Below are 57,671 nucleotides of genomic sequence, written 5' to 3' on the forward strand. Positions count from 1 at the left end.
GGAAGGTTTTTTACAAGCGCCGCTTTCCCGGACAGAGAGGGGGGAGCGGCGCTTTTTTGCGCTCAGGCGCAAGGAGGGAAGAGTGAGGGGGATGGATGGGATGGGCTTTACACGCAACTCTTGCCTGGCGGACGCAGTAGGCTTAGGGGACCTTTTGGATATTTCCCGTAGGGGAGGGAGGAAGTTCCGTTCAGCGTGCGGAGAGGCGCCGGCTTCTGAAGACGAAACCGACGGCAAAGGTAACCAGGGTGCCGATCGTCACGCGCCAGGGAAACGCTATTTCCGGAATATATTGTTTCCAGGCGGCGGGGAGGGGGATGAGCTCCGTCAGGAGGGCGATGACCAGGAAGCCCGCTGCCATGGCAATGATGTTTCCCCTGTCGTTTCCCCTGGTGCGCGTGAGCATTCCCAGCAGGAAAATGCCGAGCAGGGAGCCGTAGGTATAGCCGAAGATGCCCAGGGCTATTTGAATGATGCGGACATCCGGATGGTGCACCACGTACCAAGCCGTGATGGACCCCACCAGAATGAGCAGCAGGGAGAAGCCCGCCGTTCCCCAGCGCACGCACCGGAGAAGTTCCCGTTCCGTGGCTTCCGGTTTGAATACCCCCTGGTACCAGTCCTTGGTGGCGGTGGTCGCCAGGGAGTTGAGAGCCGTGGAGAGGGAGCCCATGGCGGTTGCCAGCAATCCGGCGATCAGCAGCCCGCGGATGCCGTTGGGAAGTTCATGGATGATGAAATAGGGGAAGACGTGAAGCTGGGGCGTGTCCGCGGGGAGGGCTGCGGGCGTGGTTTGGTAAAAGACATAAAGGAGTATGCCCGTGAACAGGAAGACGATGACGATGGGGAAGTCCAGCAAACCGGAAACGATGACGGCCCGCGTGCCGCCTTTTTCCGTTTTTGCCGCCAGCATGCGCTGCACCATGTCCTGGTCCGTTCCATGCGTAGCCATGGTGATGAAGGTGGCCCCCAGGAACGCCGCCCATACCGTGTATTCCTGGCCCAGGATGTGGGTACACTGTTGCAGGAAGTCCAGGCCTTCCTTCGTTCCCCAGGAGAAGAATTTCCAGTCGTCAGCGCCGTTCATGGAAGCGGAGATGGAGGTCCATCCTCCGGGGATGTGGGAGAAGAGGACCCACAGGGCGGAGAGCATGGAGACGCCGAGCACGACGGCCTGGAGTACGTCCGTCCAGACGACGGCTTTCAAACCGCCTATGGCTGTGTAAATGGTAGTGGCAATGGAGATGGCGACCAGCGCCCCGATGTAGAGCAGGACAATCTGATTGGAGTCCGCCGTGGCGCCCGTCATGAATTGATAGGCAATGACCAGGAGAATGCCCGCAAAGTATAGCCTGGTTCCGCTGGCCAGCACGCGGCTGACCAGGAAGACCATGGAGGCCGTGCGGCGGGTCAGGAGCCCGAACCGTTTCTCCAGGTATTCATAGATGGAGACTACCTTGTAGTCATAGTAGGGTTTCAGAAAGAGCTTGCCTACGATGATGCGGCCCAGAATGGTGCCGATACAGAGCTGCGCATACGTGAAGTTGCGCGTATGGTAGCCTTCTCCCGGAGCGCCCAGGAAGGTAGCCGCGCTGATTTCCGCCGCCAGGATGGAGGCCAGGATGGCCCACCAGGGCAGGGAGCGGTTCCCCAGGGCATAATCCGTTAGGGAGTTCTGCTTTCGTCCCGCATAGATGCCGATGCAGAAGATAGCCAGAAAGTAGACGGCGATGACGAGGAGGTCCGTGAACATGCCTGGAGAGAGAAGGCCTTTTCCGGAATGATCATTCCGGAAAAGGCCCTGGGATCAATGAACGGTCAGGAGTGGCTTTTGTGTTCCAGCGCGGCGGAAACCAGGCCGGAGAAGAGCGGGTGGGCCCGGTTGGGTGCGGACTGGAATTCCGGGTGGTACTGGCAGGCAATGAAGAAGGGGTGGGCGGGCAGTTCCACAACTTCAACCAGCCCGTGTTCATCATTGACGGCGCTGATGACTAGGCCTGCGTTTTCCAGTTCTCCACGGTAGGCCGGGTTGAATTCGTAACGGTGGCGGTGGCGTTCCGTGACGCTGTCCTTGCCGTACAGCTTGTGCGCCAGAGTTCCGGGCTGGATCAGAGCTTTGTAGGCGCCCAGGCGCATGGTTGCGCCCATGGCCTTAATGCCTTTCTGTTCTTCCTGGAGGCTGATGACGGGATGGGTGGATTTCTGGTCAAATTCCGTGGAGTTGGCATCGTCCATGCCGCAGATGTGGCGCGCGTATTCAATGACGGCCACCTGCATGCCCAGGCAGATGCCCAGGAACGGGATGCCCTTGGTGCGCGCGTATTCCACCGTTTGTATTTTTCCTTCAATGCCCCGGTCTCCAAAGCCGCCCGGCACCAGAATGCCGTCCACGGAGCCGATCAGCGCTTCTGCGCCTTTTTCTTCAATTTCTTCCGCATCTATCCTGAGGATTTCCACGCGGGCGTCATTTTCCGCGCCGGCATGGGTGAAGGATTCGTAAATGGATTTATAGGCGTCCTGAAGGGCGATGTATTTGCCCACCACAGCAATTTTTATGGAGTGGCTGGGGCTGATGACGCGGCCCACGTAACGCTGCCAGTCCGCCAGGTTGGGCGCGGGAACGTCCAGGCCCAGACGCTTGGTCACGATGCGGTCTATCTTGTCCTGGCTGAGGTCCAGGGGGCATTCGTAAATGGTGTTTTTAACGTCGCGGAAGGCGATGACGTTTTTGGCCTCCACATTGCAGAACATGGCGATTTTGCGCCGTTCGTCCTCGCTCATGTCGTATTCCGTACGGCAGATGATCACGTCCGGCTGGATGCCGATTTCCCGGAGCTTGGCGACGGATTGCTGGGTGGGCTTGGTTTTCATTTCCCCGGCGGCCTTGATGTAGGGGAGCAGAGTGACGTGGATGAAGCAGACGTTGTCACGGCCCACTTCCAGAGCGAATTGACGCAGGGCTTCCAGGAAGATATGGCCTTCCATGTCCCCTACCGTGCCGCCTATTTCCGTGATGATGATGTCCACGTCAGATTTTTCCGTGACTTCATAAAGACGGTTTTTGATTTCATCCGTGACGTGCGGAATGTATTGAACCGTTTTTCCCAGGTAGTCTCCCCGGCGTTCCTTCCGGAGCACGCTTTCAAAGACCTGGCCGGAGGTGAGGTTGTTGAGGCGGGAGAGGCTGCAATGGACAAAGCGTTCGTAGTGGCCCAGGTCCAGGTCCGTTTCAGCCCCGTCATTCAGGACGTACACTTCCCCGTGCTGGAACGGGCTCATGGTGCCGGGGTCCACATTGAGATAGGGGTCAAATTTTTGAAGGGTGACCTTGAGACCGCAGCGCTCCAGCAGGGTACCGATGGATGCCGCTGCCAGCCCTTTGCCAAGAGAGGAGACGACGCCACCTGTGACGAAGATGTATTTCATGTTTATGGTTCCTAATGTGTGTTTAATAAGATCTGTTCCACCTGGGCGGCCTGTTCCGGCGTATCCACGCCCACGCTGACGTGGTCCGTCAGGATGACTCTGATTCTGGCGCCGTTTTCCAGCGCGCGCAGTTGTTCCAGAGATTCCGTTTGTTCAAGGGGGGTGGGTTCCCAGCGCACGTAGTTTTCAAGGAAGTCCCGGCGGTAGGCGTAAATGCCCAGATGGCGGAGGGATGGCGTGATGCGGGGATGGCGGGCGTAGGGGATGACGGAGCGGGAAAAGTACAGGGCGTCTCCGTTGCGGGCCAGGGCCACTTTGACGATGTTCGGGTTGTCCAGGTCTTCCTGCCCGCTGATGGGGCAGGCCACGGTAGCCATGGACAGTGCTTCATCGGAGACCAGGGCGTCCGCCAGGCTGTCAATCAGGGCAGGGTCAATGAGGGGTTCGTCCCCCTGGATGTTGACCACATGGGTAGCGCCGGGGAAGGACTGCACGGCTTCCGCCAGGCGGTCGCTGCCGCTGGGATGGTCGGGGGAGGTCATGATTGCCTTGGCGCCAAAGGCCGTGACCGTATCAAAGATGCGCTGGTCATCCGTGGCGATGGCAATGTCATCAAGGCGTGAACACCGTGAAACGCGTTCCCATACATGCTGGACAAGGGGCTTGCCTGCAATGAGGTGAAGCGGTTTGCCCGGAAATCTGGAAGATCCCCAGCGTGACGGGATAAGGCCGATGATGTGATGAAGAGAGTCTGATGCCATGGAAAGAGGAAACGCCCCGAAAGGTAGCAATTCCCCCTGAATTAGTCCAGCCTCAAGCATCAGGGGCGCCCGTTTTTCCGGAGGGGCGGCGCCGTGGTCAGCCCGAAATGGCGGGAGTTCCCGCTATTTGAGGTTTTTCCACTGTCTTCCGGATGATAAGCGGCATGTATTCCCTGCGTACGTGGAGGGGTACGTAGAGCCCTTCCTTTTTGGCGCAAGAGAATAATACCTTGATGATGCCCAGGGAAATGATGTCCTGCGCAATGGTGACACTGTCCCCGAAGAGAAAGAAGAAGGTAAGCGGCTTGATGATGTAGAGGGTTGAAACGTACAGGATTCCCAGCTTGTACTGGTGGTCGCGGTAGATTCTGCTGACAATCCATGCATAGGTCATGCCGATAACGGACAGGATGGTATATAAGGTCAGCCCCACGTAACCGAGCGTTTGAATGGTAGAGATGGGGCCGCTATGCCATATACCGTTCCAGGCAAAGGACGTCTGGTCCTGCGAGAGGTTGTAGGCCTCTTCATAAATGTTGGCTTTTACGATGCTGATATCCCGTGAGAATCCGTCTCCGAATACTTTGTCCTGGATGAAGTGTTCGCGATCGTCGAGCGCCCATTGCCACATTTCAAGACGCCAGTTCGTGGAACCCTCCGCATCCATCCGGGCATGTACGTTGACGTCCAGGAAAGGCAAGGCGGAGAGGGTGCGTTGAATGCCGAAAGGAAGGGAATGGAGAGCTCCTGCCGAGGACATAATCAGAAGAATGACCAGTCCAAAAATGGGGATCAGAATGCAGGATACCCATCTCCTGTAAATCAGGGAGACGAGGAAGAACAGGAGCAGCAACTGGGCCATCATGTTGCGGAAGCCGCTGAGCATGGCTCCGGCCAGCCCCAGCAGGAGGAGGCCCGCACGCCAGGGACGCTTGACCATCTGCCATATGGAGTAGTTGATGATGACTAGTTGGACCACCAGCTGGGAAATGAGAAGGAAGGTGCCCTGCCGGGTGTCTTCCTGGCCGGAACTGGCAGTGGCAGCGGCTACCGCCGGATCCGCCCCGGCGGCATCCGGGGAGAGAATATTCCGGGCCGTCGCGATCAGCGTAAAAAGAACCGTCAGGAGGACGGCCCATTGCAGCACCCTGCCGAATTCATGGCTGGTGGTCTTCAGGGAGGAAAGACAGAGGTAGGCGATCAGGGCCTGAAGGAACAGGATGTATCCCTTGCCTCCGTAATAGTCTTCCAGCACATTCAGCCCCAGCCCGAAGGGATGGCTCAGGAAGATATAGGCCACGTGCATGAAGATCACAAGAATGACAGCATCCTGCAGAGCAATGGAATTCCATGTCAGGGATGAACGCTTGATCATAACATTCCACAGATAGAAGGGAATGGTGATGGTGTATATAAAGAGAGGGGCGTAGTCCCCCATCTGCCCTACAGGCAGGAAAAGAATGGGCAGCCATATCCACAGGTACCACACTTTTTCCTTCATCAGGTACAGCCCGGCCAGGACGAAGGGGGAAACCGCCAGGGCAATGGAAAAGGGGTCTCCGTCAGCCGACATGACGCCGCCTATAATGGCAAGGAGAATGGCAACGACTGAAATCAGTACAATTTTAAATAAATTACCATTCATAGGGCTGCCCGTGATTCCCGCATATGAAGCAATGGCGGGAAAAAGAGATGGATGGTGGAGTATAGGGGATTCGAACCCCTGACCTTCTCATTGCGAACGAGACGCTCTACCAACTGAGCTAATACCCCATGGGAAATACCGGAGGGAATCTAGTCGATCTCTTTTCCAAAAGCAAGCGTAATTCTTAACGTGTGGCGAATAAGCCGGGAATCAAATTTGCTGATTGGCCTGTTTTTACATTTTTTCACGGATGATTATAAATACGAGCAGGCATGAAGAAGATTTTTTACTCTGGATAAGTTCATGGAGGAGTACAGGATGGGGTTTTCAGCAGGTTCTCTGAAAAACATCAATACCGGGGAATATTTTTATAGTTCCGGAGGAGGGAGAATGACCGTTTCAGTCTTGAAGAGAGCCATTTGCCGCATGGCTGTTCAATGCCGTAATGCAGGATGATTCCAACCACGATCAACAGCAGGCACGAGAGGAGCCAGAAGAGTGGGGAATATGTCCCATAGCGGTATTGCGTCCAAATATACTGCATGAAGTTCAGAACGGGGATATGCAGCAGAAAAATGGCGTAGGTCAGAAGGCTTGCCTGATTAACCAGATGAATGACACCGGACGGGATTTTTATGAACCGCAGCGCGTTAAATTTTTCCATGGAACATGCACTGGAAATGGTCAGGACGGCTATCAGCGTGTCCGGCAGGAGAAAACCCATGGATATATTTTCTTCTCCAATCAAGAATGTCCCGATGAATGTCTGATAGAGAAGATACAGTGTTCCGCAAGCAAATATGACCGGGCTCCACGAAAAGAAACGCGCGTGTTTTTTATAAAGATGTGCTGCATAGCAACCTGCAAGGAACTGCCATAGGCGGTAGGGAAAATAGGCATAAAGCTGTTTACCCGGTTCCTGAAAGAAAATGCAGGCCAGCGCGGCTGCAAAACTCAGCGCCAGCATCAGGAGGAGGTATTTCCGTCCATATGCCACCAGGGGGAAACAAAGCACCATGAGGATTTCAATCTTCATGTACCATAAAGGATAATTGTCGCCCGTGTATTGGTATACGAATTGATTGCCGCCGAATGAGGCGATGAGGACGCTGACCAGGTTATTGAAGTTAAAATGGCTTTTGCAGGACAGGAGGGCCGATAAGAGGAAGGCTGTGAACAATAACGGCCACAGGCGGGCAAATTTGGAGATATAGAAGGAGGAGATGCTGAATTTTTCCTTCTTCAGCGTGAACATCATTAAAAAACCGGACAGGATAATGAACCAGTCCACACCCACGCCGCCTCCCGCGGGAGACCGCCATGTCCAGTGGAAAAGGCAGATCATCAGGCACAGGATGATTCGGATAAGTGAGATGCCCGGAATAAAGGCAGGGGGTTTCATGAAAATAAGGTATTAATTCCCCTCTTTGTTCCGAATACGGTTCCTGAGGTGGCCTTCTTCAAGCAGGCCGTCCATGTACAGGCCCACGGCCTGTGCTTTTCTGAGGCTTTGGGCCGCATTTTTCAGGGCCGGAAGAGCTTCTTCATAGGAGGGAATGGCTCCTTTTTTGACGGGGGATGCTTCCACGATGTGCCATCCCCACCTGCTTTTAATAAGCACGGGCTTGTCATCAGGAACGCCCGCCAGGTCCAGCCCCAGTGTCTCCGCCGCGCGGGCCGGGTTCACCCAGCCCAGCTCTCCGCCTGCGGGGGCGGAACGCTCGTCTTCACTGAATTCCCTGGCAAGCCGGGAGAAGGCTTCTCCTGATTGCAGGCGCGCCAGCAGCGTTTCCGCCGCTTGTTTGACCTGGGCGCCGTCCTTGTGCAGGGTCGCCAGGAAGATGTGCCGGGTTTTACGGAGGTCAGGGGCTTTAAGCTGGTCCCGGATCAGGCCGTAATACGCCTTCAGGTCTTCGTCCGGAAGATCCGCCGCCTGGGCCGTTGCCCGGTAAAGCTGTTCCGTTTGCTTGAGCCGCGCCGCTATTTTTTCCTGAAGCTGTTCCTGCGTCATTTTCTGGTCGTGCAGGGTTTTCAGGTATTGTTCCGTGTTTCCGTCAAAGCGGGAACGTATCTGTTCCACGGCGCGCGCAGCCTCCGCGTTGCGGTTGGGGAGCTGAAGGTCGTTCACCCTGGTTTTCAGTCGCAGGAGGGAGGAGGAAATCAGGTCGTACCTGGCCCGCGGGGCAAGGTCGCCTGCTGTATCCAGCTCATGGGTAAGCCTGATGCCGCCGTCCATGTCCAGCACGGGCGGCTGGCGCAGGAGCCGGAGTTCCGTCACTCTTCTGGAGAGCTGGTTGGCCGTGAGGGGTTCACCGTATACTTCCGCAATCCGGGCGGAGTTGTCTCCGGGCGGTCCCGGCATGGGTTTCAGGTAGGCGTCCATCCTGCCGGCCAGGAAGCCGTGCCAGAGAAACAGGTCCCCCACCAGATAGAGCAGGAACGCTCCATAGATCACGAGCTTGAACGTGAATTTTCCAGTGGGGGACATGGGTGGAACAGGGGAAGGGCTGCCGGCCTAGTTTCCGCCGCCGGAGTCTGCCAGACGGACGGATTCCGGAGGAAGGAAGTTGCGGAACCTCTTCTTTTCAATGCACTTCATGTAGGCCTCCTCCGGAGAGACGATGCCCTGCTGGAGTTTTTGCCAGATGGCGTCATCCATGAATTGCATGCCCATGGATTTTCCGCCCACGATGACGTCCGGGATTTTCTGCGTGGCGCCTTCACGGATGATGCTCGCCACGGCGGGCGTGGCAAAGAGGATTTCATTGACGGCTACGCGTCCCGGCTTGTCGCTGCGCTTCATCAGGAGCTGGGCCACCACGCCGCGGATGGAACCCGCAAGCATGGTGCGCACCTGGGATTGCTGGTCGGACGGGAAGACGTCAATAATACGGTCAATCGTCTTACTGGCGTTGTTGGTGTGCAGGGTGCCGAACACCAGAAGGCCGGTTTCCGCCGCCGTAAGGGCCAGGGAGATGGTTTCTAGGTCGCGCATTTCACCCACCAGCACAATGTCCGAGTCTTCACGGAGGGAAGCCCGCAGGCCGTCCGCGAAGGAGGGCGTCTGGAGGGGCACCTCCCTCTGGGTGACGATGGATTTTTTATTGGGGTGGACGAATTCGATAGGTTCTTCCACGGTGATGATGTGCCGTGACTGATTGCTGTTGATGTAGTCAATGATGGCGGCCAGGGTAGTGGATTTACCGGAACCTGTGGGGCCCGTGACCAGCACCAGGCCGGACCTCATGTGGGCGAATTCCTTCACCACGGTGGGCACGCCCAGTTCTTCCAGCGTGGCGATCTTGGTGGGAATGAGACGGAAAACGGCTCCCAGGCCGTGCTGCTGCCTGAAGTAGTTGCAACGGAAGCGGGAGGTTTCATCCATTTCATAGGCAAAGTCCAGGTCCCCTTCCTCCAGGTATTTCTGGAAGGCCTGGGGGTCACAGATTTCCGCGAGAAGGTTTTTGAACGACTGGCCTTCCAGATTCTCGTCGGAAATGGCGGAGATAGTCCCGTTGACGCGGATTTTCGGAGGCTGGCCTTCGCTGAGGTGAAGGTCGGAGCCGCCGGCTTCTACGAGATATTTAAAGTATTGGTCGATAACAGCCATAACAGGAGTGTGTCAAAGATTAAAGGTTACTTGATTCCCAGGAAGGATTTCATGATGGTCTTGTCTTCCGCGCGGAAGAGGCAGTCGTCCGTGGTGATGAGGCCCGCCTGGTGCAGGGCTCTCAGGGAGTCGTCCATCAGGATCATGCCCTGGGCCTTCCCGGTCTGGATGCAGCCGGGAATCATGAAGGTCTTGCCTTCGCGGATGCAGTTGGCGATGGCGGGCGTATTGACCAGCATTTCAATGGCCAGGGCGCGGCCGTTGCCGTCCGCCCTGGGAACCAGCTGCTGGGAGATGATGCCGCGCAGGGATTCACTGACCATGATGCGGATCTGGTCGCGCTGCTCCACCGGGAAGACGTCCAGCACGCGGTCCACCGTGCGGGCTGCGGAACCCGTATGCAGGGTGCCGAGCACCAGGTGGCCCGTTTCTGCCGCCGTAAGGGCCAGGGAGATGGTTTCCAGGTCACGCATTTCACCCACCATGATGACGTCAGGGTCTTCACGGAGCGCGCCGCGGAGCGCGCGGGCGAAGGATTCCGTGTGCTTGTGCACTTCACGCTGGTTGACGTGGCAGTTTTTGGACGGGATCAGGTATTCAATGGGGTCTTCAAGCGTGATGATGTGGTCGTGGCGGTCCTGGTTGATGAAGTCCACGATGGAGGCCAGCGTAGTGGATTTACCGGAACCCACGGACCCTGTCACCAGAATGAGGCCGTTGGTGTAGCGGGTAAGGGGTATCACGTATTCCGTCGGCAGGCCGATTTCCTCCATGGTGCGCACCCGCGTGTTGATGATACGGAAGCAGATGTCATAACCCAGGCGCTGCTTGACTACGGAAGCGCGGTAGCGGCCGAAGTCGTTGGCGTAGGCAAAGTCCACGTCCCCCCTCTGCTGGAGGCGGTTCCATTCCGGGTCTTCCAGAAAGCCCCGCGCCAGAACTTCCGTGTCCTGGGGCGTGAGATTTGGCGCTTCCTCCCAGATGGGGAGAAGCTGGCCGAACCGGCGCCAGGTGGGGCGGCTGTTGACGGCAAGGTGGATATCGGAACAGTCAAAGTCCTGTCCAAGCTTAAGATATCCGTCGACGTGGGGCAAAATGTATTCGCTCATGTTGTGAATGCAGCAAACTGATAAAGCTACATACTAACGAAAACGGGGCTTTTATGACCAGCAAAAAATGATAGGGAAACGATTTCTGTGCGCCCGTTCTTCCGGGATCGCGGCAGGAAGCGCGGTTTTAAGGAAAAGGGAGGGGCGGAAGACTGTGGAGACCGGAAGAAAACGCGTTCCCAGTCGCGCATTTCCAGCCTGCTGTACTCTTCGGTTTCTGAGAGCGCCTCCCTTCACGGCCAAGGCAGTCCGGGCGGGAAAAATGCCCCGGCATGGCGGGGTGCCAGCAGAATGCTTTCTGAAATGGTCCGGCGGGAATTCCGGTATTTACGGAAGGGAGGGAAGCCTGTTATTTGAACAGGCTGAAGATTTTTTTACCGGCCATGTCAAAGCCCATCTTCTTCAGGGAAGGGAAAGCCAGGGTAATCAGGATCTCAATGATGAAGCGGAAGATGGGGGAGTTGATCCAGCTTCCGGAAGAATGCGGCCGCGGCTGGGGAGCCGGACGGCTTTTTTTACCCGTGAACATCCGGATCAGGAGAATGCCGCCCACGGTGCCCACAATGGAGCCGATCACGGGCAGGGACATGGCCCTTTTTTTCAGCCGCCGGAAGTGGTCCGCCTGCTGCTGCGTCTTTTCCGCCAGAATATCCGCCTCATTGACGATATCCAGCCGGGAGGAGGCCACCCGCATCAGGAGTGCGAGCTTTTCTTGAGAGCCATTTGCAGACATGATAAATCCGTTTTAAGTTCTTCCGCCGTCGCCGGGGCGATGGGCGTAACATGGGTGCGGCTGAAAAGGATGAGCGCCACGGCAGCCGCCAGCAGATGGAATCCGGTGGTTACGGCCAGTCCGGCGATAATTCCCCAGAAGTAAGCCATGACCATGGTCAGCAGGCACCACAGGAAAAGATAGCCGAAGACGGCCATGAAGGCGCCCAGCAGGAGCAGGGCCATTTTTTTGCCCAGCCTTTTGGACGCTTCCTCCAGTTCCAGCTTGAACAGGGCGGCCAGTGCTTCCACATGGGCCAGCGCCGCCGCTCCGGTTTCACGGAGGGACCGCACCATGGCCGCTCCTTCTTCCTTTTCCTCCACAATGGGGGTGACGAAGGTGCGCTTGAGTTTGTCAATCAGTCCCATGGCTCGGCTTGAAAAGGGTGAGGGCGCCATGCGCCGGGGCGCATGGCGCAACACGAGGGGTTAACGGCGGCGGATGAGCAGGCCGATGAGAAGGCCCACGCCCATGGCGATCAGCACGGATTGGGTGGGTTTTTCCTTCACGTATTCTTCGCCTGCTTCATGGAAGTGCTTGGCCTTGTCACGGATGACTTCACCCTTTTCCTGGGCGTAGTCACGGATGGTGGATGCCTGTTCCGTAGCCGCTTTGCGGATGTGGTTCACTTTAGCCGCGGCGAAGGCTCTGGCCTGTTGAAATCTGGTAACGGCAAGCTCGCGTGCGGAAGGGCAGGAGCAGCTGGTGTCATTTGCTGCTGCGGTAGGTTCAAGTTCGGTTTGTTTGTCTTGCATGGTTGATTAGAGTATTAAGGGTTGGTTCCTGTTGAAAAACATGTCGGCTTACATGTTTTCGCCTCTCACATTAGGGATTATTTAGCACGCTCCCCACTATTGGCAAGTGTGTAAAGCGGCTTCACCCGGAATTGTTCGCGTTCCTCAGCGGCGGCTTCCTGAAAAACCGCCGCGGGGGTCCGGCTTGACCTGGGGTTCGTTCGGATTCCGGTAGCGCAGGATGCCGTAATCCCTCAGGTTGCGGATGAATTCCTGGGCATTGGAACGGAAACGGGTATCGTAGAGGAGCAGTCCCAGGAAGCCCTGGTTCCTGCGCGCGTCCGCCGTAACGGAGGCGATTTGTTCGGACGCCTTGCGCAAGGCGGTCAGCGTGGGGGGGATTTCCTTGATGGCGGGGTCCAGGCGGTTGATCTTTTCTTCCGCCCCGGCAATGATCCTGCGCGCGTCCTGCACGGTGTCCTTCATGGCCGCCATCGTGTCGGGAAGCTGTTCGCCCGCTTTGTTCATTTGAGAGAGCACGTTGCCGAGGTGCCGGAGGTTTTCCTGGCTCAGGATGCCTTCATTGATCAGCTTGGTGGTCTGGGCAAGTCCCTTGGCCGCTTCCCCGATGTTGAGGATGGCATCGTCAATGTTGTCTGAATTCTTCTCAATCTGCTTGAGGATTTTCAGGATTTCTTCCGTAGCGCCCACGGCGTTGTTCTTAAGCTTGCTGAAGTCGCTTTCCGCTTGTCCGATGACCGTGGCGTGGGGCTCAATGTAGTTACGTGTGGGATGGGCGGGAGGAACGATGTCGATGTACTTGTCTCCCAGGATGTTCTGCATGTCCACGCGGAAGACGGAGCCTTCCTGGATTTTCACGTCGCTCTGGATATTGGCTTCCAGCATGACTTCATTGCCGGAGGGCAGCAGTTCGGGCGCCTTGGTGACCTTGCCCACCGTCACGCCGCCCAGGCGCAGCTGGGAATCCTTGATGAGGCCCGCCGCATCCTTGAAGATGATGTTGATGGGGTAGGTCTGTTCCTTGGAGGTCTTGATGTTGCCGAACCCCAGGATGACGCCGATAATCATCAGGATTCCGGCAATCAGGAAGATGCCCACCCAGGTTTCCGGCTTAATTTTCTGCTTCATGGCGCTGTGGTAAAATGGTTATTGTTTCCGTTCTCGTTCCGCCCGTTCCAGCAGAACCCGTTGAAAGTTTTCATGCCTGCCGGTCAGGGCAGTCCAGTCTTCCCCGGAATCCCCGTACAGGAACCGTTGCAGGACTTCATCCCTGGAATGCAGGAGTTCTTCCGGGGTTCCCGTCCAGTAGACCTCCCCGTCTCTGAGATAGACGATTTTGTCCGCAATGCGGATCACGCTGGGCATGTCATGAGAGACGATGACGGTGGTGATTCCCTGGTCCTTGCATATCTGCCGGATGAGGAAGCTGATGCTGTCCGTGACGATGGGGTCCAGGCCAGCGGTGGGCTCGTCATACAATAGGCATTCTGGAGTCATGACGATGGCCCTGGCTACGGCCACGCGCTTGATCATGCCGCCGGAAAGGCTGGCCGGCATTTTTTCCTGCTGGCCCAGCAGGCCCACGGAGTCCAGGGCGGCGGAGATGCGGGCGTCCAGCTCCGTTTCGTTACTGATTCCCTCCTCCCGCAGGGGGAAGGCCACGTTTTCCCCAACGGTAAGCGAGTCGAAGAGGGCCCCCTGCTGGAACATGAAGCCTATTTTGCCGCGGATTTCCTTCTTGATTTTTTCCGGCGCGCCGCTGATGCGCCTGCCGTCTATGTCCACATAGCCGCCCAACGGGTCCATCAGGCCGTCCAGATGTTTCAGGATGACGCTTTTTCCCGCGCCGGACCCGCCGATCAACGCCATCAGCTCCCCTTTTTCCACGTCAAAGCTCACGCCTTTCAGCACCTCCTGGGTGCCGAAGCTTTGTCTGAGCTGATGAACGCGGATGAACGGCTGCATGGCGGCGCGGGCGGGTTATCTCATGAACCCCATGGGGAAGATGGAGTTGAGAATCATGGTCAGGATGAAGTTGGCGATGAGAAGGGCCACGGAGGCGTATACCATGGCCTGCATGGTGGATTTGCCCACGCCCACGGCACCGTTCGTGGTGCTCAGGCCCTCCCGGCAGGAAATGGTGGAGATGATGAGGCCGAAGACCAGGGCCTTCACAAGCGCCACGGTGATATCCCCCATGGTGACGAATTTGCTCATGAAGTGCATCCAGTAGGCCTGGTCCACGTTGAAGGACGTAATGCTGACGATGTAGGCGGACGCGATGCCCACCAGCACGGCTTCCATCATCAGGATAGGCATGGAAATGAGCATGGCCTGAATGCGGGGTTTCACCAGGTAGTCCACCGGGTCCACGTTCATGGAGTTGAGCGCGTCCACCTGTTCCGTGACTTTCATGGTGCCGATTTCCGCCGCCATGGCGGACCCCACGCGGCCCGCCAGCATCAGCCCGGTGATGACGGGCCCCAGTTCCCGGAACATGCCCACGGCGACGACGGCCCCGCCCATGGTCTCCATCCTCACCGTCTGGAGCTGAAAGAGCGTCTGGGCTTCCAGCACGGCTCCGGTGAAGGCTCCGGTGATGATGACCACCGGCTGGGACTGCACCCCGATTTTTGCAATTTGCTCCACAAGAACGCGCATGCGGAACTTGCCGGACCACATGCAGGCAGCCACTTGGTAAAGCAGCAATCCGATTGACCCCAGGCGGTCAACCAGCCTCAGGGCGGCGCGACCGACCATGGTGGCTAAATAGAATTGCATGGCTCCTACTAATCACTTCTTCCGCTGCAAGAGCAAGCGCAATGTGCGCCACGGGGAGAAAAGGAAGGCGCCGCGTCAATCCATCAGGCGGTGGACGTAAGGCGTTTCCGGTTTGCCGGGAGCGGAGCGCAGCAGGAGGCGCGGAGGCAGTTTCCGCCGCATCCATTCGGAGGCCCGGGCCCGCCGCTGCAGGCGGCGGATTTCCTGCTCCCGTTCCGGGAGCCTGTCCGCCAGCGGCGTAGCGGATTCATGGTTCCGGTGCAGGCGTATCAGGAGGCCGTCCCGCATGGCTGCCTCCGGCGCGGGGGTGAGGAGGCCGGGGAACAGGTCCGCCAGTTCCGTCTCATATAAATCACCCAGCGGCATGAAGTCCGCGGCCAGGGCTCCCGGAAGAAGCGGGGAATCCGTCATGACGTCCGTTCCATTCAGGGCGGAAAGCAGCAGCGCCCCCTCCCCCTGCACCCACTGGCGCATGCTCCACATGGCCGTGAAATGCCCCTCCGGTCCCTCGCCTGCCGTAGGTGACGGGAAAGTCCATTCCCTGGCATGGATGCCCAGCCTGTCCGCCAGGGCTCGCGCCCGCGCAAGGTCCCGTTCCGGAACGCCGGGAAGGCGGGGAATAAGCCCCGTTATCTTCAGGGAGGGCAGCGCTTCTTTTGACAAATGGGCCAGCAGGGGGGAGGAGGGGCTTTCCAGCAGGTTCAGGCAGGCGGAGATGTGCCCGGTTTTCTGGATGAAATCCGCCATGCCTTTCCGGAGGGCGTGCCGTAGCTGTTCCTCCGGCGCGGGCAGGGAAAAGGCCTGATGCGCGGGAGCTTCCGCAGAGATGACGGCGGAATCCCGCTCAAAGAGGCGCAGCCTGCCCAAGAGGCTTCCGTTCCCGGACCAGGCGGAAGACGCGCCGGGAAGCAGGAAAGGACCCTCCCCCCCGGCCAGGCGTGAGGTGAACACGGGAAGTCCCGTTGCCTGCGCCAGACAGCGTTCCTCCTCTTCCTCCTGTTCCAGCAGTCCTGCACGCCACGCGCCGGAAGGCGTGCGCAGCAGCAGGCAGGGGACGGGGGAGGAAGGCGCCCAGGGGAGGATGGAAAATCCGGCCTCCCCCGTGTTCCGGAAGATGCCGGAGACGGGGACGGAGCTCGTGCAGGATGCGGAATGGGGGATAACGGCCTCCTGCGGAAAGGAACGGCCGTTCCGGAGCAGGTGGAAGTGAAGGCCTTCCTCGTCCGCCGCTCCCAGCACCAGCGGAATATCCGCGATCTCCTTTGCCAGATAGGTCAGGGCCGCCCGGTGCTGGGACCGGAAGCCGTCGCGCAGGGCCAATTCCCCGGTGTGCATGCCGCTGAGGGCCAGAGGCGGGCAGAGCACCAGCTCCGCCCCACTGTCCAGGCAGGAACGGTACAGTTCAACGATGGTTCTGAGGTTCCGGGGGAAGTGGCCGGGAATAGTTTCCGGCTGGATCAGTCCTGTTTTCAGCATGCCCCGGCAGGTTAGACCATTCCGGGGAGCCGGGCAAGCCGGGATGCGCGGGACCGTTCCTGCGGAGTTTTTTATCGCAAGGAGCTTGTCATCCATGGTCTTCATGGTATGATCTGCCCCGATTGCGCGCCGTCCGTTCCCGGGCGCATCAATCCGGAATTACTTATGAGGAAACAGTCAACACAGGGGCAGGAATCCTCCATGCAGCGCGCCGTGGCTCTGTGGCGCGAATATCTTCTCCCTTATAAAGGCACGCTGGTGTGGGCTGTGATGGGCGGCATGGTGGCCGCTGTCGCCAGCGGCTTTGGCGTTCCGGTGATTTTGCAGGAAATGTTTCCTGTGATCTTTGACGGAAAACCGCTCCCCCCGTGGGCGGAACGCGTCCTCCTGTGGTATGTGAAGCCGGAAAACCTGCCCTGGGTCACGGTGTGGGCCACGGCAGCCATGCTTCCGCTGGTGGTGGTGGTCAAAGGCGTGTCTTCCTTCATTAATGTCTACCTGCTCTCCAAGATAGGCCTGGGCGTTCTGGAAACGCTGCGGCTCAAGGTGTACCGTAAGTACCAGGATTTATCCCTGGCCTTTCATGACCGCCAGCAGAAGGGCGACCTGCTGAGCCGCCTGATGCAGGATACCCAGTTCCTCCAGGGGGGGCTGGTGCAGATTGCCAATGACCTGATTATCCAGCCCCTGACGCTTCTGGCCGCGCTGGGCTTCCTGATTTACCGGGCCTCCGTGAGCCAGCAATTCCTGATTCTGCTGGCGAACATGCTGCTGGTGGGCGTCTGCGTGATCCCCATCCGCTACATCGGCAAGAAAATGCTTGCCCGCGCGCGGGTGGTCCAGTCCAGCCAGGGGGACCTTTCCTCCACGCTTCAGGAAAACTTCTCCTCCCAGCGGGACATCCGCGCCTTTGAACTGGAACAGCAGCAGATCGGGCTGTTCAGGAGCAGGATTCACCGCTACATCCAGGCTTCCATCAGTGCGGTCAGGTGGCAGAGCCTGCTGACTCCCCTCATTGAATTCGTCAGCGCCATCGCCATGGGCGCCACCCTGTTTGTCGGCAACATGAACGGCATGAACATGGGGGACTTCGCCGCGCTGGCTACGGCCATGTATCTTTGCTATGAACCGGTCAAAAAGCTGGGGGCCGTCCACAACAAGGCGGAAACCCTGAACGCCGGGCTGGAACGCATCAACCATGTGCTGGACGCGCCGGACGACGTTCCGGAACCGGAGAACCCGAAGAGCCCGGAGGAATGGAAGGGGGAAGTGGAGTTCAGCAACGTGTGCTTCGGCTACCAGGAGGATGCCCCCGTCATGAAGAACATTGACATCCGCATTCCGGCGGGGCAGGTGGTGGCGTTGGTCGGTCCCAGCGGCGCCGGGAAAACGACGTTCATCAATCTTCTGTGCCGCTTTTACGACGTGCTCTCCGGCAGCGTGAAGGTGGACGGCATTGACGTGCGGGAAATGGGCAAGAAAGACCTGCTTTCCCACATTGCGCTGGTTTCCCAGTTCCCCGTGCTGTTCCGCGGGTCCGTGGCGGACAACATCCGCATAGGCCGTCCGGAGGCTTCCGATGCGGAGGTGGAAGAAGCCGGGCGCATGTCCGCCGTGGACAGCTTCATCAATGAAACGGGGGAAGGGTATGCCCGCATGATCGGGGAAATGGGGGAAGGGCTCTCCGGCGGACAGCGGCAGCGCGTTTCCCTGGCGAGGGCTTTTCTGAAAAACGCTCCCATCCTGGTGCTGGATGAAGCCACGGCTTCCCTGGACATGAAGAGCGAGGAGCTTATCCAGAAGGAAATTGAAAAACTGGCTTCCGGCCGCACGGCCTTCATCATTGCCCACCGGTTCAGCACCATCCGCATGGCGGACCGCATTCTGGTGCTGGAGAAGGGAAGCATCGTTGCGGATGGAACGCATGAGGAACTCATGGGTTCCTCCCCCCTGTACCGGGAACTTTACAACAAGCAGCAGATGGTTGCGGAAGAGGAAGGAGGCGCTTCATGTTAAGACAGTTTTTGGAATACGCGCGGTATTTGAAGCCGGTGATGAAGCTCTTCATCGCCGCGCTGGCCGCCGGGGCCCTGGCCGCCGCGGCCAGCGGGTTCGGCTTTCCGCTGATGATCGCCAAGGTGTTCCCGGTGGTGTTTGACAATACCCAGATTCCGCCGGAGTTTCAGGACATCCTGGCCCGCATGGTGGACCCGGAGCACATGCACATTGCCATCCTCGTGGCCGTCTGCTCCCTGCTGCCCCTGGTCTTCGCCATCCGGGGCATAGGCACGTTTTTCAACGTTTACTGGATCAGCATCGTCAGCATGAAGGTGCTGGAGGAAATCCGGCTGGACGCCTTTTCCAAGCTGCAGGCGCTGCCCCTCTCCTTCATAGACCGCCAGAAGCGGGGGGACCTGATCAGCCGCCTCATCAATGACGCTGCCAACGTGCAGGGGGGCCTGGTCATAGCGGCCAATGACATCATCAAGCAGCCGCTTACCCTGCTGACCGCCCTGGCGTTCCTGGTGTACAAGGTTTTTGTGGACCCGAATACGGCGGTGGTCCTGATGAACCTGGGGCTCATTGTCCTGGCGGTGTGGCCCATCCGCTTCTTTGGCCGCCGCGTGATGAAGAAGGCCAAGCAGGCTCAGGATGAGCTGGGCAATATCACGGCCGCTGCGCAGGAAAACCTGGCGTCCCAGCGTGAAATCCGTTCCTACGGCATGCAGGAGCAGCAGGTGGGCCTCTTCCTGGGGCTCATCCAGCGGTTCTTCCGGATCAACCTCAGAACGGTGAAGTACAGGCACTTCCTGGTGCCGGTGCTGGAAATGGTGACGGCGCTCGGCCTGGGCATCCTGCTGGTGAGGGGCCATGAAATGGGCATCACCAAGGCTGACTTCACGGCTCTGGCGGCGGCCTTGTTCATGTGTTACGACCCCCTCAAGCGCCTGGGCGTGACGCTGACCAACCTGAAAAGCGCGCACGCCTCCCTGGAACGCATCAACTACCTGCTGAAGGAGCCGGACACCATGCCGGAGGCCGCGGACCCCGTTTCGCTGGGGCGCGCCACCGGGCGTCTGGACTATGACGGCGTTTCCTTCTCCTATGACGGCGCGCGCAAGGTGCTGGACGGCATTGACGTTCATATCCGCCCCGGAGAAGTGGTGGGCCTGGTAGGCCCCAGCGGGGCCGGAAAAACCACGTTTGCCAGTCTTCTGCCCAGGTTTTACGACGTAAGTTCCGGCGCCCTGCGCCTGGACGGGGTGGATGTAAGAGATGCTTCCCTGCATGACGTGCGCAAGAACATCGCCTTCGTTTCCCAGCATCCCGTGCTGTTCCACGGCACCATCATGGAAAATATCCGGATGGGGCGGCAGGATGCCACGGATGAGGAAGTGATGGAAGCGGCCCGCGCCGCCGCCGCGGACGGCTTCATCATGGGCATGCCGGACGGCTACCAGACCATGCTTGGCGACGGAGGCAGCGGCTTGTCCGGCGGCCAGCGCCAGCGCGTGGCGATTGCCCGCGCCTTCCTGAAAGACGCCCCCATCCTGATTCTGGATGAGGCCACCGCCTCCCTGGACGCGGAGAGCGAGGCCCAGATCCAGCATGAGCTGGACCGCCTGGTGGAAGGGCGGACGGCCCTCATTGTGGCCCACCGCTTCAGTTCCATCCGCGTGGCCACGCGCATCCTGGTGTTTGAGGGCGGCCGCATCGTCGGAGACGGCACCCATGCGGAGCTTTACGCCTCCTGCCCGCTGTACCGGGAATTGTATGACCGCCAATCCCTTTAAACAGGGGGAGGCAGCGCGCGGAAGACTTTTTCCTGTATCTGGATTTGGGCTCCCATGGCGATTTTTTCTCAGGCCATGATGGAAAGAGCTATTGTCAAACAAGAGCCATGATGTACTATTCCGCCAGCATGAATACACTGGATGAATCCCTGACGAATGCCGTTAAAGAGGGGAAGCTTTTGGAGTCTTCCCTGACCAATATCCGCCTTCTTCTGGCCGGAACCAAATCCCCCATTGCGCGGGAGGCCGTAGAAGAACTGGCTTCCGCCGGGGACTGGGAGGAACTGAATGACCGTTTTTACAAAACCCTGGCTTTCGGCACGGGAGGGTTGCGGGGCCGCACCATCGGCAATATCGTGACGAAGGCGGAGGAAGGGAACGGCGGCGTGAACGGCCGTCCGGAATACCCCTGCGTGGGCACCGCCTGCATGAACTATTTCAATGTGGGGCGCGCCATGCGCGGCCTGATCATTTACGTGAAAAAGCATGTGGAAGCCACGGACCCGGGCAGGAAGCCCCGTCTGGTCATCGGCCATGACACCCGCCACTTCTCCCGCGACTTTGCGGAATTCTGCGCCAAAATCGGCACGGACCTGGGCTGTGACATCTATCTGTTTGACAGTCCCCGGGCCACCCCGGAAGTTTCCTTTGCCATCCGTGAACTGAACGCGGATTCCGGCGTGGTGCTTACCGCCAGCCACAACCCCTCCCATGACAACGGCTTCAAGGCCTACTTCAGCGACGGCTCCCAGCTTGTGCCTCCGCATGACAAGGCCGTGATTGCGGAAGTGAACTCCCTGACCTCTGAAGAATATGAACCGCTGCCGGAAAACCAGCGCGGCTCCCTCCATGTGCTGGGCGCCTCCTTTGACCGCGTATACATGGACCGCCTGAAAAGCGTGCTGCTCCGTCCGGAACTCTTCAGCAAGGGCGGCGCCAAAATCGTTTACTCCAACCTGCACGGCACGGGCGGCCACATCATCGTGCCCCTGCTGAAGGAACTGGGCTGCAACGTGCAAACCGTGGCGGCGCAGGACGTGCAGGACGGCCGCTTCCCGACAGTGGCCTCCCCCAACCCGGAAAATCCGCCGGCCCTGGCGCTTGCCATTGAACAGGCGGACGCCTCCGGCGCGGACATCGTCATCGCCACGGACCCGGACGCGGACCGCATGGGCGTGGCCGTGCGCGGGGAAGACGGAAAAATGCACCTGCTGACCGGCAACCAGATCGGCTCCCTGCTGGCATGGTACCGCTGCATGAGCATGTCTGACCTGGGCATCATCAATGACTCCAACCGTTCCCGCGCCGTAATGGTGAAAACCTTTGTGACGACGGGCCTCCAGGACGCCATCGGCCATCACTTCGGCTATGAAGTGGTCAACGTGCTCACGGGCTTCAAGTACATCGCCCAGAAGCTGGGCAAATATGAGGAAGCCATTCCGGCAGAAAAGCGGAAAGATTACCGGAAGATGAGTGAAGCGCAGACGCGCGCCCTGCGCCTGGAATACAGCCGCTACTTCGTCTTCGGCGGGGAGGAAAGCTACGGCTACCTGGCCCAGGACTTTGTGCGCGACAAGGACGCCAACTCCGCCGCCATCATCTTTGCGGAACTGGCGGCCTACGCGGAAAGCATCGGCAAGAGCCTGCTGGAACTGCTGCATGAACTCTTTGAAAAGTTCGGCATGTACTTGGAAATGGGCAAGTCCCTGGTCATGGAAGGCGCGGACGGCGCGGCAAAAATCGCCGCCCTGTCCGCCTCCTACTCCTCCAACCCTCCCACGGAAGTGGACGGCGTGGCCGTCAGCGGCATCCGGGACTTCTCCAAGGGAGACATGGTGGATGCGGAAGGCGATCCCATCCCCGCAGAAAAGATGATCTTTGTGGACCTGGCGGACGGGCGCAGCTTTGCGGTGCGCCCCTCCGGAACGGAACCCAAGATCAAATACTATCTCTTTGGCCACGGGAAACCGGGCGTTCCCGTGAAGGAAGCCCTGCCGTCCGTCCAGGCTTCCCTGGACTCTCTGTGGGCTGCTGTTGAGAAGGATGCCCGCGCCCGTTCCAACGGCTAAATGTTGTTGATTTCTTTCCCCCGTCTACCATGTAATGTGGACGGGGGAAATTTATTTTCTTGCCAAGGGGGCCGGAATTCCGCAGTTTATAATTCTTATGACATTTGCGGTCCACAAAACTCTCTCCGTGGCCGGTGCCCTTTTGGCCGGCCTTCTTCTCTCCTCCTGTTCCTCCACCTCCCAGCAAGTCGAAGCCCCGGCCCGGCTCCCCGCCTACCACTTTGTGCCGGGAAAAACGGCCGTGCTGCACAATGGGAAAGCCATTCCCCCCAGGAACGCCCCGGCACAGGTAAAGCGCGCCATTGCGGCCGCCAATTCCCTGGTTAACAAGCCCTACCGCCTGGGCGGCGGCCACAGGAAGCACTATGATTCCCACTATGACTGCTCCGGCAGCACCTCTTTTGTGCTGAAGGAAGCAGGGTTGCTCACCTCCACCCGCCACTCCAAGCTGTTCCTGAACTACGGGCAGAAAGGCGCCGGGGACTGGATCTCCGTCTATGCCAAGAACGGGCATGTCTTCATGGTCATCTGCGGCCTCCGGTTTGACACCACCGGAAGCGGCCGCCGCGGCGAAGGCCCCCGCTGGAGGGTGGACGGCCGCAATGCCCGGAACTTCCTGGTGCGCCACCCCACGGGTCTCTGAACCGGGCCTGCGCAACGGAAAACCGCGTTTTTTGCGTATGTTCGCGCAGGCTTTCTTGAACAATGGAAAGTAATGTGCTATCAGGTGCCAGGACGTTGATAGTTCCTTGACTTTCATGGCTAAGACAAAAATTCACGTAGGGCTTGAGATAGGAACAAGCAAGACTTGCATGGTCGTGGGCGAAGTAAAGCCTGATGCGACCGTGACGATCATCGGCGTGGGTGAAGTTCCTAGCGAGGGAGTGGTCCGCGGCGAGATTGAAGACACCTCCAAGGTCATCCAGTGCATTTATGATGCCTGGAACATGGCCCAGGACCATGCGGACGTGGACATCATGACCGTCTACCTGTCCGTGACCGGGGCCCACATTGTGGGGCAGAACAACCGCGGCACCTTCCGCCTGCCTCCGGATGAAAGCATCATCTCCCAGGAGCACATGGATGAGGTGACGGAAATCGCCCGTGACATCGCCCTGGGGCCGGAACAATTCGTCCTGCACCGCGTGCCGGGCCTCTTCTCCGTGGACGGGCAGGAAAACCTGACCAACCCCGCCGGGCTGACCGGCAGGACGCTGGACATAGACTGCCACATCATCCACGGCATCAAATCCCGCATCACCAACTCCTTCCGCTGCGTGCGGGAAGTGCCCCTGGACATTGCGGATGTGGTCTTCGCCCCCATCGCCACGGCCCAGTTCGTGCTCAACAGGCAGGTCAAGCAGGCGGGCGCCCTCCTCATTGACATGGGGGCGGGCACCACGGACTACGTCCTTTACCTGGACGGCCAGCTGGTGGCCTCCGGCTGCGTGCCCCTGGGCGGCGACCATATTTCCAATGACATCACGCTGATGACCGGCATACCGCTGGCGCAGGCGGAACTGCTCAAAAAGACGGAGGGGGACGCCAACAGCTTTTCCGGAAAGACCAATGAAATGGTGCGCGTGCGCGGGGAAGGGAACATGAAGGACGCCGCCATTGAGCGCAACGTGCTGAATGAAATCATCCGCTCCCGCCTGCTGGAAATCTTTAACCTGGTCAAATCCTCCCTGCCCAAGGACACCTTCAAGGGAAACCGCTGTCACGGCGTTTACCTGTGCGGGGGCGCCAGCCTGATGCGCGGCGTGGGGGAACTGGCCTCCCACGTGTTTGGCGTGGCGATCAGCCGCCCCACACTGGTCAAAAACGGCGCTCCTTCCTACCTGGATGACCCGCGTTACTGCACGGCCATAGGCCTGATACGGTATGCCCAGATTCTGGATGCCGAACTGCCGCAGCAGCGGAGCTGGCTGGGGCGCGTGCTGGGCCTCTTCGGCAGGAAGAACTCCTGATCAATCTCCACCCCAATCAAAAAACCATGCTGGACTTTTCTCCCCAGGCCCCGTCCGGACTATCCGGAAAAATCTGCCTGTGCGGCATCGGCTCCGCAGGAACCAAGGTGATGGAGGAAGCATTGCTGCTGGCTCCGCAGGAGGCTTCCGTGTGCGCCATGAACCTGGACGCCCGCCTGCTGAACGCCTCCGCCGTTCCGTGCAAGGTCCATCTGGGGGCCAGACTGACCCGGGGGCTGGGTTCCGGCGGGGATGCCTCCGTAGGGGCGCAGGCTGCCTGTGAAAGTGAATCATCCATCCTCCGCGCGCTGGAAGGCAGCGCGCTGACCGTCCTTGCTGCCGGGCTGGGAGGCGGAACGGGGTCCGGCGTGGCGCCGGAAGTGGCGCGGCTGGCCAAGGAGCAGGGCTCCTACGTCGTCAGCGTCGTCATCCGCCCCTTCCGGTTTGAAGGGGACAGGCGCGCCGCCCAGGCGGATGAAGCCCTGTCCCGGCTGGCCTTGTATTCCGACATGGTCCTGCGGTTTGACAATGACGCCATGGAAAACCTCATTGACCCTGACAAGGGAGTGCTGGAAGCCTTTTCCGTGGTCAATGCCCTCATAGCCCGCGCCGTGCTCATCGTGCCGTCCCTGCTGAACTCTTCCGGAAGCCTGCTCCGCGTGGGCCTGGATGACCTGCTCCGCGTAGCCGGAACGGGGAAGGGAATTTGCTCCTTCGGCGTAGGGGAAGCGTCCTCGGACGCTTCCACGGCGGACATGCTGGACCAGGTCCGGCACTCTCCCCTTTTCCTGGAAAAACGTCTGGGGGAAGTGGATGACGTTCTGGTGCTGGTGCGCGGCGGCAGTTCCCTGACCCTGCATCGCCTGGAAGCCCTGGCGGGCGGAGTGGCGGAAATCCTGGGGAATGGAGTGCGCCTCCATATCGGCGCCTCCGTGGCTGAACAGCCGGAAGACCGCCTGTCCCTGACCGTGCTGGGCGTGGTGCCCGCAGAGGAACCGGCGGCTTCTCCCGCGCCTGCTCCCGTTCCCCGTCAGGAACCAGCGGCTCCGGCGGTGCTTGTACCGGAAGAAGAACCTTTTATCGGAGCGGGGAAAACCCTCATTCAGCCTGTTGCTCCTGTCGCCGCCCCTGAACCGGAATGGCGTCCGGAGCCGGAACCTCCCGTTTCCCCCGTCGTCAGGAGGGATGACCGTGAACTGGAAGAAGAGCTGGTGCCCGTCCGGCCTGTGCCGACCGTGCCGGACGCGGAGGAAACGCCTTCGGAATCTGCTCCTGTTGCGGAAGCATCCGGAGCGGATGAGGAGCCGGAAGAAGAACTGCTCCCTGTTCCGGACATCAAGGCGCTGGAAGAAGGCACTCCTCCGGACGAAGGAGAGGAAGAACGCGCGGGACACGGACTGTTTGCGCGGGTGCGCCCCCTCATTCTGGACGGGGAAGACCTGGACCTGCCTCCGGCGCTGCGGAAAAAGAAACCGGAGCCGAGCTAATGCCCTCCCCCCGTACGTCCACGGTGTGGTTTTGGGCGCTGGTTGCCGCCGCCCTTTTGTATGTGGCTTTGGTCAGTTGGTGGAGTCCCTTTACTTCTGACACGTACCATCATGCCCTGACGGGCATGGAGCACCGTTTCTCCTTCAGCCTGGTCTGGGAACGCTGTGCGGCGTCCTACATGACCTGGAACCCCAGAATTGGGGAATACCTGGCGTTTGCCGTGGCTACGGCGGGCAAATGGCTCTTCCTTTTGCTCAACCCCTTTGTGCAGGTCGGCCTTGCGCTGATGATGTTTTATCTGGCCGCCGGGCGCAGGGTGGACCCCCGTTCCTGGCCGGACGTGCGGCTCTTCGGATTGGCTCTGCTCCTGCTCTTCACCTGTACGGCCCGGCCCGGCGTCACCATTTACTGGCTCTCCGGGGCCACCAACTATTCCTGGGCTGCCGCTCTCTGGCTGGGCTTCCTGTGCCTGTACCGCGGCCTGCTGGAAAAAGGGGAAAACGGAATAAAAGGAGAACGCGGGAAAAACGGCTGGGGAAAATGGCCCGCTGTGCTGGCGCTGGGTTTCCTGGCGGGCATGACCAATGAAAACAACATTCCGGGCACCTGGCTCCTGCTGGGGGCCTTGTTCGTCTTCGTCCGCCTGGTCCGGAAAAGAAAACTTCCGCTGTGGTCTTATGCGGGGTTGGCGGCGCAGGTGGCGGGTTCCCTGTGCATGCTGCTGGCTCCCGGCGTTTCCGCCCGGATGAACTCCGTCACGCCCGGCTGCGCGGAACCGCTCTCCGGCGTGTGGGACAGGCTGGAAGCCGTTCCCGCGCTTCTGCTCCGGATGCATGAATACCTGGCCCTGCCTCTGCTGCTGGGCGCGGCTGCCGCCTGGGTACTCTGGAAATGTTTCCGCAGGGACCGGAACTCCCTCCGTCCATGGAAAATTCAGGTTGGAACGGCTGCGGCATACATTTTGACGGCATACGCCATGGCTCTCTCTTTTGCCGCTGCCGTTGTTCCGGCAGACCATGCCATGTTCTCCGCTACCCTGCTGTTCGGCATCGGGGTGCTGGTTCTCCTTCACGCCTGGTACGGCATCCCCTGCGCCGTGCCGCGGCCCCGTATCTTTACAGCCATTTTTCTCGTCCTATCCGGACTGTGTGTTCTTTCCACCCTTCACGACCATCTGCTCCTGTTCCGCCAGCATGAAAAGCGCGTCCGCCTGATTCTGGAGCAGAAAAAGGCGGGCGTTCTGGAAGTCGTTGTTCCGTCCCTGGAGCCCCCCTCCTCCTGGTGCTCCTTCATCTTCTGGGTGGACCTGTCCCAAAACCCGGATGACTACGTCAACCGTGGCGCCGCCATGTATTATGGGATTAAGAATATCCGCACATTTCATGCAGGATGTGACGGGAAATCTCTTCCATAAAATTGACGGACGATTCATTCCAATCTGTGCATCCCGTGTGGGATGCGACGCATGGGCGCGGTGATCCTCATCCGGGAGAACAGGTTTCAATCCACGCATCCCGTGTGGGATGCGACCCGGGAAAAATTCCCGCACATTTTCAATCTGTAAGTTTCAATCCACGCATCCCGTGTGGGATGCGACCATGGTTGTTTTCCGTGGCTGCGGAGCTTACAAGGTTTCAATCCACGCATCCCGTGTGGGATGCGACCTCCCACGGCGGGAGAAGCGGCAGGCGCCCAGGCGTTTCAATCCACGCATCCCGTGTGGGATGCGACCGTTCTAGGCCCCTTCTAGCGTGCCAAAAATCGGGTTTCAATCCACGCATCCCGTGTGGGATGCGACCGCCGCATTTTACCTTGTGTCTGAATGGGTTGCGTTTCAATCCACGCATCCCGTGTGGGATGCGACGTTAAAAATGCAAAGTGATGCACCTAAACGCATAGTTTCAATCCACGCATCCCGTGTGGGATGCGACCGAGATAACCACGTTCCTGCGGGGAGCGGTCCTCGTTTCAATCCACGCATCCCGTGTGGGATGCGACCTGTGCCGGGGATGCTGTAAATCCTGCGGATGGGTTTCAATCCACGCATCCCGTGTGGGATGCGACGCTATTCAAGTGCAGGAATTGCGCTCATTAGAAAGTTTCAATCCACGCATCCCGTGTGGGATGCGACATCAGCGCCATCGTGCCATCCGCCAGCACAAAGGTTTCAATCCACGCATCCCGTGTGGGATGCGACCGTGCATTAAGGTAGAGGCATTTGCCCCTACAGTGTTTCAATCCACGCATCCCGTGTGGGATGCGACTGACGGGGTAGACCGCCGTAATGGTGGACGTGGAGTTTCAATCCACGCATCCCGTGTGGGATGCGACCGTTCACGAGCCTGGCGCTGGCCAAGCTGGCGGCGTTTCAATCCACGCATCCCGTGTGGGATGCGACTCCAAAACGGGGTGGAAAGTTGGGCCATGCTCTGGTTTCAATCCACGCATCCCGTGTGGGATGCGACTTTGAAACTAATCCAAAGCCAATGTACGACCGTGGTTTCAATCCACGCATCCCGTGTGGGATGCGACCAGGCGTACTTAAAAAGATCAGTATTGATCATATGTTTCAATCCACGCATCCCGTGTGGGATGCGACTCCCCGGCTAAAGCTCTTTTTTCAAACAACAACAGTTTCAATCCACGCATCCCGTGTGGGATGCGACCCTCCGGGATGACCTCAACCACAGGGAATTTGATGTTTCAATCCACGCATCCCGTGTGGGATGCGACGAAGACGTTCACGATTGACGCCCCCGGCGTGGCGGTTTCAATCCACGCATCCCGTGTGGGATGCGACCGGACCTGATGACGCGGCCGAGTGGTGGCAGGGGTTTCAATCCACGCATCCCGTGTGGGATGCGACACAATCTTACATTGGTGCAAGAGACTCGCATGGAGTTTCAATCCACGCATCCCGTGTGGGATGCGACGGATAGGTCATTTCAAAATCAGGGTAGAAAATTTGTTTCAATCCACGCATCCCGTGTGGGATGCGACGGCTTGGAAGTTAACAGTTGATGGTTAGAGGTGCAGTTGCCGTTTTCCGCCAACCTGTTTGCCATGCTGTTATTTTCAAGTCCGTAGTTTTTATTCCAATGATGTCAATGTACGTTAACCAAGGCTTTATGCAGATCGCCGGTCTCCCGGGAATTTTCTGTGAGCTTGGGGTTGGCGCAAGCAGGGGGAAGGAGGCAGCATTCGCCCTCATTTGCCTGCTGGCCGCGTCAGGTTCAAGTTTATCCGGAATGGCTGAAGGAATCCAGTTTCCTTTCCCGTCTGGAGTTGGTGCCGCGTAGATTCCGGTTTTCAATTCATCGGAATCCCGTAGGAGTGCAGTTTTTTGAATTCGCTGCTTTTGGGGCCTTCGTCGGTAACGCCGTTGTTGGGGGCGGCGTAGGTGTCCAGAGTCATGGAGTCCGGGTAGACGGTCAGGATGTAGTAGGCCGTGATGCCGGAGCGGTATTGCAGGGTTTTTACCCGTGATTTTGCGGGAAGAAGGAACGGGGCAGGGAGCACCTTGTTGCCCGCAGGCGCGCAGATGAGGGAGGTGAGGGTGTTTTTCCCGTCCGGGGATGTGATCATGTACAGGTCATGCGCGTGCAGGTGCCCGGTGACGACGAAGCGGACGCCCGCTTCCCGCAGGTTGCGGTAAAAGGCGTTCTGGTGTTCCGCCGCGCTGTCATTGTAGCGGCCCCACAGGCATTCCCGGAATTGCATGGGCGTTTGCAGGGTGCGGTGGGTGAAGACCAGGCAATGGCGCGGCACGGTGTTGGCCTTGCTCCTGTTCTTTTTGACCCACGCGCTGAAGTCCACCATCTGGTCCGGGGTCAGGTCAACATCCATGAAGTACAGGGAGGCGTTTTTATGGCGGATGCCGTAGTTCAGCTTTCTGGTGGCCAGCCCCCTGGCTCCCTGTTTGCGGGTGGGCAGGAAGAGTTCCCTGAATTGTTTTGCGCGGAGGGGGATGGATTCATGATTGCCCCGCACGGCATAGAATGGGATGCCTTTTTCCTCCAGCATCTTGTTGAGTTCCTTGCGTTTGGCGAGTCCGTTGACGGGGGCGCTTCCTTCAATGTCCGCCATGTCTCCCACCTGGATGACCATGTCCACCTGGTGTTTCAGGATTTCCCCGTACAGGGTTTTGATGAAGTTGACGGCTACCCCTTCGCTTCCCGCCATGCGCTCGGGGGAGTCATGCGTGTCGCCGATGATGGCGATTCGCCATGGGGCCGGTTCCTTCCCCTGCACCGTTTGAACAGAAAGATAAGAAATAGCGCAAGATATTTCATGGCACCCCGTTTTTACCGCCCGTTTGCTTTTCCTGCCAGCAAATTATGCCTGCGGCGTAAAAACACTGCGCGGAGCTTCTCTTTTTCTTTCCGGGGGATGGCAGTTCCGGCCCGGCCCGGAAGAAGCCCGTGTTTGTTAAAGTAATTGGAGAAGTCCGCCGTTTACCGGAAGGAACACCATCCGCCCGTAAAAACGCGCTTGCGTTTCTTTTCCGTCAAAAAAAGAAACTTGGCGGCGCGGGGGAAGAAGGGAAAAGCCAGGCATTGAGTGTTCAATGCCTGGCTTTTGATGAAGTCTGCGGCTCCTGCCGGAGCCCGTTATCAGTGGACTTGCAGGGCTTTGGCCTGTTCTTCCGTAAGCTCCACGCACTGCCAGGGGAGGCCGCGCTTGTTGAGCTCGTCCATGAAGGGGTCCGGATCGTTCTGCTCCATGTTGAAGACGCCCGCGCCGGACCATTTGCCCGTGAGGATCATTTCCGCGCCAATCATGGCCGGAACCCCTGTGGTGTAGGAGATGGCCTGGGAGCCTACTTCTTCAAAGCATTTTTCGTGGTCGCAGATGTTGTAGATGTAGACGGCCTTGAATTTGCCGTCTTTTACGCCGGTGATGACGTTGCCGATGCAGGTTTTCCCCTTCGTCGTCTTGCCCAGGTCCCCGGGGTCCGGCAGCACGGCTTTCAGGAATTGCAGGGGGATGATTTCCACGCCGTTGTACATGACCGGGTCAATGCGGGTCATGCCCACGTTCTGGAGCACTTCCAGATGCTTGAGGTAGTTCGGGGAGAAGGACATCCAGAATTGCGCCCTGCGGATGGTGGGGATGTGCTTGACCAGGCTTTCCATTTCCTCATGGTACATGCGGTAGATTTCATAGGTGCCCACTTCCTGCGGGCACGTGAAGCTCTGGTGCATGCTCATGGGGGCGGTTTCCCGGAAGGCGCCGTTTTCCCAGTGGCGGCAGGGGGCCGTCACTTCCCGGATGTTGATTTCCGGGTTGAAGTTGGTGGCGAAGGCCTTGCCGTGGTTGCCGCCGTTCACGTCAATGATGTCCAGCGTATGGATTTCATCAAAGTGGTGCTTGAGCGCCCACGCCGTGAAGACGTTGGTGACGCCGGGGTCAAAGCCGGAGCCCAGCAGGGCGAAGAGCCCCGCCTTGCGGAATTTGTCCTGGTACGCCCATTGCCAGGAGTATTCGAATTTGGCTACGTCCCGGGGTTCATAGTTGGCGGTGTCCAGATAGTTGACGCCGGTTTCCAGGCAGGCGTCCATCAGGGTGAGATCCTGGTAGGGAAGGGCCACGTTGATCAGTAGTTGCGGCTTCACTTCCCGGATGAGGGCCACGGTGGCGGGAACGTCGTCCGCATCCACGGCGTGGGTGGTGATGCTGACGCCCGTTCTGGCGCGCACGTCGTCCGCAATGGCGTCACATTTGCTTTTCGTGCGGGAGGCCAGATGAATGTTCTGAAAGATTTCCGGCAGCTGGGCGCATTTGTTGGCTACCACATGTCCTACGCCGCCTGCTCCAATGATTAAAACCGTGTTCATGATATGCCCAGTACATAAGTGAAAACACGCTGAAAGGCAATCACGGATTTGGTACGGTAATGACACTGGCCGCCCAAGGTGCAGCGGATTTTTTCCTGGGGAGGCGCGCGCCGTTTTTCCTGTGAAGACGCGTCCTTTTGGAAATTTTCCAAAAATGATTGAACAGGAGATTGACGCGGGGTGTCCGACTCTTCAATATTAAATAGTAGATATGATTAGACAAATTCTGCCAATAGTTGTTGCCGCCTGCGTTGCTCCCTGTTTTGCCGCGGAAGGCTGGGTTACCGATATGGATGCCGCCAAGAAGCAGGCCGCCGAACAGAAGAAGGACCTCATGATCGAGTTCACCGGTTCGGACTGGTGCCCGCCCTGCATGCAACTCCGCGCCAATGTATTCAGCAAGCCTGATTTCCAGAAGGAAGCTTCCAAGGATTTCGTTCTGGTGGAACTGGATTATCCGCGTAACAAGGAACAGTCCAAGGAAATGAAAGCCGCCAATGACAAGCTGGCCCAGCAGTACGGCGTGCAGGGGTTCCCGACGATCGTGTATGCGGATGCCTCCGGCAAGCCGTTCGGCGGGTTTGTGGGCGGCCGTTCCAAGGAAGACGTGATGAAGTCCATGCAGGAGGCCTTGAAGAACAAGGAAGCCCTGCAGGCCGCCGAGGCAAATGTTGCCAAGGCCACCACGGATGAAGCCAAGGTTGCCGCCCTGATGGAAGTCCTCAAGCTGGCTCCCCAGGATTATGTGGATACTTTTTACGGCGATGTGAAGGCTGAAATCAAGAAGCTGGACAAGGATGACAAGTCCGGACTGAAAGCCGCGGACGCCCACGCCGACCAGCTCAAGAAGGAACAGAAGGATGTGCAGGATTACCTTGCCGGCAAGCTGACGGACAAGACCACGCCTGCGGAAGCCCTCCAGGTGGTGAAGGCCTACCCGGACCGCGACAAGCTTCTTCCGGAAACCCAGCAGGATTTGCTGATGATGGAGTTTGGCACCTACCTGAATTCCACCGGTGACGTGGACGGCGCCGTGCTGATTCTGGACAAGGTTGCCGAATTGAAGCCGGGTACGGAAGCCGGACAGCGGGCTCCCCGCATCAAGGCCGGCATCCTTGCCAACAAGGATCAGATCAAGGCCCAGATTGACGCCGCCAAGAAGGCGCAGAGCAAGTAATCATTACTTCCTTTCCCTTATTCCCTGATTAAGGAAAACGGCCCCGCTGCGGTTTCATGCCGCCGCGGGGTTTTAATTTGCCTGCGGCTCCGCTTGCAGGGAAGCATGTTTTGCAAGAGCCGGGAAACCGCGTTACGGCTGGACGGAAAGGAGGGGCCATGCTTCGCATTCCGCCCAACCGGGCACGTCCGGTTTCCCGGCCTTCATGCTTTGCCCACCCTTTAACCTGGAGTATCCTTCACCTTTGAACTTGTTCCGGGGCGGGAGGGGGACATTCTTTTACAAGGGCCGGATGCCCCGGTTTCCGGCAGTGCGGCCGTCAGGAGTTACGATGGAAGTGCTGTTTTCCGGAATAAAAAGCCGGGCCCGGCGTGATACCGGACCCGGCTTTCTGCATGCTCTCTCCAGACGGGAGAAAGGGGGTTACTGGAGTTTGATGACGGTGTCCAGGCTGTCCCAGGTTACGCCCGCGGGCAGCGTGATTTTGTACTGGCCGTCTTCCTTTTCCAGCTTGGCGGCTTTCCCGTTGCCGTTTCCGTTCACGATGACGGTCGCTTTCGTGAATTTCTCCCCGAGGTCCTTGATGAACAGCGGTTCGGAGCCTTTCAGCGCTTTTCCGTTCTGGGCGATCAGCGGGCTGACGTGGAGATAGACGGTCTTTTTCCCATTGGCGCTTGTCTTGTAGCAGCTTCCGCCCCAGGGCTGTTCAATGTAGGGGCCGCCGCGGGTGTTGTAGATGGCTTCCCGGTAAGGGGCTATCCATTTGCCCATGGACAGGAAGATGTTGGCCTGTTCCGGGTCAAAGGCGCCCAGCGGCGTAGGCCCGATGTTGTAAAGCAGGTTGCCGTCCTTGACCGTGTTGTTGATCAGGAATTTGATGGATTTTTCCAGGGGAACGGTTTTTGCCTTGGAGGTATAGGACCAGTTTCCCGTCCAGTGGGTGCCGGGAATATTGGCCACCGTCATGCAGCTTTCCCACGGGGTTTTGCTGTTGAACGGCCCCAGCTTGCATTCGGGCGTCAGGAAGTCTCCCTTGAGTTCCTCCAGCAGGTCGCCTTTGTTGCCGCCGCCGCGCGTTCCGTTCATGCGGTTGTTGATCAGGATGTCCGGCTGGTACTGCTTGATGCGTCTCACCATGGTGCGCGGGTCCCACTGGTTGAGGGAGCTGTTGCCCAGGCTGTCAAACCAGATGACGTCCACCTGGCCGTAGCGGGTGAGCAGTTCGCTGAGCTGGCCGAAGTAGTATTCCAGATAACGGTAGTGCTGGTTGGTCAGGTAATAGGGATTGAACCAGTCGCGCCCGGAATAGTAGAAGCCCACCTTCAGCCCGGCGGCACGGGCCGCTGCCGCAAACTGCCCCACGATGTCCTTTTTGTAAGGAGTAGCGGCAATCGTGTAGGTATCGTAGCTGGACGGGAAGTTGCTGAATCCGTCGTGGTGCTTGGTGGTCAGCACGGCATATTTCATGCCGCTTTTTTTGGCAATGGACATCCACTTGCGGGGATCGTACTGCCTGGGATTGAAGTTCCGGTAGGCGGAGTCATATTCAAAGTCCACGATGTTCTTGTGCCCGCTGGCGCTGTCCCTGGGCCGGACCGCATTGCGTTCCCAGCTTATTTCCCGTTCCAGCAGGGAGGAGGGGTTCCAGTGCAGGAACATGCCGAATTTGGCGTTGCGGAACCACTGGAGCTGTTCCTCCCCGGCCTTGAAGTCAAAGAGCTGGTTCACCGCTTCATTGATCAGGTCGCGGTCCTTCACGGGGGAGAACACGTTTTTTTCCGGCGTGAGGATCACCAGGCCTTCCGCCATGGGCTGCATGCGGAAGTTGTCCACCGGGGCGCGGTTTTTGTCGCCCAGCCAGAGGTTGAGCTTGAGCGCCCTGGCTGCGTTGCCCAGTTCGTAGGCTTTCTGGCCTCCGGCTTCCTCCATGATTTCATCCGGCAGTTCCTTCTTGAAGACGGCCTGGATGAAGGGCTGGTTCAGGTAGATTTTTCCGTTTTCACGGAACGGGCGCAGGTTTTCCGGAATGGCTGTCCGTTCGTTGCGCACCATGGCGTAGGGGGAGGCGTGCAGAGGACCTGTTTCCACGGTGAAATAGACGGAGTCCTTGAGCCTTTCCTTCAGTTCGTTTTGAAGGTCCGCCACGTTTTCGTGATAGGATTTGCCGGAGTCAAAGCGGTTGGTGATGCCTTCCGCCTGTTCTTCCGTCATGACGGGGCCTATCCAGGCGCTTTCAATGGCATCCTTCGTTCCCGCTCCCACAATGATGCGGAAGTATTTTCCGGCGTCCTTGTCCGTCAGGGTATAGGATTCCGCGTCCGCCCCCTGCTGGACGAGCACGGGTTTCCCGTTTCTGGAATCGCTCTTTTCCCAGCGGATGACGGGGGACGGGGATTCATCTTCCGGGGCGGTGTAGCGGCTTTCCAGCGTGGAGCCTGTGATTTCCTCCCCTTCAATGTACGCTCTGACCCAAGGCGCCGTGTTTCCCGCCAGGGATGGCGCTGCAAAGACGGCTGCCGCCAGCGTCAGAAGACAAAACAAGTGCTGCTTGAATTTAGACATGGCAGAGATATTATTTTTTTGTATCCCGAAAACCAGTTTCAAGTTCAGCGGCATGGCAAAAGACCAGAAGCACGGCGTTTGCGCACTTCCATTTCTTTAAGGTGAAGCCTTGCACGGAGAACGGAAACCTGACAGAATCCGCCCATGCGCCTGTTCATGATGTTCTGTGTGATGCTTCTGCTCGCCGGATGCGACACGCGTACCAGCGTGGAACGGGCCCGGGAAGAAGGCGTTCTGATCGTGGGCAATAATACGGAGCCCCAGAGTTTCGACCCCCACATCGCCACCTCCGTTTCCGATTTCAAGATCATCAATTCCGTGATGGAAGGGCTGCTGCGGGGGGATTCCCGGGATGACGCCGTGTTCCATCCGGCCGTAGCGGAGTCCTGGACGCATAATCCGGAAGCGGACAAGTGGCGGTTTTTCCTGAGGAAGGACGCCGTGTGGAGCGATGGAGCGCCGCTGACGGCTCATGATTTCGTTTATGCCTATCACCGCCTGCTGCATCCGGAGTTTGGCGGACGGTATGCGGACATGCTTTATCCCCTGAAGAATGCGGAGGCTTATAACAGGAACCGCCGCAGCCTGGTTTTATGCGGTCCAAGTTCCCGGTTTGCCGCGGAAAACGGGCTGGATGCCGCTCTGCTGGACCGGGTGGACTGGCGGAAGCTGGATGCCTTGGGAACTGCAGAGTGGGAAGAGCTACGGCGCAACCCGTCCCGCATGGACTGGCCGGAGGGCATGCCGGAAGCGGCCGTGCGGAAGATGGCGGCCCTCATGCTGGAGGATGCCCGGTCCGGTCGCCCGGATTTATGGGATGCCGCGGGGGTGGGGGTACGCGCCGCGGATGATCACACGCTGGAGCTGACGATGCGCTCCCCCATGCCCCAGCTTCCCCTGCTGCTGCTTCACTGCACCTGGTTCCCGGTTCCCCGGCACGCGGTGGAAGCCCGCGGCGGGATGATGGACAGGACGGGCGCGTGGACGCGGCCCGGCGCCGCGGTGGGGAACGGCCCTTTTCTGATGGCGGAGCACCGTTTCAATGATTATGTGGAGGTGCGGCGCAATCCCCGCTACCGGAATGCCGGGGCCGTGCGCCTGAACGGCGTGCGTTTTCTTCCCACCGTGAACGGCTTCACGGAAACCCGCATGTTTTTCAACGGCAAGCTTCATGTGACCAATAACGTGCCTCCCGAGATGACGGCGTACGCTCAGGAGCGGGGAAAAGGCCAGTTCTGCCAGGATGATTATTACGTGACTATTTTTTACCGGCTGAATACCGGACGCGTGCCGCTGAATGACGCCCGCGTGCGGCAGGCTCTTTCCCTGGCGGTGGACCGGGAGGCCCTGGTGCGTGACGTGGTGTGCGGGGGCGGCCAGCCGTGCTTCGGCTTTACGCCGGACGGCGCGGGCTACAAGACGCCGCACGGGGTGGAGTTTAATCCGGAGAAGGCGCGCGCCCTGCTGGCCCAGGCCGGCTTTCCCGGCGGCAAGGGGTTTCCCCGGCTGGAGCTGATGACCACGTCCCGCGAGGTGCAGAAGACCATGGCGGAGGCCATCCAGGGCATGTGGAAGAGGCATCTGGGCATTCACGTGGACATCCGTTCCTGCGAGTGGACGGCCTACAAGTTCGCGCAGAACTCCATGCAGTATGATTTCAGCTCCTCCTCCTGGTCCGGGGATTATCTGGACCCGTCCAGTTTTCTGGATTTGTGGAGCGCCGCTTCCGGAAACAATAATACGGGCTGGTCCCATCCGGAGTATGAACGGCTGCTGGCGGAGAGCCGCGCCACGGGAGACCAGGGGAAGCGCATGGCCCTGCTGGCCCGCGCGGAAGCGCTGATGCTGGCGGAATCTCCGGTAATCCCCCTGTACTGGGCCAGGCGGTCCTACCTGAAGAGGCCGGAGGTGCAGGGGTGGCACCCCCTGCTGCTGGACAACCATTTGTTTGAAGACATGAGCCTGGGGGCGCCTCCGGCGCATGGGAAGGAGGCCGCGCCGTGACCCGGATGATTCTGAAGCGCCTGGGGCAGGGGCTCCTGGTTCTGCTGGTGCTGGAGACGGTGACGTTTTTCCTGATACGCCTGCTGCCGGGCCACCCCTTCATGGGGGAGAAGAAGCTGCCGGACCACGTCCTCCAGCAGCTTCAGGCCAGTTACGGGCTGGACCAGAGTTCCCTGGTGCAGTACGGGCGCTACTGGTGGAACATGCTGGTTCATGGCGACCTGGGACCGTCCCTGGTGAAGGAGGGAATCAGCGTGGCGGACATGATCGGGCAGTCGTTCCCGGTTTCCCTCCAGCTGGGCGTGATCGGCATGGTGATTTCCATTCTGGTGGGCATTCCCGCCGGAATCGTGGCCGCCCTGTACAAGAACAGGTGGATGGACTGGTGGGTGATGCTGGTTTCCATGGCGGGCATCTGCATTCCCGCCTTTGTGGTGGCTCCGCTGCTGGGCGTGGGCCTAGGCATGAATGTGCCCGGCCTGAGCGTGGCGGGGTGGGATTCCCCGGGCTGCGTGGTTCTGCCCGCGCTGACGCTGGGGCTGGTGAATGCCGCGTATCTGGCGCGCCTGACGCGCGGCGGCATGCTTGAGGTGTTGGGGCAGGATTTCATCCGGACGGCCCGCGCCAAGGGGGCGGGGCCCTTCCGCATGGTCTGGAAGCACGCCCTGCGCGGGGGGCTGATTCCGGCCCTTTCCTACCTGGGGCCGGCTTTTGCGGCCATGATTACCGGTTCTTTTGTGGTGGAAACCTGTTTCCAGGTTCCGGGCATGGGCCAGCACTTTGTTAATGCCACCACGGACCGGGATTATTTCCTGATCCAGGGGCTTGTCCTGTTTTACGGCATCCTGATTGTCGCGGCCAATCTGGCCGTGGACCTGGTGCAGATGGCCGTCAACCCCAGATTGAGAACGGAGTCATGAAGAGCGGGAAATGGAACAGCGCGGAGGAGCAGGGCTCTTCCCTGTGGAAGGACGCCTTTCTGCGGCTTTCCCGGAACCGCGCGGCCATGTTCTCCCTGCTGGCGCTGGCGCTGATTGTGGCGGCCTGTTTCCTGGGCCCCCTCCTGCCGTGGCTGCCGCACCCGAATGTGCAGGACCTGGCGCGCATTGCGGAAAGCCCCTCCCGGGAGCACTGGTTCGGTACGGACCAGCTGGGGCGGGACCTGCTGGCCCGCGTTCTGTACGGAGGCCGCATTTCCCTGCTGGTGGGCGTAGTGGCCACGGGCGTTTCCCTGGTGATCGGCGTGACGTACGGGCTGGTTTCCGGCTATGCCGGGGGGCGGCTGGACTCCCTGATGATGCGCCTGGTGGATGTGCTCTTTGCCCTGCCTTTTATTGTTCTGGTCATTATTTTCTCCCTGTCTGTGGAGGAACCCGCCCAGCGGCTGACGCAGTGGGTTTCCGGCGTCACGGGCTGGTCCGTGGAAATGGTGAGCCCCATGACCGGGCTGATTCCCCTGTTCATCGCCATCGGCGCGCTGGGCTGGCTGACGCTGGCGCGCATCGTGCGCACGCAGACGCTGGAGCTGAAGGGGCAGGAGTTTGTGGAGGCGGCCCGTTCCCTGGGCATCGGCCACATGAAGATTTTATTCCGCCACATCGCGCCCAATCTCTTCGGCTCCGTCATCGTGTACACCACGCTGGCCGTCCCCGGCATCATGCTGCTGGAGGCCGTCCTGTCCTTCCTGGGGCTGGGGGTGAAGGTCCCCAATTCCTCCTGGGGCACGCTGATCAAGGAAGGGGCGGACCGCATGGAGGTGAGCCCGGAACTGCTCCTGTTCCCGGCGCTGCTGTTTTCCGCCACGCTGCTGGCGCTGAATTTCCTGGGGGACGGACTGCGGGACGCCCTGGACCCCAAGTCTTCCAGGGATTGACGTTGTTGAATTAAAAAGAATGAAAGTTGCGTTAACGATCTCCATGCTGGTCATCTCCAATGTCTTCATGACGTGGGCGTGGTACGGGCATTTGAAGAAAGGTTCCCCGGCGGATGACAAGCCGCTGATGCTGATTATCCTGATGAGCTGGGGCGTGGCGTTTTTTGAATACTGCTTCCTGATTCCCGCCAACCGCCTGGGCAACGCGGGCGGCCTGAACGTGGCCCAGCTCAAGATCATGCAGGAGGTCATCACCCTGTGCGTGTTCATCCCGTTTGCCTTGTTCTACATCGGGGAGAAATGGAAGTGGGACTACCTGTGGGCCTTCCTGTGCGTGCTGGGCGCCGTGTTCTTTGTCAACAGGGAGCGCATGCTGGGGTGACATGCGTGACAGACTTTTTTTGTTCGCATTCCTCTTTCCGGATGGTCTCACCATTCAGAAAGATGAATATGAAAATAATACCTATTCTTGCCGCAGCAACCGTCGCCGTCCTGGCCGCAGGGTGCCATCACCACGACAATGACTATTACCGGCCCGGTCCGTCAAACCATTACAACCATAATCATCATAATGGCTGGCATGGCAACCAGAACCGGCCCAGGCCCCACCAGCGCCCGCATTACGTTACCGCCAATGAGGCTTCCTATCCCCGGCTGTACCAGCTCATGTAGATGAGCATCCGCCGGGGGAAGGTTCCTTATGGACCCGGCGTTGGCGGAAAAAGGGCCGTAAAGAAGGGCTGTGCCGGAATGCAGTTTCCCGGGCCTTCCTGATTCCATCCCCGGCGGCGCGCCGCCCGGTTTCTGGAACAGGGGCGGGTTCTGCGGGACCCTTGGGCGGGCCTGGCTCTTCGCGCACAGGATATAAGCTTGAAAAGGCGCGGCGCCCCCGGCACTCTATGCGCCAGATCAATGACTATAGATGAGCAACTGGATATATTGATGGGCGGTACTGCCGTCGTAATCAGCCGTGAAGAATTGAAGGAGCGTCTCAAGCTAGGGCGTCCCCTGCGCGTGAAGCTGGGCGTGGACCCCACCGCGCCGGATATTCACCTGGGCCATACGGTGGCTATTGAAAAACTGCGCCAGTTCCAGGAACTGGGCCATCAGGCCATTTTGCTCATCGGGGATTTTACCGCTACCATCGGAGACCCCTCCGGCCGTTCCGTCACCCGTCCCCCGCTTTCCCGAGAACAGGTGCTGGCGAATGCGGAAACGTACACCAAGCAGGCGTTCAAGATTCTGGACCGTGACAAGACGGAGATCGTCTATAACGGGGACTGGTTCCGCAAGATGACGTATGAGGAAGTGCTGAAGCTCAATTCCCGCGTCACCATGCAGCAGATGCTGGCGCGGGAGGATTTCAAGGCCCGCGTGGAAGGCGGCAAGGAAGTACGCCTGCACGAGATGCAGTACCCGATCATGCAGGGCTGGGATTCCGTGGAAATCCGTGCGGACGTGGAGCTGGGCGGCACGGACCAGCTTTTCAACATCCTGGTGGGGCGCGACCTTCAGAAGGAGGAAGGCATGCCGCCCCAGATCGCCATGACCATGCCCCTGCTGGAAGGCCTGGACGGCGTGCGCAAGATGTCCAAGTCCTATGGGAATTACGTGGGCGTGGATGAAGCCCCGGAAATGATGTTCGGCAAGATGATGAGCGCCAGCGATGAGCTGATGGACCGCTATTACCTGGTCCTGCTGGGTGAAAAGCGGGATATGGACCTGCACCCCATGGAAGCCAAGAAGCTGCTGGCCTGGAAGATTACGGCCCGTTACCACGATTCCGCCTCCGCGGATGCCGCCCGCGCTGACTGGGAGACCCGTTTTTCCAAGAGGGACCTGGCCGCCGCAGACCTGCCGGAAGTGGAGATTGCCTCCCTGCCTGCCGGCATGAACGCGCTGGCCCTGGCGGCCTTCCTGTTTGAGAACGTTTTCCAGGTGAAGAAGTCCAACGGCGTGCTGCGCAAGGAACATTTTACGCCCGGCGCCATCCAGTTGAATGACGTGAAGGTGACGGACCCCGCCGCCGTGCTGGAACTGGCTCCCGGCAGCGTTCTGCGCCTGAGCAAGAAACACGCCGTGCGCTTCAAGTAGGGAGCCGGAAACGGCGTTCACCTTCCTTCAATGCCTCCATGCCGGGATTCCTTTCCAAATTGGACCGTTTCACCGTTGGCCTCATCGTCAGCGTGAGCGCGGGGATTCTGCTCCCCTGTTCCGGCGTGTGGGATACGGTGTTCAGCCGCCTGAGTGATGCGGCCATCATCCTGCTCTTTTTCCTGTACGGGGCCAAGCTTTCCCGCCGCTCCGTGTGGGAGGGTCTGATGCACTGGCGGCTCCAGGGGCTGGTGGCCGCCAGCACCTTCGTGATTTTCCCCCTGCTGGGGATTTTAAGCATCCCCGTATGGAACAGCGTGCTGGGGCCGGACCTGTGCATGGGCATGCTGTACGTGTGCATGCTGCCCTCCACGGTGCAGTCCAGCATTGCGTTTACCTCCATGGCGGGCGGAAATGTGGCGGCGGCCATTTGTTCCGCTTCCGTCTCCAGCCTGCTGGGGGTGTTCCTCACGCCCCTGCTGGTGGGGCTGGTGTGGTCCCGCGGGGGAGAAGGGGGCGTGGATTTCTCCACCTTCCTGAACATCTGCTATATCATTCTGGTTCCCTTTGTTGCGGGACAGCTCGCCCAGCGCTGGATAGGCAAGTGGGTAGTGACGCACCGGAACATCACTTCCTGGACGGATCACAGCACCATCTGGCTGGTGATTTACACGGCGTTCAGCCACGCCATGATCAACGGCGTGTGGAAAAACCTTCCCTGGCTTTCCCTGGTGGAGGTTCTGGCGTTCTGCGGCATTCTGCTGGCCGCAGTCCTGTGGCTGACGGCGTTCCTTTCCCGCAGGCTCCGTTTTTCCCGTGAGGACCGCATCGCGATCATTTTCTGCGGCTCCAAGAAGAGCCTGGCAACCGGGATCCCGATGATGAACGTGATCTTTGCCGGAGCGCCCATCGGCCTGCTGGTCATTCCCATCATGGTATTCCACCAGCTCCAGTTGATGGTGTGCTCCTTTCTGGCCCGGAAATGGGGGAAGGATGTGGGAAGGACGGAAGGGGACCGTTTGTAAACTGATTTTCCCTGCGCGCTGCGCCGGAGCAGGGTTCACATGAAGGCCGGAGGCCTCCATTCCCAGGTGGCCGTCTTCCGTCCATGCCGTGGGCAATAGTTCTTCCCCGTATTCTTTGATGGCCGCGCTGCCGGAAACAAGGGCCTCCGGCCCTTGTAAGAATAATTCCTCCGTTTCTCTCCGGAACAGACCCCGCCATGAAGGCCGGGAAACCGGGCGTGCCCGGTGGGACGGAATGCGAAGCATGAAGCCCGCAGGGTGAGTGAATCGGAAAGATGAACGGCTCACCCCTTCATTCCCGGCTGACCGCCTTCCGTTCAAGCCTTGGGGAACAGCCCTTCGCCATGCCTTTTTGACAGCCGTATCAATGGGAATTCCTCCCTGCCTCTCCCGGCTGAAATCATGCCGTGTCCGGGTCTGCCTCCCGGAACATCAGTTTTCCGTCAGCTTCAGGACGCCGTCACACTGCATGTCCCTGCCCGGCACAACGACGTAGTTTCCGTAGGAGGGGATTTTGGCCGTTACGGGCTTGTTGCGGAATTTGGACATGAACCGCTGGAAGGGTTCCATGTCTTCTGGAACGATTTTCACTTCCGTATAGGCGGGATTGGACTGCACATCCGTGATTTCCACCCGGAAGGAGCCCACGCCGTTGCCGTCCGGCGTATAGAATTCCAGGGATTCTTCCGGGGAGGAGGGGTGCATGAAGAACAGGAAAAGCATGATGCCCAGAGCCGCCAGGGTGACGACGGTCAGCGGAATGTTTTTTCTGAGTGGTCTGATGTGCATGCCTGCTTTTCCTTTCTTTCATAAGATTATGGGTTTTACTGGGACGTGTCAACACCTCCGGAAGGAAGCCATGACGCGGATGTTATCCATCTTCTTTTGGTGGAACGGCTTCCGGAGCGGATTGCGTGCAGGGAAAAGGGTTGCGTCCGGGGGGCAATGTGGTAGTTTGTGCGGACAAAGGGAGCCCTATGACCGTGCCCGTAAAGATACTGTCCGCGTTGGCCGGACTGAGCCTGGCCGGAAGCGTTCACGCGCGCATCTGGACCAATGACCGGGGCGCAACCGTGGTAGCCGTGCTGGTGGCCGTACGGGATGCGGAGGTGGACCTGAAGCTTCAGGACGGGCGTGTGGTGGCCGTTCCCAAGAACGTTTTTTCCGGCGCGGACCAGGCGTATATTCTGGAATGGGCGAAGTCCGGCGGCACGCTTCCGGATACGGATGTGGGGGCGGAGAATCCCCCCGCGCAGGGAAGCCCCGGCGCTCGTTACGTCCCTCTGGAACCGAACTGGGACACTCCCTGGCCCGCTGCGGCGTCGGCTCCCTCCTTCCTGCTGGTGAAGGCCGTGCAGGAGACGGATGAGCTGAGCGTGTATGAAACGGACCATTTCATGATTGAGTCTCCCGGAAAATTGTCGGAAGCGGAACGCATGGCCCTGGCGCGGAGGTTTGAGACCGTTTTGTCCGTTCTGGCGGGCCTACCCATGAATCTGACGGTGGCGCGCCGCCCCTCCCGCAAGTATCTGGTGCGGGTGTGCTTCCAGGAAGAGGATTTTAACCAGGCGCCGGGCCTCACGCATGGCAGGCTCAAGTTTTCCCCCACCAGTTTCACGGTTCTGCTGCTGCGGAACAAGAAAGGGAAACCGCTGAAGCTGGATGCCGTGGATCCGCGCTTTGCCGTCACGCACTGGGTGGCGCAGTCCATGGACCTGGAGCACTGGCTGGTGGACGGCTTTTCCGCGTACATGGCTTTCCTTCCCATGGTGAAGGAGGCCGCGGTGTTCCGGAAGCTTCCCGAAAGGCTGGCCTCCATGCTGCCGCGCGCCGTACGCACCGGAAAGGAGTCGCTGCCTGCGCTGGCGGACATGCTGGCGCGGGATTCCTCCCATTCCGCCGCAGGCCATGACAGCCCCTTGAAGGGAGACACGGCAGGGTACTGGGCCGGCCTGTTGTGGACGGTGTACTGGTTCCATCTGGAAGGGGAGGGAAAGGCGGCCCGCCTCCGGAGCTACCTGAAGGCCCGGGATGCGGAGGATGAGAGCAAGGCGCGGGGCATCCTGCTGAACGGGAAGCGTCCGGAAGAAGTGCAGCAGGAAATGGCGGCAGCCTGGAAAAAGCTGGGCGTGACGCTGAAGTTTGCGCCGCCGTCCCCTCCCGCTGCGGACAAGGCGGCGGAGTAGCGGAAGGGTATGTTCTTTCCCTGCGGAAAAGGGGGAGCGCCGGGTCAGATGGTGCCGTTGAGCTTTCTGCCAACCCAGAAGAGGGTAAGAAGGAGGAGAAGGAGGCCGAGCGTGTACGGGCTGCACCAGAGCAGAATGCGCGTTTCCATGGGCGGCGGCACGGGGAGGTCCTTGATTTCCTTGATGAGCTGCTGGATTTCCTCCGCCTTTACCATGCGTCCGCGCGTGATGGACGTCATTTCCTCCATCAGGGCGGTATTGACGGGCTGGCCGATTTTTTCCAGCGTTTCATTCATGGTGATGACCGGAAGCGTGACGGATTTGTCCGGTTCCGCGGAGGAGGAGGCCGTCAGCTTCCACGTGCCGGGACGGTTGATTTTAACGGAAGCGGTGAAGGAACCCCAGGTATGGTCCATGTTGTCCATCTGCACGCGGCTGACGGTGCCTTCCGGAGCAGTGACGTCCAGGAAGACCTCCCCGTCCTGGAGGGGCGCTCCCAGCTTGTCGGAGACCATGGCGGTGACCGTCAGCGTATCCCCCAGGCGCGGGCGTTCCGGGTTGGGAATCAGGCGGATTCTTTCCCCGGCGGCCATGTTGCGCTGGTAGCTCATCCAGCGGGCCACCTGGCTCCAGAAGCGGTAATGGTACTTGTCCTCCACGCCGCGCCGCCAGCGCCAGGCGGAGTCCGTCCCCATGAAGAGGACTTTGCCGTTGCCGTAGGACTGGGTGACGATGAGGGGAATGCGTCCGTAGGCATTCTTGTCCGCCGCGTGCACGGCCAGCACGGTGGTGCCTGCCTTGGGCCGTTCCACGGGGGCGTACCAGTTGAAGCCCGGCAGGTTGCGCCACACCTCCTCATTTTCACTTTCCGTGTCCGCCAGCATGGTGAGCAGGGAGCCGCGGCCCTCCGGTGTCAGGATGAGGGGGGAGGGTGCGGGCTGGGTGGTGCCTTCCGGCTTGGCGGTGAGGAAGGTGACGGGCATCAGGTCCCCCAGTTCGGATTTCAGGAGCTCCATCTGCCTGCCCTGGTAGCCGGGGAGGAAGACGATGCCGCTGGCCTGGTTTTTAACCATGCCCTTGAGCAGGGCTGCCTGTTCACTGGTCAGCCCCTTGGGCCCCAGTCCCACGTCTCCAATGAAGATGACGTCATACTGGGCCAGGTCTTCCATCCTGTCCGGGAATTTGAGCAGGTAGCCGGGGCCTTCCCCCATCTCCGCGATGTCCGGATGAATGAGCAGGGTGTGCACGTCCACGCCCGGGTCACGGTACAGGGCGTTCCGGATGAAGCGGTATTCCCAGCGCGGCAGCGTATCCACCACCAGCACCTTGATGGATTCCCGCCTGCCGGCGATGCTGAAGGAGGATGCGTTGTTGTTCTGCATCCGTTCCTGGGGTTGCACGGGTAGTTTGAGTTCCAGCGTTTCCGCCCCTTCCTTTTCTATTTTCCACAGGACGGCGCTGGACACTTCCCCTTGGGCCGGGATGGTGACGGTGCGCGTGACGGTTTTTCCCGTATCCCTGGAGGTCAGGGTGAGCGTGGTCCGGGTTTCCTTGCCCAGCGTGCTTTTAATGGTGAAGGGTATCTGCACCGTCTCCCCGATGATGCCGTAAGTGGGGGCTTTCACGTCCTGAAGGGCCAGGTCCGGCAGGGGGTAGGGACTGCCGGCGGGAATGATGAAGAGGGGGATGCCCCGCGTGCGCATGCGCTGGGCCTGCGTGAGCACGGAGGCGGGGGTGTTGTGCCCGCCGTCCGTGAACATGATGACGGCCCGGAGGTTGTCCGAGGAGTGCATGGCGTCTTCCAGCGGCTGGGCCAGGTCCGTGCCGGCCATGGCGTAGTCAGCGGAGTCCGGAGGGGGAGGCGCGCCGAAGGCTGCGTTTTCCACCACATGCGTGTCTTTCAGGGATTCCGTGCTGTTGCCCTTGATAAGTTCCTGCACGTAAGCCGTGCGGGTGACGACGTGCAGGGGGGTGAGCTCCACGTCCTGCGTTTCCATGGAGCCGGAGCGGTCCTCCAGGATGGAGACCTTGGGTTTTTCCTGCGGGGCGGAGGTGATGACCCATTCCGGCTGGAAGAGCAGGAAGCAGATGCCCGCCAGAATCAGCAGGCGCAGCAGTTCCAGCTTAAAGGTGAGCGGCCGGCGGTTGCGCTTGCAGGCGGTGCGGCTCATCCACACGCCGGCGCCCATGACCAGGACGGCCAGGATAATGCTTAACGCGGTAGGTTGAAGGCTCAGGCTCATGGGCGGGTGGCGGGGTTGGGACGTTTGGCCGTGTGCCGGGGCAGGCACAGGAAGGCTTCCAGAAGCAGGCAGGCAAGGGAGATGATGAGGAAGAGCTTCCAGGCCTCCTGCACCAGGGAGGGCGTTTCCGCCGTGCTCTGCATGGAGCTGATGGAGGCGCCCGGCAGAAGAAGGCGGACCTTCTCATCCGTAATCTGGTCCGGATTGTCTTCAGACCAGGGGCGGTTGACGGCGTAGGTCTGCGCCCCCAGGCGGTACACGCCCGCCGTATCCGCCGGAGAGCCGGAGGGGTGGGAGCCCTGGGCATTGTCCATGCGCACGGGGGTATCCGTGGCGGATTGCGGCAGGGCCGGATCGTTCACCCGGAGAGAGATGGCCGTGGAGAAGCGTTCCGCCCCCCGGTCCGCCATGCGCTGGAGCAGGGGGAGCAGCAGGTGGCCGTCCGCCAGGTTGGACCAGGAGTATCTGGGGAGGGTTCCCAGGAACAGGGCGGAGCCCGTTCCGTGCCGGACCTGGGCAACGGCGCAGGTGCCGTCGTCCCAGGAGGCCAGGGTGCGGTATTTGCCCAGCAGGGGCTTGCGGCGCACGGCGCGGAGCCTGTTGGCGGGGATGGCCGCCTGGCCGGAGCCGTCCCGCAGGAAGCCGCGTTCGCGGTCCCACGTTTCCAGGCGGTAATATTCCTCCGGAGGTGCCGTTTCCATTGCGCCCCAGGAGACGCCCAGGAACGGATGGCGCATGCCGTGGGCCGTGTCATCCGGAAGGAAGAGGACGAGGCCTCCTTCTTCAATGAAGGCCCGGAGTTTTTCTTCCATTTCCGCGCGCGGCGGCGGTCCGTACCAGACGACCATGGATTGGGAGGCCAGCTTGGTCTGCGCCGCCCGCGTGCTGCCGGGCGTGGTGGCTTTCCTGTTGGGCAGGCCGGGAGGGGCGGACATCAGGGAGAGGGTTTTCCCCACTTCCCCGGCGGGGCCGCAGACCAGGATGTTGGCCAGGGGCCTGGGGGCGAAGGTGAAGAAGGAGAGGTCATCCCGGGTGAAATCGTCATGGGGCAGGGAGACGAAGCCGAAACCGGATTCCTTGCCCTGCGGCAGCGGTATTTCCTTTCTGATGGTGGTGGTTTCCCCGGCCAGCTGGAGCGTGGCGGAGGCGGCGGCATTGTCCACGGAAAGGTGCACCGGTACGTTCTCCGGCTGGTTGGGGTTGAACCCCTGGCGCAGGACTTCCAGGTCCAGCACCAGCCTGCCGTTGTTCACCTGGGCCTGCCGTACCCGGATGCCCCGGTTGCTTTCCGGCCTGTCCCGGAGGGCCATGATGCGGATGGCCGGAGGAATGGCCAGGGCGTCCAGACGCTGGCGCACGCTGGACCAGAGGGGGGAGTCCGGCTTCCAGGAGGAGGCCTGCATGTCTGAGGCGATCCAGATTTCCGTCTTTCCAGAACCGGATTCCTCCAGGTAGGGGATGGCTTTTTGAAGCAGGGCCGGGATGTCCGCGCCGCCGTCCGTGGTCTTGCTCACGGTCAGGTCCGCCAGGGCTTCCGGAGCCGGAATCTGGGTAACGGCTGCGGTGGTGGAGTCAAGCAGGGAGAGGCGGCAGCGGCCCAGTTGCGCAAAGGTGGATTCCACCAGGGGCGGGATGGCGTCCCGCAGGGAATTGGTCTTGTCCGGACGCGCATCCATGGAGGCGGAGCGGTCCAGAACCAGGAGGACTTCATTCAGCCCGGAGCTTCCCCAGCCGAAGAAGCTGCTGAGCAGGGGCCGCGCGAAGGCCGTCACCAGGGCCGCCACGGCCAGGACGCGCAGAGCCAGAATCAGGTAATGCAGCAGTTTCTTTGTTCCGCGGGTTTCCCTGGCCGCGCGGAGCAGGAATTCCATGGCCGCCCAATGGACGGACCGGTGCCGCCACCGGTTGACCAGGTGGATGATGATGGGAATGGAGGCTGCGAAGAGAGCCCAGAGCAGCCAGGGAGAGGTGAAGGACATGGGAGGGTAGGGGTAGTTGGGTATTCAGGCCTGCTGGTCAGGTGGAAGGCGGGCCGGGCAGCAGCTGGCGGAGGATATGCAGGGTCATTTCTCCTGTGTTTCTGAAAGATTTTTCTCCCAGAATGCCCATGTTATCCTTGGACGTGTGCCACCAGTTGCCGTCCTCAAAATCGTCAATGAGGTTCAGGGTGTCCATGCCGCGCTCCATGAAGGGGACGTGGTCATCCAGAATGGCGTAGCCGGATATCCCCCATTCCTCCGGTGAATAGCCCAGTTCACGGATGGCGCGGGAATAAACCTGGTACATGGACTGGGGCGTCATGGCCGGAATGCGTATCTTTTTTCCCTGGCGTCCCACCATGTCCAGGTTGAGCTGCCACCGTGGCAGCGGCGGCTGAAGGGCGGCGGCGTAATGCTTGGAGCCGTACAGGCCGTCCTCATTGTCCATGTGCTTGGCAAAGCTTTCTTCCCCGTCAAAAAACACCAGTTCCATTTCCCTGGCGCGGGCGGGTTCCCCGGACAGGATGCGGGCCGTCTCCAGGATGGCAGCGGCTCCGGAAGCTCCGTCATTGGCTCCCGTGAACCCGGGGATGTCCGGCTTGGTATCAATATGGCAGGTCAGCAAGCCCTGCACGGGGGCCCGGAAATCCGGTTCCGCGCCAAAGCGCGCCCGCAGGTTGGTGAACCGGATGCGGCCCCTGGGCGTTTCCTCCTCAAAGGATTGTTCCCGGCACGTCCATCCGTGTCTGGCCAGTTCCCCTTTCAGGTACTCCAATTGGCTGCGGTAGCCGGGTGAGCCGGCGCTCCTGTCTCCCATTTCCGTTATCCGGGCGGCATGGAACATGGCGTTCCCGCCGTTGAAATGGTCCGTCTCCTGAAGCTGGGCGGGAATGGTTTCCGCATCGGCAGGGAGCGTTTCCACGGGTTTTCCGCACTGCGTCAGCAGGGCCGTGAGCAGAATAAGTCCGATGCGGAGCGTCATGGAAGAGAAACGGGGTGGAAGGTTTTTACTTGGAATCAGACCATTCATCCTGTCCCAGGAGTTCAAGGATGCGGATAAAATCGGCCTTGCTGGAAAAGGTAATCTCAATGGAGCCCTTGGACCCCTGTCCTGAGATGTTGACGGGCGTGCCGAACTGTTTGGCGAGCACGCTGGAAATCTTCTTGTACTGCGGGGAGGAAGGCTTTCTGGCCGGGGCAGGTTCCGGAGGGTTGAGAATCTTCTGGATGGCCTTTTCCGTCTGGCGGACGGTGTACCCCTTGTTGACGATGTCGCGCCCGAGCTGGATCTGCTGGTCCCCGTTCCTGAGGGAAAGCAGGACTTTGGCGTGTCCCACACTGATGAAGGCGTTCCCCAGCATGTCCTGAACCGCCTGGGGCAGGTCAAGCAGGCGCATGCTGTTGGCTACGGAGGCGCGGGATTTGCCCACGCGCTTGGCAATGTCCCCCTGCTTCATGCGGAATTCCGTTTTCAGGCGCATGTAGCCGGAGGCCTCTTCCAGCGGGCTCAGGTTTTCACGCTGGAGGTTTTCAATCAGCGCCAGTTCCAGTACATCCTTGTCGGAAGCTTCCCGGATGATGGCGGGCACGGTGGAAAGGCCCAGGATGCCGGACGCGCGCCAGCGCCTTTCCCCGGCGATCAGTTCATACTTGCCGCTCTCCGTTTTCCGGACGATCAGCGGCTGGATGATGCCGTGTTCCTTGATGGAATCCACCAGTTCCGCCAGTTGTTCCGGAGTAAAGATGGCGCGGGGCTGGAGGGAACTGGGGATGATGGAAGCGTGGGATAATTGATGCACAACGTCTCCCGCCTGGGGAGCCGCCAAGGATTCACGAGACAGATTTTGATTGATAAGGGCGTCAAAGCCTTTCCCCAGAGCCGGTTTTGCCATAGCAGAGAAGAAACTAGCATGAACCTGCTCCGTTTTCAACAGGGTATTTGTTATCTGAAGCGGAAATTCCCGCCCTCCCGCCCGGTTGGCGGTGCGGTGCGTGCGGCGGTGTTCCGTGTCCGGAAGACGGTTCTCAAAAAGCGCCGCGTCAGCTTCCTTTCCGGTGGTTCAAGGGCGGGCTGCTTTGTTTTCCTTTCCCATGGACGCGTCAGGCGTGTTGCCGCGCCCCCTGCGGGCGGTTCAAAGATGGGCTTGCCCTGAAAGGTTCTGCGCGCAGGCCCTCCCAGGACAATGAACCAACAAATGAACAAGATGAACAGTAATAACCAGTTTAACGGCGTGGGGGGCTTTCCCCACCAACCCTCCACCCCTGTTGTCCAATGAAACTCAACCTGACGGAAGAACAGAAGAAGGCCGCCCTGGAGGCGGGGAAGCAGGGCATGAAGGATGCCTATGAGAAAAGCAAAACCAGAACCGGCCTGAAATGGTGGGAACGCCTCCTGTGGGTGGTCCTGGCGGGAGCGGTTTATGCGGCTGCGGCCCTGCTGGGCGGCTGCGGGCATACCGTTGACGTGACGGCGCAGCGGACGGAAATCTGCAAGGACGGCTCCTGCCTGGTGCTGGAGCCGGGCCGCCTCTCCTACTCCCAGGCTCAGCCGGAAGCGGACATGCCGCCCGTTATTCAGAGAATCCGGAAGAACAAGTGATTCCGGTCTGTCCGGTCCTGCGGGAAAGGAGTATGGAATGAACGCTTTATCAGCCGCCGTCCGCTACTACCTGGCCGCGGGCAGGTGCGCGGAGGAGATGGAGGAAGACGGACTCCATCAGGACGTATGCGTCCTTACTCCGCAGCTTGTCCTGATGGCGCGCCGGGTGGACTCCCGCGCCCCCTTTTGCCGGATTGTTGACGTCCGCTGCCGGTTCAGGCCGGAACGGTGTGACGCCTGGCACCTCCATTTTCTGGCCGGGGAGGTGAGGAACCTGCTAGCTTATGAACGGGAGATTCTCTCCCTGCCGTGGATTCTGACCCAGCATGGCAAGCGCGGGGACGGCCGCCTGGCGAAGCTGCCTTCCGCCCGGTTCTGCCGCCTGCTGGCGGCGTCTGCGGAGGGGAAGACGGTTTCCCCGCCATGTGGATAAAACAAAAGCGTCCATGCGTATTCCCCGCATGGACGCTTTTTCTTGGGAAGTTCTCCTAGACCAGGGAGCGGGCGAACTGGTAGGCGGCTTCACTGCGGTTCAGCCATCCCTTTCCGAAGATGGGGAACTGCTTGCAGGAACGGTAAAACGCCTTGCGCTGCTCGTTGAGGCTGGCGATGAATTCCGCCTCTCCGGACCGGGCAAGAACGGCCTGCAATGTCTGCCGGGTCTGTTTTCCGGGAATGCCGTCTACCGTGAGGGAGGCCCCGTGGTCGTTAAGGGCGCGTTGAAGGATTTTTCCGGTATTCCTGCTGCCGGAATTGAAGTAATGGTCGCGCAGGATGAATTCCGTGGCCGGATGGGCGTCAGAGCCAATCCAGGAGCGTACGGCGGAGGTGTTGTCCAGCACGTATTGCAGGCATCCTTCCCAGGCTTCTTTCTGTTTTCCAGCGTCAAGCAGGTCTTTCAGGCGGCTGAATACGGCGGGTTCAATGCCGTCGCAAATGCCGCAAATCTCCCGTTTGCCGCCCTTGTCGGCGGCAGGAAGGGGGGAAACGCGCAGGGAGTCCGATCCGGTTACGCGGGCATCTTCAAAGCGGAGAATAGTCTCAGCCATGCTTTGTTCTATAGCATTCATTGATTCAATGGTGGATGGTATCTCTTGGAACTGCAATCAGTGCATGTTCAAGAGGGGAAACGGCTTTCTGACGGGTCCGTTGTTGTCCCCGGCGTCCGCGCGCGGACAGGTCGGCTTTGCCGGAAGCAGGGGGCATGCGTCTGTTCCGGACCGTATCCGGTGCTTTCCCTTGCGGTTCTCATTCCGTTCCCCTCGGCAGGAGATTGGAATCATGGGCGGTAAAAATCACCACGCCGGAAATTTGCAGGAACCCGTGAATGCGTGGATTGATTCCATTTTCCGGCGAAGGGGAGGAGGTTTGAAAACAGGGAGAGGGGAGTACATGGAATGATGTGCCGCATCCGTTCCCGGATATCCCGCCTGTCTGTTTTTCCATGGAAAGGATGCGGGAAATTTCTCACGAATTTTCACGGTGTGAGAGTCCATGGCATTAAGTGATTTTTCCCGTGCGGGGGAATTATTTGGCCCGTGGAGGAAGATTAAGCCTTGCGTCCTGCCGGAAATGATGTAACTGTTAATGAACTTTACGTTAGGATACTTCGCCTCTCGGCCTTCGGGCCGGGGGGCTTTTTTAGCGCCTGGTTCCCCGGGCATGGGAGTTATTCCGCCGGGAATGAAGGAAAAAGATTCCTGCATCCCTCGTCCCGCGCAGCCGACAATTTAAGTCCCGACGTTTCACACAGGATGATATTTACCAGGAAAATGAAGAAACTTTCAATTAAGTGGCATCATGCATTGCCGTTTTATCCGACGAATGGAAAGCGCTTCAAGTCTGGGCGCGGCTGAAACAAGTCATCGTCAACCCACACCCGGAGGAAGGGGAAGTATTCCCGGAATCTAGGGATGCGGTTGCGTTGACCGTAGAAGCAGTCAATGCCGGGGAGGGCGCAGGTTTTTCATCAGTCAGGATGATTCGGAGTTCACGATGGTGGACGGGGCGGCAGCGGCGTTGTTCAGCCACTTCGCGACAAAGAATAACATCATGAATAAAATTACTTCTATCAACGGCACTTTCATAGCCTCTCTGAATGAATTGAAGGAGCATACGGAAAATGGAACTGTACATGTGACGGAGGATGAGCGCACCGCGTGGAACGCTAAAGCCGATGCTTCCGCTCTTTCTACAAAAGCCGACACATCTGTGTTTGACGCACACACGAATGATGCCGTGGCCCACATAACAGGGAAAGAGCGTGAAACATGGAACGGCAAGCAGGACAAGCTGACGGATGAAGAGGGCAATATGACTCTGACCGGCGGCCTGGCGGCACCTACCGCCACGATCAATGGGATATTCAATGTCCATAATTATTCCACTGATCCCCTTGACACAAATTATATCCATGGACGCACATGGTGCTATGGACAGGTGGAGTTAAGGGGAGGGGCTGTGCTCCGTAATGACTTGTGGGTAGAGGACGGAGTAATCAGGATTAACGGCGGAGGTAGAGCGTCGTTGCTTGCAAATGGAGCGGTGCATCTCAGGGGGGCAGTCGACGCCACAACCTGCATCAATGCTAACGGCGGGGTCAATATCCCGCTGTCTGCTCTCACATCCTTGTCCAACACTACCGCCCTCAATACCTACTGGGCGGCGGGATTAATGGGGTTGAGCGATATTTGGCAGCATGACGTGTTGGTTAACCGTTCAGGTAATGCAGTTTACGGAGATGGGGAACTGATAGATTGGCCTACCGAGGGACAGGGTGTTGCTGTGAAGGTGCCCAAGGGAGGATATTGCACTGCCGATATTGGATTTTCAACCTATCTTTCGGGCTCATCTTGGGGTAATTATAATGATTGTTCCGGGTTTTACTTACCTTTGGGAACATTGTTGCTAACCAATGCGTCTACGGGGATTTATGGAAAGGTTAAGTTTACATGGTCTACGCATGGAGAGAACCTCAATAGATTTGCTTATTGCCGGGACGCGTCCAACATGGATGAGTTTACGATTGCTCCGACAGGGTATGGCGGTGTTAACGCATCTGTAGTGGATGTGACAATCGAAGCAGTAGTATCCGGTAATGCGTCCGTAAGAGTGCGGGTGATTTATTACGACAAGGTTGCCGCGGCTTACCGTTTGATGACGGTGATGGCGAGTGTCCCCGGCCTTACCGGGTATGCTGAAAAGTGTCGTGGACTGGTGTATTGCCAAGATGAGAGCCAAGGTGGAGTCTGGCTGGTGGTAGGTAGCCGTGTGTGCAAGCTGGCAGAAGTCCCTAAATTGGATTTTTACGAGGTATCGGGACTGAATATCTTGCATGTTGATGTGTTTGGCGGGGACCTGGGATGGACGGATTTCAGTAAGATATGCTTTACACGGGCTAGGAATTTCAACCGGGTGGTCTTTGGAGGGGGACCTTGTTACGAAGTCATAGAGGCCATGGGTACTGATTGTCAGGTAAGTACGGAGACAGAGCCATGGAGCTCTGCAATTAGCTGATAGATAGACAATAATATGAACAACGCACAATTACAGATACAGTTTCCCATAACCTGCGTATAGGACAAATTCGTGCTGCCCCCCCTGAACCCAAGCTCGAGATACTGGCGGCATGTCCATCTCATGCCATTCCTACGGCCTCAACACAACATTTTCCACATTGACGTATGGCTGTTTTTGCCATGCAAGAAAAAGCAAGCCCCTCAAGCGTTAAACTTGAGGGGCTTATTGATGGAGCCGCTTGTCAGATTTGAACTGACGACCGTCCGCTTACAAGGCGGGTGCTCTACCACTGAGCTAAAGCGGCGTGGTAAATGAGGTGGCACATATCTACCGGAGATGGCCCGTTGTGGCAAGCCGAAAATGGGGTGGCACGTTGAGCGCGGCCCATTTTTAAATGCTTCAGGATTCAAACAGGGAGCCCTGTTCCAGCGCGGGGCCGGAAGGGGGCTCTTCCTGGTCCGGAGCCGGGGAGGCCTGCGGCGTTTCCGTGTCCGGCGCGGGCGTGCTTTCCGCCTGTGCCGCTCCGGGGGCGGGGGATTCTTCCTCCGCTTCCTCATCCCCGGATTTGGCCGGAGGCATGATGCGGGAAACGCGTTCCACCGGATGCTTGGTGATGATGTTGCCCTGCGCGCCGCGGTTTTTGATCCTTAGTTCCGAGAAGTGGAACGGCCTGACCAGGTTACGGAGTTTCAGCACGGCCTTCAGGTACACGTTCACGCTGATCTGGGCGCTGTTTTCCTCCGTCTCATGCACGGAGAAGTGGAAGATGCGCGTTCCCTTGGTTCCCAGCGTAAGAGGGTATTCCTTGTCCCGGGTGAAGCCGCCTATGTGGAAGCGTTTGGCGTACACCGGGCCGTCCCTGCCGTCCCGGTAGATCAGATTGAAGACGGGGTCGTCATCCTTCTTGATTACGGAAATATAAAGGGGGTTTTTACCGGCAAAGAATTTGTCCTGAATGCGCACGATCTTGAGTACCCCCGTGCTGTCGATGACCAGCACGTCGTCCAGCGTGGAGCACTTGCAGACGGGGTTCCCCTTCTTGACGCCATAGCCGGCGAAGCCTTCTTCGTCAATGTACAGCGTTTCATTGGCCACGGCCACCTGGGCGCGGTCCACGGAGCCGAAGGAGGAGATTTCCGTTTTCCGGGGATAGGCCGCGCCGTATTTCTTGCGCAGGGACTCAAACCAGCGGATGGTGAACCTGGTAAGCTGGCTGAGGTTCTTCTGCGTCTGTTCAATGTCCGCCTCAAGCTGCCGGATGTGCTGGTCCGCCTTGAACGCGTCAAACTTGGAGATGCGCTTGATCTTGATTTCCGTGAGCCGCACCAGGTCGTCCCTGGTGATGGGGCCGCGCAGTGAGGCGGCAAAGGGCTTCAATTCCCGGTCAATGGTGCCCAGCACTTCCTCCCATGTCTCGGAGTCTTCAATGGAGAGGTAGATGCGGTTTTCAATGAAGATCTTTTCCAGGCTCGCCTGGTGCCATGCCTCGTTGAGTTCCTTGAGGCGCATTTCCTGCTCCTGCCGCAGGATTTCCCTAGTGGAGTCCGTGTTGTAGCGCAGGATGTCGCTCACGCACATGAACCTGGGCTTTTCCTCCACAATAACGCAGGCGTTCGGGGAGATGCTGACTTCGCAGGCGGAGAAGGCGAACAGCGCTTTTCTGGTCTGCTCCGGGTCCGCTCCGGCGGGGAGGTGCACCAGGATGTCCGCGTGCTGGGCCGTATTGTCCTCAATGCGGGCAATTTTAATTTTTCCCTTCTCCGCGGCGGAGACGATGGAGTCAATCAGTATTTCCGTAGTGACCCCGAAGGGTATTTCCGTGATGCGGAGGAGCTTTTTGGATTCCGTAATGATACGCGCCCGGATGCGCACGCGGCCCGTGCCGCGTTCCCCGTCCCGGTAATTGGTGGCGTCCATCACGCCTCCGGTAGGGAAGTCCGGCAGAAGCTGGAAGGGCTGTCCGCGCAAATGGGCGATGGAAGCGTCAATCAGCTCATTGAAATTATGGGGAAGAATTTTGCTGGAGAGCCCCACCGCAATACCTTCCGCCCCCTGGGCGAGAAGGAGGGGGAATTTGACGGGAAGGCTGACCGGTTCCTTGTTCCTGCCGTCATAGGAAAGCTGCCATTCCGTGACCTTGGGGCTGAAAACCACATCGTGGGCAAAGGGGGTGAAGCGCGCTTCAATGTACCGGGAGGCCGCCGCGGGGTCTCCCGTCAGGATGTTGCCCCAGTTCCCCTGCGTGTCGATAAGCAGTCCTTTCTGTCCCAGCCCCACCAGCGCGTCCGCAATGGAGCGGTCGCCGTGCGGGTGGAATTTCATCGTGTCGCCCACGATATTAGCCACTTTGTTGTAGCGCCCGTCATCCAGCCGGTCCATGGCGTGCAGAATGCGGCGCTGCACGGGTTTGAACCCGTCATTGATCTTTGGCACGGCCCGTTCCAGGATGACGTAGGAGGCGTAATCCAGAAAGTAGTCGGCATACATGCCTTCCACGGACTGGCTCGCGGGAGCAATGTGGGCGGGTTGAGTCACGGACGCAAATATTAAAGGAATTATTCCGGAGGGGCAAGTGCGATCTCCGGAAAGAAAATAACCGGCTTCCCGTTAAGAAAAGCCGGTTATCGGGAAAAGGAATGGAGACCTATAATCAGGCTTGCCTGGCCGTCAGCCTGTTTTTGAGTTCCTCTGCTTCGGCGCGGAGGGTGTCAAGCTTGGCTGTCTGGGCTTCAAGGTCGGCAATTTCTTCCAGTACGGCGGCCAGGCGGCGCAGGTCTGCGGGCTGGGCCGCAGCAAGAGGCTGCGCTTTGGGGGCGGCTGTGTTTTTGGTGCCGGGCTTGCGGCCGCGCTTGGCCTTGGTGGCCTTCATCCAGCTGGAGATGGTCACCGTGCTGATGCCGTAGCGTTCAGCGGCTTC

At 59.3% G+C, this 57,671-nt stretch carries 45 protein-coding genes, 2 tRNA genes and 1 CRISPR repeat array (1 of these 48 running past the window's edge); of the genes, 19 read left to right on the plus strand and 28 right to left on the minus strand.

Going from position 1 to position 57,671, the window contains the following annotated elements:
• Positions 1 to 190: 190 nt before the first annotated feature.
• From HHJ06_RS09015 to HHJ06_RS09090, 16 genes are all read right to left on the minus strand, one after another.
• The gene (locus HHJ06_RS09015; RefSeq protein WP_215429008.1) at positions 191 to 1,753 is read right to left on the minus strand and encodes a sodium:solute symporter; all 1,563 of its coding nucleotides are present in this window, start codon (positions 1,751 to 1,753) and stop codon (positions 191 to 193) included.
• Between the two features lie 65 nt (positions 1,754 to 1,818).
• A complete protein-coding gene (locus HHJ06_RS09020; RefSeq protein ID WP_215429009.1) occupies positions 1,819 to 3,426 on the minus strand; it encodes a CTP synthase in 1,608 nt (535 codons plus the stop codon).
• Positions 3,427 to 3,437: 11 nt separating this feature from the next.
• Entirely contained in the window at positions 3,438 to 4,187 is a 750-nt protein-coding gene (gene kdsB, locus HHJ06_RS09025; protein WP_215429010.1) for a 3-deoxy-manno-octulosonate cytidylyltransferase, read from the minus strand.
• Positions 4,188 to 4,284: 97 nt separating this feature from the next.
• A complete protein-coding gene (locus HHJ06_RS09030) occupies positions 4,285 to 5,832 on the minus strand; it encodes an O-antigen ligase family protein (RefSeq protein ID WP_215429011.1) in 1,548 nt (515 codons plus the stop codon).
• A 52-nt stretch (positions 5,833 to 5,884) separates the two neighbouring features.
• Positions 5,885 to 5,960: transfer RNA gene (locus HHJ06_RS09035), tRNA-Ala, on the minus strand.
• Positions 5,961 to 6,181: 221 nt separating this feature from the next.
• On the minus strand, positions 6,182 to 7,234 hold the full coding sequence (locus HHJ06_RS09040) for an acyltransferase family protein (RefSeq protein WP_215429012.1): 1,053 nt from the start codon (positions 7,232 to 7,234) through the stop codon (positions 6,182 to 6,184).
• 12 nt (positions 7,235 to 7,246) lie between these two features.
• On the minus strand, positions 7,247 to 8,320 hold the full coding sequence (locus HHJ06_RS09045) for a peptidylprolyl isomerase (protein WP_215429013.1): 1,074 nt from the start codon (positions 8,318 to 8,320) through the stop codon (positions 7,247 to 7,249).
• Between the two features lie 27 nt (positions 8,321 to 8,347).
• Entirely contained in the window at positions 8,348 to 9,442 is a 1,095-nt protein-coding gene (locus tag HHJ06_RS09050; protein ID WP_215429014.1) for a type IV pilus twitching motility protein PilT, read from the minus strand.
• Between the two features lie 26 nt (positions 9,443 to 9,468).
• A complete protein-coding gene (locus tag HHJ06_RS09055; RefSeq protein WP_215429015.1) occupies positions 9,469 to 10,551 on the minus strand; it encodes a type IV pilus twitching motility protein PilT in 1,083 nt (360 codons plus the stop codon).
• A 349-nt stretch (positions 10,552 to 10,900) separates the two neighbouring features.
• The gene (locus HHJ06_RS09060) at positions 10,901 to 11,245 is read right to left on the minus strand and encodes a hypothetical protein (protein ID WP_215429016.1); all 345 of its coding nucleotides are present in this window, start codon (positions 11,243 to 11,245) and stop codon (positions 10,901 to 10,903) included.
• Positions 11,245 to 11,691, minus strand: coding sequence for a phage holin family protein (locus tag HHJ06_RS09065; RefSeq protein ID WP_215429017.1), 447 nt, complete (start codon positions 11,689 to 11,691; stop codon positions 11,245 to 11,247). The genes HHJ06_RS09060 and HHJ06_RS09065 overlap by 1 nt, the downstream gene beginning before the upstream one ends.
• A gap of 60 nt (positions 11,692 to 11,751) precedes the next feature.
• Positions 11,752 to 12,078 carry a DUF883 family protein gene (locus HHJ06_RS09070; protein ID WP_215429018.1) on the minus strand — a complete coding sequence of 109 codons (327 nt, stop codon included), beginning with the start codon at positions 12,076 to 12,078 and terminating at the stop codon, positions 11,752 to 11,754.
• Between the two features lie 144 nt (positions 12,079 to 12,222).
• A complete protein-coding gene (locus HHJ06_RS09075; protein WP_215429019.1) occupies positions 12,223 to 13,206 on the minus strand; it encodes an MlaD family protein in 984 nt (327 codons plus the stop codon).
• An 18-nt stretch (positions 13,207 to 13,224) separates the two neighbouring features.
• Entirely contained in the window at positions 13,225 to 14,043 is an 819-nt protein-coding gene (locus HHJ06_RS09080; RefSeq protein WP_215429020.1) for an ABC transporter ATP-binding protein, read from the minus strand.
• Positions 14,044 to 14,058: 15 nt separating this feature from the next.
• Positions 14,059 to 14,859 carry an MlaE family ABC transporter permease gene (locus tag HHJ06_RS09085; RefSeq protein WP_215429021.1) on the minus strand — a complete coding sequence of 267 codons (801 nt, stop codon included), beginning with the start codon at positions 14,857 to 14,859 and terminating at the stop codon, positions 14,059 to 14,061.
• Positions 14,860 to 14,934: 75 nt separating this feature from the next.
• Positions 14,935 to 16,335 (minus strand): hypothetical protein, encoded by a 1,401-nt coding sequence (locus HHJ06_RS09090; protein WP_215429022.1) that lies wholly within the window; start codon positions 16,333 to 16,335, stop codon positions 14,935 to 14,937.
• Between the two features lie 165 nt (positions 16,336 to 16,500).
• Between HHJ06_RS09090 and HHJ06_RS09095 the strand changes: the two genes are divergently transcribed.
• The 7 genes from HHJ06_RS09095 (at position 16,501) to HHJ06_RS09125 (ending at position 27,070) form a co-directional block, all read left to right on the plus strand.
• Entirely contained in the window at positions 16,501 to 18,351 is a 1,851-nt protein-coding gene (locus HHJ06_RS09095) for an ABC transporter ATP-binding protein (protein ID WP_215429023.1), read from the plus strand.
• The gene (locus HHJ06_RS09100; protein ID WP_215429024.1) at positions 18,345 to 20,129 is read left to right on the plus strand and encodes an ABC transporter ATP-binding protein; all 1,785 of its coding nucleotides are present in this window, start codon (positions 18,345 to 18,347) and stop codon (positions 20,127 to 20,129) included. The genes HHJ06_RS09095 and HHJ06_RS09100 overlap by 7 nt, the downstream gene beginning before the upstream one ends.
• 107 nt (positions 20,130 to 20,236) lie before the next feature.
• Positions 20,237 to 22,198: a phospho-sugar mutase gene (locus tag HHJ06_RS09105; RefSeq protein ID WP_215429025.1), complete on the plus strand. Its 1,962-nt coding sequence runs from the start codon at positions 20,237 to 20,239 to the stop codon at positions 22,196 to 22,198.
• Between the two features lie 97 nt (positions 22,199 to 22,295).
• Complete coding sequence (locus tag HHJ06_RS09110) at positions 22,296 to 22,841, plus strand: hypothetical protein (RefSeq protein WP_102713949.1); 546 nt, start codon at positions 22,296 to 22,298, stop codon at positions 22,839 to 22,841.
• Between the two features lie 115 nt (positions 22,842 to 22,956).
• Positions 22,957 to 24,168 carry a cell division protein FtsA gene (gene ftsA, locus HHJ06_RS09115; protein WP_102713795.1) on the plus strand — a complete coding sequence of 404 codons (1,212 nt, stop codon included), beginning with the start codon at positions 22,957 to 22,959 and terminating at the stop codon, positions 24,166 to 24,168.
• Between the two features lie 26 nt (positions 24,169 to 24,194).
• Positions 24,195 to 25,655 carry a cell division protein FtsZ gene (locus HHJ06_RS09120; protein WP_215429026.1) on the plus strand — a complete coding sequence of 487 codons (1,461 nt, stop codon included), beginning with the start codon at positions 24,195 to 24,197 and terminating at the stop codon, positions 25,653 to 25,655.
• The gene (locus HHJ06_RS09125) at positions 25,655 to 27,070 is read left to right on the plus strand and encodes a DUF6056 family protein (protein ID WP_215429027.1); all 1,416 of its coding nucleotides are present in this window, start codon (positions 25,655 to 25,657) and stop codon (positions 27,068 to 27,070) included. Before HHJ06_RS09120 ends, HHJ06_RS09125 begins: the two co-directional genes overlap by 1 nt.
• A gap of 16 nt (positions 27,071 to 27,086) precedes the next feature.
• Positions 27,087 to 28,656: direct repeats of the CRISPR family, unit length 33 nt; unit sequence GTTTCAATCCACGCATCCCGTGTGGGATGCGAC.
• Between the two features lie 309 nt (positions 28,657 to 28,965).
• Here the strand turns inward: HHJ06_RS09125 and HHJ06_RS09130 are convergent.
• Both HHJ06_RS09130 and HHJ06_RS09135 read right to left on the minus strand, forming a co-directional pair.
• Positions 28,966 to 29,907 carry a metallophosphoesterase family protein gene (locus tag HHJ06_RS09130; RefSeq protein WP_215429028.1) on the minus strand — a complete coding sequence of 314 codons (942 nt, stop codon included), beginning with the start codon at positions 29,905 to 29,907 and terminating at the stop codon, positions 28,966 to 28,968.
• A 362-nt stretch (positions 29,908 to 30,269) separates the two neighbouring features.
• The gene (locus HHJ06_RS09135) at positions 30,270 to 31,493 is read right to left on the minus strand and encodes a saccharopine dehydrogenase family protein (protein WP_215429029.1); all 1,224 of its coding nucleotides are present in this window, start codon (positions 31,491 to 31,493) and stop codon (positions 30,270 to 30,272) included.
• 211 nt (positions 31,494 to 31,704) lie between these two features.
• Here HHJ06_RS09135 and HHJ06_RS09140 point away from each other — a divergent pair, with 211 nt between their 5' ends.
• Positions 31,705 to 32,670 (plus strand): thioredoxin fold domain-containing protein, encoded by a 966-nt coding sequence (locus tag HHJ06_RS09140; protein ID WP_215429030.1) that lies wholly within the window; start codon positions 31,705 to 31,707, stop codon positions 32,668 to 32,670.
• Positions 32,671 to 33,093: 423 nt separating this feature from the next.
• Here the strand turns inward: HHJ06_RS09140 and HHJ06_RS09145 are convergent, their stop codons facing one another.
• The gene (locus HHJ06_RS09145; RefSeq protein WP_215429031.1) at positions 33,094 to 35,232 is read right to left on the minus strand and encodes an alpha-L-fucosidase; all 2,139 of its coding nucleotides are present in this window, start codon (positions 35,230 to 35,232) and stop codon (positions 33,094 to 33,096) included.
• Between the two features lie 156 nt (positions 35,233 to 35,388).
• Between HHJ06_RS09145 and HHJ06_RS09150 the strand changes: the two genes are divergently transcribed.
• The 7 genes from HHJ06_RS09150 to HHJ06_RS09180 all read left to right on the plus strand — a co-directional run bounded on the left by HHJ06_RS09150 (position 35,389) and on the right by HHJ06_RS09180 (position 42,228).
• A complete protein-coding gene (locus HHJ06_RS09150; RefSeq protein WP_215429032.1) occupies positions 35,389 to 37,236 on the plus strand; it encodes a peptide ABC transporter substrate-binding protein in 1,848 nt (615 codons plus the stop codon).
• 5 nt (positions 37,237 to 37,241) lie between these two features.
• On the plus strand, positions 37,242 to 38,156 hold the full coding sequence (locus HHJ06_RS09155; protein WP_215429069.1) for an ABC transporter permease: 915 nt from the start codon (positions 37,242 to 37,244) through the stop codon (positions 38,154 to 38,156).
• Positions 38,153 to 39,109 (plus strand): ABC transporter permease, encoded by a 957-nt coding sequence (locus HHJ06_RS09160; RefSeq protein WP_215429033.1) that lies wholly within the window; start codon positions 38,153 to 38,155, stop codon positions 39,107 to 39,109. Before HHJ06_RS09155 ends, HHJ06_RS09160 begins: the two co-directional genes overlap by 4 nt.
• A 19-nt stretch (positions 39,110 to 39,128) precedes the next feature.
• The gene (locus tag HHJ06_RS09165; RefSeq protein ID WP_102713772.1) at positions 39,129 to 39,491 is read left to right on the plus strand and encodes a DMT family protein; all 363 of its coding nucleotides are present in this window, start codon (positions 39,129 to 39,131) and stop codon (positions 39,489 to 39,491) included.
• Positions 39,492 to 39,559: 68 nt separating this feature from the next.
• Positions 39,560 to 39,781, plus strand: a complete 222-nt coding sequence (locus tag HHJ06_RS09170; protein WP_215429034.1) for a hypothetical protein — start codon at positions 39,560 to 39,562, stop codon at positions 39,779 to 39,781.
• Positions 39,782 to 40,021: 240 nt separating this feature from the next.
• Complete coding sequence (gene tyrS / locus HHJ06_RS09175; RefSeq protein ID WP_215429035.1) at positions 40,022 to 41,203, plus strand: tyrosine--tRNA ligase; 1,182 nt, start codon at positions 40,022 to 40,024, stop codon at positions 41,201 to 41,203.
• Between the two features lie 38 nt (positions 41,204 to 41,241).
• A complete protein-coding gene (locus HHJ06_RS09180) occupies positions 41,242 to 42,228 on the plus strand; it encodes a bile acid:sodium symporter family protein (RefSeq protein ID WP_215429036.1) in 987 nt (328 codons plus the stop codon).
• Between the two features lie 432 nt (positions 42,229 to 42,660).
• On the opposite strand, the gene HHJ06_RS09185 is transcribed toward HHJ06_RS09180, so the two are convergent.
• Entirely contained in the window at positions 42,661 to 43,017 is a 357-nt protein-coding gene (locus HHJ06_RS09185) for a hypothetical protein (RefSeq protein WP_215429037.1), read from the minus strand.
• Positions 43,018 to 43,211: 194 nt separating this feature from the next.
• Between HHJ06_RS09185 and HHJ06_RS09190 the strand changes: the two genes are divergently transcribed.
• Positions 43,212 to 44,414, plus strand: a complete 1,203-nt coding sequence (locus tag HHJ06_RS09190) for a hypothetical protein (RefSeq protein WP_215429038.1) — start codon at positions 43,212 to 43,214, stop codon at positions 44,412 to 44,414.
• Positions 44,415 to 44,458: 44 nt separating this feature from the next.
• On the opposite strand, the gene HHJ06_RS09195 is transcribed toward HHJ06_RS09190, so the two are convergent.
• Genes HHJ06_RS09195 through HHJ06_RS09210 form a run of 4 tightly spaced genes read right to left on the minus strand, consistent with a single transcriptional unit; the run spans position 44,459 to position 50,528 of the window.
• Positions 44,459 to 46,657: a hypothetical protein gene (locus HHJ06_RS09195; RefSeq protein ID WP_215429039.1), complete on the minus strand. Its 2,199-nt coding sequence runs from the start codon at positions 46,655 to 46,657 to the stop codon at positions 44,459 to 44,461.
• The gene (locus HHJ06_RS09200; RefSeq protein ID WP_215429040.1) at positions 46,654 to 48,636 is read right to left on the minus strand and encodes a vWA domain-containing protein; all 1,983 of its coding nucleotides are present in this window, start codon (positions 48,634 to 48,636) and stop codon (positions 46,654 to 46,656) included. The genes HHJ06_RS09195 and HHJ06_RS09200 overlap by 4 nt, the downstream gene beginning before the upstream one ends.
• A 37-nt stretch (positions 48,637 to 48,673) precedes the next feature.
• Positions 48,674 to 49,618, minus strand: a complete 945-nt coding sequence (locus tag HHJ06_RS09205) for a M28 family peptidase (protein WP_215429041.1) — start codon at positions 49,616 to 49,618, stop codon at positions 48,674 to 48,676.
• A 25-nt stretch (positions 49,619 to 49,643) separates the two neighbouring features.
• Entirely contained in the window at positions 49,644 to 50,528 is an 885-nt protein-coding gene (locus HHJ06_RS09210) for a ParB/RepB/Spo0J family partition protein (protein ID WP_215429042.1), read from the minus strand.
• Positions 50,529 to 50,908: 380 nt separating this feature from the next.
• Between HHJ06_RS09210 and HHJ06_RS09215 the strand changes: the two genes are divergently transcribed.
• Entirely contained in the window at positions 50,909 to 51,235 is a 327-nt protein-coding gene (locus tag HHJ06_RS09215) for a hypothetical protein (protein WP_215429043.1), read from the plus strand.
• A gap of 37 nt (positions 51,236 to 51,272) precedes the next feature.
• Positions 51,273 to 51,668: a hypothetical protein gene (locus HHJ06_RS09220; RefSeq protein WP_215429044.1), complete on the plus strand. Its 396-nt coding sequence runs from the start codon at positions 51,273 to 51,275 to the stop codon at positions 51,666 to 51,668.
• A 55-nt stretch (positions 51,669 to 51,723) separates the two neighbouring features.
• Here the strand turns inward: HHJ06_RS09220 and HHJ06_RS09225 are convergent, their stop codons facing one another.
• On the minus strand, positions 51,724 to 52,284 hold the full coding sequence (locus HHJ06_RS09225; RefSeq protein ID WP_215429045.1) for a putative peptidoglycan-binding domain-containing protein: 561 nt from the start codon (positions 52,282 to 52,284) through the stop codon (positions 51,724 to 51,726).
• Positions 52,285 to 53,287: 1,003 nt separating this feature from the next.
• On the opposite strand from HHJ06_RS09225, the gene HHJ06_RS09230 reads away from it, so the two are divergent.
• The gene (locus tag HHJ06_RS09230; protein WP_215429046.1) at positions 53,288 to 54,751 is read left to right on the plus strand and encodes a hypothetical protein; all 1,464 of its coding nucleotides are present in this window, start codon (positions 53,288 to 53,290) and stop codon (positions 54,749 to 54,751) included.
• A 232-nt stretch (positions 54,752 to 54,983) separates the two neighbouring features.
• On the opposite strand, the gene HHJ06_RS09235 is transcribed toward HHJ06_RS09230, so the two are convergent.
• The 3 genes from HHJ06_RS09235 to HHJ06_RS09245 form a co-directional block, all read right to left on the minus strand.
• Positions 54,984 to 55,058: transfer RNA gene (locus HHJ06_RS09235), tRNA-Thr, on the minus strand.
• A 95-nt stretch (positions 55,059 to 55,153) separates the two neighbouring features.
• Positions 55,154 to 57,289 carry a DNA gyrase/topoisomerase IV subunit A gene (locus tag HHJ06_RS09240; RefSeq protein WP_343206616.1) on the minus strand — a complete coding sequence of 712 codons (2,136 nt, stop codon included), beginning with the start codon at positions 57,287 to 57,289 and terminating at the stop codon, positions 55,154 to 55,156.
• A 115-nt stretch (positions 57,290 to 57,404) separates the two neighbouring features.
• Positions 57,405 to 57,671: the 3' portion of a hypothetical protein gene (locus tag HHJ06_RS09245; protein WP_102724599.1), read on the minus strand. The gene runs 114 nt beyond the window's last position; the window shows 267 of its 381 coding nt (coding positions 115-381); its start codon lies beyond the right edge, outside the window — the gene reads right to left on this strand; its stop codon occupies positions 57,405 to 57,407.

The organism is Akkermansia muciniphila, from assembly GCF_018709685.1.
Lineage (GTDB): Bacteria > Verrucomicrobiota > Verrucomicrobiia > Verrucomicrobiales > Akkermansiaceae > Akkermansia > Akkermansia muciniphila_E.

Bases quoted from the DNA above. Each gene is read 5' to 3' on its own strand.
- HHJ06_RS09015 (WP_215429008.1), bottom strand. From the start codon at position 1,753: ATGTTCACGGACCTCCTCGTCATCGCCGTCTACTTTCTGGCTATCTTC.
- HHJ06_RS09020 (WP_215429009.1), bottom strand. From the start codon at position 3,426: ATGAAATACATCTTCGTCACAGGTGGCGTCGTCTCCTCTCTTGGCAAA.
- kdsB (WP_215429010.1), bottom strand. From the start codon at position 4,187: ATGGCATCAGACTCTCTTCATCACATCATCGGCCTTATCCCGTCACGC.
- HHJ06_RS09030 (WP_215429011.1), bottom strand. From the start codon at position 5,832: ATGAATGGTAATTTATTTAAAATTGTACTGATTTCAGTCGTTGCCATT.
- HHJ06_RS09040 (WP_215429012.1), bottom strand. From the start codon at position 7,234: ATGAAACCCCCTGCCTTTATTCCGGGCATCTCACTTATCCGAATCATC.
- HHJ06_RS09045 (WP_215429013.1), bottom strand. From the start codon at position 8,320: ATGTCCCCCACTGGAAAATTCACGTTCAAGCTCGTGATCTATGGAGCG.
- HHJ06_RS09050 (WP_215429014.1), bottom strand. From the start codon at position 9,442: ATGGCTGTTATCGACCAATACTTTAAATATCTCGTAGAAGCCGGCGGC.
- HHJ06_RS09055 (WP_215429015.1), bottom strand. From the start codon at position 10,551: ATGAGCGAATACATTTTGCCCCACGTCGACGGATATCTTAAGCTTGGA.
- HHJ06_RS09060 (WP_215429016.1), bottom strand. From the start codon at position 11,245: ATGCGGGTGGCCTCCTCCCGGCTGGATATCGTCAATGAGGCGGATATT.
- HHJ06_RS09065 (WP_215429017.1), bottom strand. From the start codon at position 11,691: ATGGGACTGATTGACAAACTCAAGCGCACCTTCGTCACCCCCATTGTG.
- HHJ06_RS09070 (WP_215429018.1), bottom strand. From the start codon at position 12,078: ATGCAAGACAAACAAACCGAACTTGAACCTACCGCAGCAGCAAATGAC.
- HHJ06_RS09075 (WP_215429019.1), bottom strand. From the start codon at position 13,206: ATGAAGCAGAAAATTAAGCCGGAAACCTGGGTGGGCATCTTCCTGATT.
- HHJ06_RS09080 (WP_215429020.1), bottom strand. From the start codon at position 14,043: ATGCAGCCGTTCATCCGCGTTCATCAGCTCAGACAAAGCTTCGGCACC.
- HHJ06_RS09085 (WP_215429021.1), bottom strand. From the start codon at position 14,859: ATGCAATTCTATTTAGCCACCATGGTCGGTCGCGCCGCCCTGAGGCTG.
- HHJ06_RS09090 (WP_215429022.1), bottom strand. From the start codon at position 16,335: ATGCTGAAAACAGGACTGATCCAGCCGGAAACTATTCCCGGCCACTTC.
- HHJ06_RS09095 (WP_215429023.1), top strand. From the start codon at position 16,501: ATGAGGAAACAGTCAACACAGGGGCAGGAATCCTCCATGCAGCGCGCC.
- HHJ06_RS09100 (WP_215429024.1), top strand. From the start codon at position 18,345: ATGTTAAGACAGTTTTTGGAATACGCGCGGTATTTGAAGCCGGTGATG.
- HHJ06_RS09105 (WP_215429025.1), top strand. From the start codon at position 20,237: ATGATGTACTATTCCGCCAGCATGAATACACTGGATGAATCCCTGACG.
- HHJ06_RS09110 (WP_102713949.1), top strand. From the start codon at position 22,296: ATGACATTTGCGGTCCACAAAACTCTCTCCGTGGCCGGTGCCCTTTTG.
- ftsA (WP_102713795.1), top strand. From the start codon at position 22,957: ATGGCTAAGACAAAAATTCACGTAGGGCTTGAGATAGGAACAAGCAAG.
- HHJ06_RS09120 (WP_215429026.1), top strand. From the start codon at position 24,195: ATGCTGGACTTTTCTCCCCAGGCCCCGTCCGGACTATCCGGAAAAATC.
- HHJ06_RS09125 (WP_215429027.1), top strand. From the start codon at position 25,655: ATGCCCTCCCCCCGTACGTCCACGGTGTGGTTTTGGGCGCTGGTTGCC.
- HHJ06_RS09135 (WP_215429029.1), bottom strand. From the start codon at position 31,493: ATGAACACGGTTTTAATCATTGGAGCAGGCGGCGTAGGACATGTGGTA.
- HHJ06_RS09140 (WP_215429030.1), top strand. From the start codon at position 31,705: ATGATTAGACAAATTCTGCCAATAGTTGTTGCCGCCTGCGTTGCTCCC.
- HHJ06_RS09145 (WP_215429031.1), bottom strand. From the start codon at position 35,232: ATGTCTAAATTCAAGCAGCACTTGTTTTGTCTTCTGACGCTGGCGGCA.
- HHJ06_RS09150 (WP_215429032.1), top strand. From the start codon at position 35,389: ATGATGTTCTGTGTGATGCTTCTGCTCGCCGGATGCGACACGCGTACC.
- HHJ06_RS09155 (WP_215429069.1), top strand. From the start codon at position 37,242: ATGATTCTGAAGCGCCTGGGGCAGGGGCTCCTGGTTCTGCTGGTGCTG.
- HHJ06_RS09160 (WP_215429033.1), top strand. From the start codon at position 38,153: ATGAAGAGCGGGAAATGGAACAGCGCGGAGGAGCAGGGCTCTTCCCTG.
- HHJ06_RS09165 (WP_102713772.1), top strand. From the start codon at position 39,129: ATGAAAGTTGCGTTAACGATCTCCATGCTGGTCATCTCCAATGTCTTC.
- HHJ06_RS09170 (WP_215429034.1), top strand. From the start codon at position 39,560: ATGAAAATAATACCTATTCTTGCCGCAGCAACCGTCGCCGTCCTGGCC.
- tyrS (WP_215429035.1), top strand. From the start codon at position 40,022: ATGACTATAGATGAGCAACTGGATATATTGATGGGCGGTACTGCCGTC.
- HHJ06_RS09180 (WP_215429036.1), top strand. From the start codon at position 41,242: ATGCCGGGATTCCTTTCCAAATTGGACCGTTTCACCGTTGGCCTCATC.
- HHJ06_RS09185 (WP_215429037.1), bottom strand. From the start codon at position 43,017: ATGCACATCAGACCACTCAGAAAAAACATTCCGCTGACCGTCGTCACC.
- HHJ06_RS09195 (WP_215429039.1), bottom strand. From the start codon at position 46,657: ATGAGCCTGAGCCTTCAACCTACCGCGTTAAGCATTATCCTGGCCGTC.
- HHJ06_RS09200 (WP_215429040.1), bottom strand. From the start codon at position 48,636: ATGTCCTTCACCTCTCCCTGGCTGCTCTGGGCTCTCTTCGCAGCCTCC.
- HHJ06_RS09205 (WP_215429041.1), bottom strand. From the start codon at position 49,618: ATGACGCTCCGCATCGGACTTATTCTGCTCACGGCCCTGCTGACGCAG.
- HHJ06_RS09210 (WP_215429042.1), bottom strand. From the start codon at position 50,528: ATGGCAAAACCGGCTCTGGGGAAAGGCTTTGACGCCCTTATCAATCAA.
- HHJ06_RS09215 (WP_215429043.1), top strand. From the start codon at position 50,909: ATGAAACTCAACCTGACGGAAGAACAGAAGAAGGCCGCCCTGGAGGCG.
- HHJ06_RS09220 (WP_215429044.1), top strand. From the start codon at position 51,273: ATGAACGCTTTATCAGCCGCCGTCCGCTACTACCTGGCCGCGGGCAGG.
- HHJ06_RS09225 (WP_215429045.1), bottom strand. From the start codon at position 52,284: ATGGCTGAGACTATTCTCCGCTTTGAAGATGCCCGCGTAACCGGATCG.
- HHJ06_RS09230 (WP_215429046.1), top strand. From the start codon at position 53,288: ATGAATAAAATTACTTCTATCAACGGCACTTTCATAGCCTCTCTGAAT.